Source organism: Mycobacterium sp. IDUB_1, from assembly GCF_055419625.1.
In genome coordinates, this window is sequence record NZ_JBVAYA010000004.1 from 354034 (window position 1) to 409886 (window position 55853).

57 protein-coding genes (2 of these 57 only partly in view) are annotated in these 55853 nt (G+C 68.1%); 16 read left to right on the plus strand and 41 right to left on the minus strand.

The window, feature by feature from the left end; translation table 11 throughout:
- A protein-coding gene (locus ACZYYX_RS22660) for an acyl-CoA thioesterase (RefSeq protein ID WP_463816869.1) crosses the window boundary here: on the plus strand, positions 1-27 show its final stretch. 771 nt of this gene lie to the left of the window's left edge; only the last 27 of its 798 coding nucleotides appear in the window; its start codon lies off the left edge, out of view; the stop codon is at positions 25-27.
- Between the two features lie 46 nt (positions 28-73).
- Complete coding sequence (locus ACZYYX_RS22665; RefSeq protein ID WP_463816870.1) at positions 74-1084, plus strand: NADP-dependent oxidoreductase; 1011 nt, start codon at positions 74-76, stop codon at positions 1082-1084.
- Between the two features lie 15 nt (positions 1085-1099).
- On the opposite strand, the gene rlmN is transcribed toward ACZYYX_RS22665, so the two are convergent.
- The 5 genes from rlmN to ACZYYX_RS22690 all read right to left on the minus strand — a co-directional run bounded on the left by rlmN (position 1100) and on the right by ACZYYX_RS22690 (position 5256).
- Entirely contained in the window at positions 1100-2209 is a 1110-nt protein-coding gene (gene rlmN, locus ACZYYX_RS22670; protein WP_463816871.1) for a dual-specificity RNA methyltransferase RlmN, read from the minus strand.
- 16 nt (positions 2210-2225) lie between these two features.
- Positions 2226-3107, minus strand: a complete 882-nt coding sequence (locus tag ACZYYX_RS22675; RefSeq protein ID WP_463816872.1) for a phosphatidate cytidylyltransferase — start codon at positions 3105-3107, stop codon at positions 2226-2228.
- 1 nt (position 3108) lies between these two features.
- Entirely contained in the window at positions 3109-3666 is a 558-nt protein-coding gene (gene frr / locus ACZYYX_RS22680) for a ribosome recycling factor (RefSeq protein WP_463816873.1), read from the minus strand.
- A gap of 43 nt (positions 3667-3709) precedes the next feature.
- Positions 3710-4462, minus strand: a complete 753-nt coding sequence (gene pyrH / locus ACZYYX_RS22685; protein WP_463816874.1) for a UMP kinase — start codon at positions 4460-4462, stop codon at positions 3710-3712.
- Between the two features lie 107 nt (positions 4463-4569).
- Positions 4570-5256 carry a class I SAM-dependent methyltransferase gene (locus ACZYYX_RS22690; protein ID WP_463816875.1) on the minus strand — a complete coding sequence of 229 codons (687 nt, stop codon included), beginning with the start codon at positions 5254-5256 and terminating at the stop codon, positions 4570-4572.
- 37 nt (positions 5257-5293) lie between these two features.
- Here ACZYYX_RS22690 and ACZYYX_RS22695 point away from each other — a divergent pair, with 37 nt between their 5' ends.
- The gene (locus ACZYYX_RS22695) at positions 5294-5719 is read left to right on the plus strand and encodes a MarR family winged helix-turn-helix transcriptional regulator (RefSeq protein WP_463816877.1); all 426 of its coding nucleotides are present in this window, start codon (positions 5294-5296) and stop codon (positions 5717-5719) included.
- A 51-nt stretch (positions 5720-5770) separates the two neighbouring features.
- Here the strand turns inward: ACZYYX_RS22695 and ACZYYX_RS22700 are convergent, their stop codons facing one another.
- The 9 genes from ACZYYX_RS22700 to rpsB all read right to left on the minus strand — a co-directional run bounded on the left by ACZYYX_RS22700 (position 5771) and on the right by rpsB (position 16947).
- Complete coding sequence (locus ACZYYX_RS22700; RefSeq protein ID WP_463816878.1) at positions 5771-7783, minus strand: primary-amine oxidase; 2013 nt, start codon at positions 7781-7783, stop codon at positions 5771-5773.
- Positions 7783-9321: an APC family permease gene (locus ACZYYX_RS22705; RefSeq protein WP_463816879.1), complete on the minus strand. Its 1539-nt coding sequence runs from the start codon at positions 9319-9321 to the stop codon at positions 7783-7785. Before ACZYYX_RS22705 ends, ACZYYX_RS22700 begins: the two co-directional genes overlap by 1 nt.
- 15 nt (positions 9322-9336) lie before the next feature.
- Positions 9337-10020 (minus strand): ABC transporter ATP-binding protein, encoded by a 684-nt coding sequence (locus ACZYYX_RS22710; RefSeq protein WP_335333334.1) that lies wholly within the window; start codon positions 10018-10020, stop codon positions 9337-9339.
- A 1-nt stretch (position 10021) separates the two neighbouring features.
- Positions 10022-10588 carry an FtsX-like permease family protein gene (locus tag ACZYYX_RS22715; RefSeq protein WP_463816880.1) on the minus strand — a complete coding sequence of 189 codons (567 nt, stop codon included), beginning with the start codon at positions 10586-10588 and terminating at the stop codon, positions 10022-10024.
- Positions 10585-11760 carry an ABC transporter permease gene (locus tag ACZYYX_RS22720; RefSeq protein WP_463816881.1) on the minus strand — a complete coding sequence of 392 codons (1176 nt, stop codon included), beginning with the start codon at positions 11758-11760 and terminating at the stop codon, positions 10585-10587. The genes ACZYYX_RS22715 and ACZYYX_RS22720 overlap by 4 nt, the downstream gene beginning before the upstream one ends.
- A 123-nt stretch (positions 11761-11883) precedes the next feature.
- A complete protein-coding gene (locus ACZYYX_RS22725) occupies positions 11884-13290 on the minus strand; it encodes an amidase (protein WP_463816882.1) in 1407 nt (468 codons plus the stop codon).
- 51 nt (positions 13291-13341) lie between these two features.
- Positions 13342-14832 carry a sugar transferase gene (locus ACZYYX_RS22730; protein WP_463816883.1) on the minus strand — a complete coding sequence of 497 codons (1491 nt, stop codon included), beginning with the start codon at positions 14830-14832 and terminating at the stop codon, positions 13342-13344.
- Positions 14833-15263: 431 nt separating this feature from the next.
- The gene (tsf, locus tag ACZYYX_RS22735; RefSeq protein WP_463816884.1) at positions 15264-16079 is read right to left on the minus strand and encodes a translation elongation factor Ts; all 816 of its coding nucleotides are present in this window, start codon (positions 16077-16079) and stop codon (positions 15264-15266) included.
- A gap of 10 nt (positions 16080-16089) precedes the next feature.
- Complete coding sequence (gene rpsB / locus ACZYYX_RS22740; RefSeq protein WP_463816885.1) at positions 16090-16947, minus strand: 30S ribosomal protein S2; 858 nt, start codon at positions 16945-16947, stop codon at positions 16090-16092.
- Positions 16948-17236: 289 nt separating this feature from the next.
- Here rpsB and ACZYYX_RS22745 point away from each other — a divergent pair, with 289 nt between their 5' ends.
- Positions 17237-17725 carry a M23 family metallopeptidase gene (locus tag ACZYYX_RS22745; RefSeq protein WP_463816886.1) on the plus strand — a complete coding sequence of 163 codons (489 nt, stop codon included), beginning with the start codon at positions 17237-17239 and terminating at the stop codon, positions 17723-17725.
- A gap of 3 nt (positions 17726-17728) precedes the next feature.
- Here the strand turns inward: ACZYYX_RS22745 and ACZYYX_RS22750 are convergent, their stop codons facing one another.
- The 3 genes from ACZYYX_RS22750 to ACZYYX_RS22760 are packed head-to-tail and all read right to left on the minus strand — an operon-like array spanning position 17729 to position 20723.
- Positions 17729-18631: a tyrosine recombinase XerC gene (locus ACZYYX_RS22750; protein ID WP_463816887.1), complete on the minus strand. Its 903-nt coding sequence runs from the start codon at positions 18629-18631 to the stop codon at positions 17729-17731.
- Between the two features lie 33 nt (positions 18632-18664).
- Complete coding sequence (locus ACZYYX_RS22755; RefSeq protein WP_463816888.1) at positions 18665-19825, minus strand: lactate 2-monooxygenase; 1161 nt, start codon at positions 19823-19825, stop codon at positions 18665-18667.
- A 52-nt stretch (positions 19826-19877) separates the two neighbouring features.
- Positions 19878-20723 carry a siderophore-interacting protein gene (locus tag ACZYYX_RS22760; protein ID WP_463816889.1) on the minus strand — a complete coding sequence of 282 codons (846 nt, stop codon included), beginning with the start codon at positions 20721-20723 and terminating at the stop codon, positions 19878-19880.
- 118 nt (positions 20724-20841) lie between these two features.
- On the opposite strand from ACZYYX_RS22760, the gene ACZYYX_RS22765 reads away from it, so the two are divergent.
- Positions 20842-21492, plus strand: a complete 651-nt coding sequence (locus tag ACZYYX_RS22765; protein ID WP_463816890.1) for a TetR family transcriptional regulator — start codon at positions 20842-20844, stop codon at positions 21490-21492.
- Positions 21489-22145: an enoyl-CoA hydratase/isomerase family protein gene (locus tag ACZYYX_RS22770; RefSeq protein ID WP_463816891.1), complete on the plus strand. Its 657-nt coding sequence runs from the start codon at positions 21489-21491 to the stop codon at positions 22143-22145. Before ACZYYX_RS22765 ends, ACZYYX_RS22770 begins: the two co-directional genes overlap by 4 nt.
- Here ACZYYX_RS22770 and ACZYYX_RS22775 read toward each other — a convergent pair.
- Both ACZYYX_RS22775 and ACZYYX_RS22780 read right to left on the minus strand, forming a co-directional pair.
- Positions 22136-22450, minus strand: coding sequence for an MGMT family protein (locus ACZYYX_RS22775; RefSeq protein ID WP_463816892.1), 315 nt, complete (start codon positions 22448-22450; stop codon positions 22136-22138). The genes ACZYYX_RS22770 and ACZYYX_RS22775 overlap by 10 nt on opposite strands.
- A 39-nt stretch (positions 22451-22489) precedes the next feature.
- Positions 22490-22879 (minus strand): hypothetical protein, encoded by a 390-nt coding sequence (locus tag ACZYYX_RS22780; protein WP_463816893.1) that lies wholly within the window; start codon positions 22877-22879, stop codon positions 22490-22492.
- A gap of 663 nt (positions 22880-23542) precedes the next feature.
- On the opposite strand from ACZYYX_RS22780, the gene ACZYYX_RS22785 reads away from it, so the two are divergent.
- Positions 23543-24079 (plus strand): glycine-rich domain-containing protein, encoded by a 537-nt coding sequence (locus tag ACZYYX_RS22785; RefSeq protein ID WP_463816894.1) that lies wholly within the window; start codon positions 23543-23545, stop codon positions 24077-24079.
- A 25-nt stretch (positions 24080-24104) separates the two neighbouring features.
- Here the strand turns inward: ACZYYX_RS22785 and dprA are convergent, their stop codons facing one another.
- The 3 genes from dprA to ACZYYX_RS22800 are packed head-to-tail and all read right to left on the minus strand — an operon-like array spanning position 24105 to position 27132.
- Complete coding sequence (gene dprA, locus ACZYYX_RS22790) at positions 24105-25253, minus strand: DNA-processing protein DprA (protein WP_463816895.1); 1149 nt, start codon at positions 25251-25253, stop codon at positions 24105-24107.
- Positions 25250-26761 (minus strand): YifB family Mg chelatase-like AAA ATPase, encoded by a 1512-nt coding sequence (locus tag ACZYYX_RS22795; RefSeq protein ID WP_463816896.1) that lies wholly within the window; start codon positions 26759-26761, stop codon positions 25250-25252. Before ACZYYX_RS22795 ends, dprA begins: the two co-directional genes overlap by 4 nt.
- Complete coding sequence (locus ACZYYX_RS22800) at positions 26761-27132, minus strand: YraN family protein (RefSeq protein ID WP_463816897.1); 372 nt, start codon at positions 27130-27132, stop codon at positions 26761-26763. Before ACZYYX_RS22800 ends, ACZYYX_RS22795 begins: the two co-directional genes overlap by 1 nt.
- 144 nt (positions 27133-27276) lie before the next feature.
- Here ACZYYX_RS22800 and ACZYYX_RS22805 point away from each other — a divergent pair, with 144 nt between their 5' ends.
- Together ACZYYX_RS22805 and ACZYYX_RS22810 are read left to right on the plus strand one after the other, a co-directional pair.
- Positions 27277-28101 (plus strand): DUF1206 domain-containing protein, encoded by an 825-nt coding sequence (locus ACZYYX_RS22805; RefSeq protein ID WP_463816898.1) that lies wholly within the window; start codon positions 27277-27279, stop codon positions 28099-28101.
- 21 nt (positions 28102-28122) lie between these two features.
- On the plus strand, positions 28123-30612 hold the full coding sequence (locus ACZYYX_RS22810; RefSeq protein ID WP_463816899.1) for a non-ribosomal peptide synthetase: 2490 nt from the start codon (positions 28123-28125) through the stop codon (positions 30610-30612).
- Here the strand turns inward: ACZYYX_RS22810 and ACZYYX_RS22815 are convergent.
- The 8 genes from ACZYYX_RS22815 to rplS form a co-directional block, all read right to left on the minus strand.
- Entirely contained in the window at positions 30572-31390 is an 819-nt protein-coding gene (locus ACZYYX_RS22815) for an acyl-CoA thioesterase (protein WP_463816900.1), read from the minus strand. The two genes, ACZYYX_RS22810 and ACZYYX_RS22815, sit on opposite strands and share 41 nt — an antisense overlap.
- Positions 31387-32586: a CoA transferase gene (locus ACZYYX_RS22820; RefSeq protein WP_463816901.1), complete on the minus strand. Its 1200-nt coding sequence runs from the start codon at positions 32584-32586 to the stop codon at positions 31387-31389. The genes ACZYYX_RS22815 and ACZYYX_RS22820 overlap by 4 nt, the downstream gene beginning before the upstream one ends.
- Positions 32587-32607: 21 nt before the next feature.
- The gene (locus ACZYYX_RS22825) at positions 32608-33381 is read right to left on the minus strand and encodes an HAD-IIA family hydrolase (RefSeq protein WP_463816902.1); all 774 of its coding nucleotides are present in this window, start codon (positions 33379-33381) and stop codon (positions 32608-32610) included.
- Positions 33382-33435: 54 nt separating this feature from the next.
- Entirely contained in the window at positions 33436-34710 is a 1275-nt protein-coding gene (locus tag ACZYYX_RS22830) for a lipase family protein (RefSeq protein WP_463816903.1), read from the minus strand.
- A gap of 14 nt (positions 34711-34724) precedes the next feature.
- Positions 34725-35030 (minus strand): DUF2469 domain-containing protein, encoded by a 306-nt coding sequence (locus ACZYYX_RS22835; protein WP_043407609.1) that lies wholly within the window; start codon positions 35028-35030, stop codon positions 34725-34727.
- On the minus strand, positions 35027-35791 hold the full coding sequence (locus ACZYYX_RS22840) for a ribonuclease HII (protein WP_463816904.1): 765 nt from the start codon (positions 35789-35791) through the stop codon (positions 35027-35029). Before ACZYYX_RS22840 ends, ACZYYX_RS22835 begins: the two co-directional genes overlap by 4 nt.
- Before the next feature lie 14 nt (positions 35792-35805).
- Positions 35806-36624: a signal peptidase I gene (gene lepB / locus ACZYYX_RS22845; protein ID WP_463816905.1), complete on the minus strand. Its 819-nt coding sequence runs from the start codon at positions 36622-36624 to the stop codon at positions 35806-35808.
- Positions 36625-36685: 61 nt separating this feature from the next.
- A complete protein-coding gene (gene rplS / locus ACZYYX_RS22850) occupies positions 36686-37027 on the minus strand; it encodes a 50S ribosomal protein L19 (protein WP_463816906.1) in 342 nt (113 codons plus the stop codon).
- A gap of 360 nt (positions 37028-37387) precedes the next feature.
- Between rplS and ACZYYX_RS22855 the strand changes: the two genes are divergently transcribed.
- Both ACZYYX_RS22855 and ACZYYX_RS22860 read left to right on the plus strand, forming a co-directional pair.
- Entirely contained in the window at positions 37388-38323 is a 936-nt protein-coding gene (locus ACZYYX_RS22855) for a serine hydrolase (protein ID WP_463816907.1), read from the plus strand.
- A gap of 17 nt (positions 38324-38340) precedes the next feature.
- Positions 38341-39255 (plus strand): serine hydrolase, encoded by a 915-nt coding sequence (locus ACZYYX_RS22860; RefSeq protein WP_463816908.1) that lies wholly within the window; start codon positions 38341-38343, stop codon positions 39253-39255.
- Between the two features lie 14 nt (positions 39256-39269).
- On the opposite strand, the gene trmD is transcribed toward ACZYYX_RS22860, so the two are convergent.
- From trmD to ACZYYX_RS22885, 5 genes are all read right to left on the minus strand, one after another.
- On the minus strand, positions 39270-39956 hold the full coding sequence (gene trmD, locus ACZYYX_RS22865; RefSeq protein WP_463816909.1) for a tRNA (guanosine(37)-N1)-methyltransferase TrmD: 687 nt from the start codon (positions 39954-39956) through the stop codon (positions 39270-39272).
- A 12-nt stretch (positions 39957-39968) separates the two neighbouring features.
- The gene (gene rimM / locus ACZYYX_RS22870; RefSeq protein ID WP_463816910.1) at positions 39969-40490 is read right to left on the minus strand and encodes a ribosome maturation factor RimM; all 522 of its coding nucleotides are present in this window, start codon (positions 40488-40490) and stop codon (positions 39969-39971) included.
- The gene (locus tag ACZYYX_RS22875; protein WP_003928628.1) at positions 40491-40733 is read right to left on the minus strand and encodes an RNA-binding protein; all 243 of its coding nucleotides are present in this window, start codon (positions 40731-40733) and stop codon (positions 40491-40493) included.
- Positions 40734-40741: 8 nt separating this feature from the next.
- Positions 40742-41251, minus strand: a complete 510-nt coding sequence (gene rpsP / locus ACZYYX_RS22880; RefSeq protein ID WP_463816911.1) for a 30S ribosomal protein S16 — start codon at positions 41249-41251, stop codon at positions 40742-40744.
- A 155-nt stretch (positions 41252-41406) separates the two neighbouring features.
- The gene (locus tag ACZYYX_RS22885; protein ID WP_463816912.1) at positions 41407-41838 is read right to left on the minus strand and encodes a nuclear transport factor 2 family protein; all 432 of its coding nucleotides are present in this window, start codon (positions 41836-41838) and stop codon (positions 41407-41409) included.
- Between the two features lie 45 nt (positions 41839-41883).
- Between ACZYYX_RS22885 and ACZYYX_RS22890 the strand changes: the two genes are divergently transcribed.
- The 4 genes from ACZYYX_RS22890 (at position 41884) to ACZYYX_RS22905 (ending at position 45970) form a co-directional block, all read left to right on the plus strand.
- Positions 41884-42768 carry a D-alanyl-D-alanine carboxypeptidase family protein gene (locus ACZYYX_RS22890; protein WP_463816913.1) on the plus strand — a complete coding sequence of 295 codons (885 nt, stop codon included), beginning with the start codon at positions 41884-41886 and terminating at the stop codon, positions 42766-42768.
- Between the two features lie 103 nt (positions 42769-42871).
- A complete protein-coding gene (locus ACZYYX_RS22895; protein WP_463816914.1) occupies positions 42872-43711 on the plus strand; it encodes a D-alanyl-D-alanine carboxypeptidase family protein in 840 nt (279 codons plus the stop codon).
- A 10-nt stretch (positions 43712-43721) separates the two neighbouring features.
- Positions 43722-44279, plus strand: coding sequence for a hypothetical protein (locus ACZYYX_RS22900; protein WP_463816915.1), 558 nt, complete (start codon positions 43722-43724; stop codon positions 44277-44279).
- Between the two features lie 98 nt (positions 44280-44377).
- Positions 44378-45970: a diflavin oxidoreductase gene (locus ACZYYX_RS22905; RefSeq protein ID WP_463816916.1), complete on the plus strand. Its 1593-nt coding sequence runs from the start codon at positions 44378-44380 to the stop codon at positions 45968-45970.
- On the opposite strand, the gene ACZYYX_RS22910 is transcribed toward ACZYYX_RS22905, so the two are convergent.
- A complete protein-coding gene (locus ACZYYX_RS22910; RefSeq protein ID WP_463816917.1) occupies positions 45967-47073 on the minus strand; it encodes an amidohydrolase family protein in 1107 nt (368 codons plus the stop codon). The two genes, ACZYYX_RS22905 and ACZYYX_RS22910, sit on opposite strands and share 4 nt — an antisense overlap.
- Entirely contained in the window at positions 47073-48641 is a 1569-nt protein-coding gene (gene ffh / locus ACZYYX_RS22915; RefSeq protein ID WP_463816918.1) for a signal recognition particle protein, read from the minus strand. The genes ACZYYX_RS22910 and ffh overlap by 1 nt, the downstream gene beginning before the upstream one ends.
- Before the next feature lie 112 nt (positions 48642-48753).
- Between ffh and ACZYYX_RS22920 the strand changes: the two genes are divergently transcribed.
- Positions 48754-50955, plus strand: coding sequence for a molybdopterin-dependent oxidoreductase (locus ACZYYX_RS22920; RefSeq protein WP_463816919.1), 2202 nt, complete (start codon positions 48754-48756; stop codon positions 50953-50955).
- 4 nt (positions 50956-50959) lie between these two features.
- Here the strand turns inward: ACZYYX_RS22920 and ACZYYX_RS22925 are convergent, their stop codons facing one another.
- From ACZYYX_RS22925 to ftsY, 4 genes are all read right to left on the minus strand, one after another.
- Positions 50960-53419: a [protein-PII] uridylyltransferase gene (locus ACZYYX_RS22925; RefSeq protein WP_463816920.1), complete on the minus strand. Its 2460-nt coding sequence runs from the start codon at positions 53417-53419 to the stop codon at positions 50960-50962.
- 76 nt (positions 53420-53495) lie between these two features.
- Positions 53496-53834, minus strand: coding sequence for a P-II family nitrogen regulator (locus ACZYYX_RS22930; RefSeq protein WP_011779408.1), 339 nt, complete (start codon positions 53832-53834; stop codon positions 53496-53498).
- Between the two features lie 5 nt (positions 53835-53839).
- A complete protein-coding gene (locus ACZYYX_RS22935) occupies positions 53840-55222 on the minus strand; it encodes an ammonium transporter (RefSeq protein WP_463816921.1) in 1383 nt (460 codons plus the stop codon).
- A gap of 171 nt (positions 55223-55393) precedes the next feature.
- Positions 55394-55853 carry the 3' end of a signal recognition particle-docking protein FtsY gene (ftsY, locus tag ACZYYX_RS22940; protein ID WP_463816922.1) on the minus strand. 956 nt of this gene lie beyond the right edge of the window, so only the last 460 of its 1416 coding nucleotides appear in the window; its start codon lies beyond the right edge, outside the window — the gene reads right to left on this strand; it ends in the stop codon at positions 55394-55396.

Below are 55853 nucleotides of genomic sequence, written 5' to 3' on the forward strand. Positions count from 1 at the left end.
ACACAGGAAGCGCTGTGGCGTCCCTGACGTAACCGGCTCCGGCGGGGCACTGCCTTCGGTAGGTTCTACCGTCGTGCCGACGCTGACGAACCGCCAGATTGTGCTGCGCCGCCGACCACAGGGCCTGGTGGCCGCCGACGACACGGAACTCGTCGAGACCACCGCGCCCACACCCGCCGACGGTGAGGCGCTCGTGCGCACCACCTACGTCGGTATCGATGCCGCGGCGCGCACCTGGCTCGACGACCAGCCGAGCTATCTGCCGCCGGTGGCGCTCGGCGAGGTGATCCGCGCGGCGGGCATCGGTGTCGTCGTCGAATCCCGTTGTCCCGCATACTCTGTCGGCGATATCGTGACCACACTGACCGGCTTCTCGGAGTACACGATCGTGCGCGACGACCTGTTCACCACGCCGGTGCCGGGTCCGGGCGATCAGGTCGACCAGCGCGCGGTGATGTCTCTCTACGGGCCGACGGGCGCCACCGCGTACTTCGGGATGACAGGTATCGGCAGGCCCACACCCGGCGAGACCGTCGTGGTGTCAGCCGCAGGCGGGGCGACCGGTTCGGTGGCGGGCCAGATCGCCCGCATCGCCGGGGCCCGGGTGGTGGGCATCGCCGGCGGACCCGAGAAGTGCCGTGCCGTGGTCGAGGACTTCGGGTTCGACGCCTGCATCGACTACCGCACCGACGATCTGCCCGCGGCGCTGCGCACGCACTGCCCGCGCGGCGTCGACGTGTACTTCGACAACGTCGGCGGCCCCATCCTCGACGCGGTGCTCGGCAGGCTCGCCCACAAGGCGCGCGTGGTCCTGTGCGGGGTCATCTCCAGCTATCTGACCGGTGACCATCCGGGCCCGGCCAACTACGTCAACCTGCTCGCCAAGACGGCACTGATGCAGGGCTTCAACGCCCTCGACGAGTGGGGCCGTTTCGACGAGGCGTTCGCCGCGCTGCGCCGCTGGGACGCCGACGGTCTGCTGGTGCATCGCGAGCACGTCTACGAAGGCATCGAGGCGTGTGTCGACGCGCTCAACGGGTTGTTCACCGGCGCCAACATCGGCAAGACCCTGGTCCGCATCTGACCACGCTCGCGAGCGTCAGCCTTCCGCCGCCAGTTGACCGCAGGCCGCGGCGATCTCGCGACCCCGCGTATCGCGCACGGTGCACGAGACCCCGCGCTCACGGACGCGGCGCACGAACTCCCGCTCCGCGGGTTTCGGGCTGGCATCCCACTTGCTGCCCGGCGTCGGGTTGAGCGGGATCAGGTTCACGTGCACCAGCGGGCCCAGCGCCCCGTGCAGCTTCTTGCCGAGCAGGTCGGCACGCCACGGCTGGTCGTTGACGTCGCGTATCAGCGCGTACTCGATCGACACCCGGCGTCCGGTCGTGTCGGCGTAGTAACGCGCGGCGTCGAGAGCCTCGCTGACCTTCCACCGGTTGTTCACCGGCACCAGCGTGTCGCGCAGCTCGTCGTCAGGGGCGTGCAGTGACAGCGCCAGTGTGACGTTGAGCTTCTCGTCGGCGAGTTTGCGGATCGCCGGGGCCAGCCCGACGGTCGACACGGTCACCGACCGCGCGGAGATGCCGAAGCCCTGCGGCGGCGGGGCGGTGATCCGCCGGACCGCGGCGACGACACGGTTGTAGTTGGCCAGCGGCTCGCCCATGCCCATGAACACGATGTTGGACAACCGCGAGCCGTCCCGATCTCGCAGCTCGGCGGCTGCGGAACGCACCTGCTCGAGAATTTCGGCGGTCGACAGGTTGCGCTTGAGGCCGCCCTGGCCGGTGGCGCAGAACGGGCACGCCATTCCGCAGCCCGCCTGAGACGAGATGCACACGGTGTTGCGGTCGGGATAGCGCATCAGCACCGACTCGAACGTCGTCTGATCGACCGCCCGCCACAGCACCTTGCGGGTCTCCCCCGCATCGCATTCGATCTCCCGGGCCGCCGCGAACAGCGTCGGGAACAGCGCCTGGCCCACCTGTTCACGCACCGCGGCCGGCAGGTCGGTCATTTCCGTCGGGTCGGCGATCAGCCGGCCGTAGTACTGATTGGCCAGCTGTTTTCCGCGAAACGCGGGCAGGCCCAGCTCGGCGGCCGCGGCAGCTCGTCCGTCGTCGTCGAGATCGGCGAAGTGCCGCGGCGGCATCGCGCGGCGCGGGGCATCGAAGACGAGGGGCAGCGGAGCCCCGGCAGAACCAGACATGACTGCAACCAGTATCTCAGGCCAGCAGGGTCAGAACGATCCATCCGGCCACCGCCGACGGCAGCATCGCGTCGATGCGGTCCATCAGACCGCCGTGGCCAGGCAGCAGCGTACCCATGTCCTTGATGCCGAGATCACGCTTGATCTGCGATTCCACCAGGTCACCGAGCACTCCGGTGATCACCAGCATCAACCCCAGCGGGACACCGACCCACGCGGGCTTGCCGAGCAGGAACGTGACCGAGAACACCGCCGCGGCCGTGCCGAACACGAGCGATCCGCCCAGACCCTCCCACGACTTCTTCGGGCTGATCGCGGGTGCCATCAGGTGCTTGCCGAACAGAACTCCCGCGACATATCCGCCGATATCGGCGAACACCACCGTGGCGATCACCGTGAAGACGCGCACGCCGCCGTCGTCGGCGAAGATCAGCAGCGCGGTGAACGCCGCGAACATCGGCACCCAGGTGGCCAGCAGCACCGTCGCCGCCATGTCGCGCAGGTAGTTGACCGGTTGACTGTTCAGGCCCTGCCCCAGCAGGCGCCACACCATGGCGACCACGATCGTGCCGGCATAGCCGCCGAGCAGTCCCGCCATGTCGAACGGCCACGTCAGCCAGATCATTGCCTGACCGCCGACCAGCAGCGGCACGGCAGGAAGCACGTACCCGTGCTCACGGAGGCGGCGGATCACCTCGTGGGTCGCGATCGCAATGGCCACGGCCAGCAGCGGGAGCCACCATATCGGCGCGAACAGCAACGTGCCAATCGCCATCGCGCCCAATAGGACGCCCACCGCGATGGCCGCCGGCAGGTTGCGCCCGGCGCGGGACTTCTTCTGGGTCGGCGGCGGATCGACCGGCTTGTCTGCCACGGGAGTCGGTTGCTGATCGGTCACGTCAGACCTCCAGCAACTCACCTTCTTTGTGTTTGACCAGTTCGTCGATCTGACCCGTGTACTGCGCGGTGGTCTTGTCGAGGTCCTTCTCCGCGCGGGTGACGTCGTCCTCGCCGGCGTCGCCGTCCTTCTTGATACGGCTCAGCTCCTCCATCGCCTTGCGACGGATGTTGCGCACCGAGACCTTCGCGTCCTCACCCTTGGCCTTGGCCTGCTTGACCAGGTCGCGGCGGCGCTCCTCGGTCAGCTGGGGAATCGAGACGCGGATGACGTTGCCGTCGTTGGACGGGTTGACGCCCAGGTCGGAGTTTCGGATCGCGTCCTCGATGTTGCGCAGCTGGTTCGCCTCATAGGGCTTGATGACGACCAGCCGGGGCTCGGGGACGTTGATGCTCGACAGCTGCGTGATCGGGGTGGCGGAGCCGTAGTAGTCGATGCTGATCCGGTTGAACATGCCGGGGTTGGCCCGTCCGGTGCGGATCGACGCCAGGTCGTCCCGTGCCACCGACACGGCCTTCTCCATCTTCTCCTCGGCATCGAAGAGCGTCTCGTCGATCACCTGTCACTTCTCCCGTCGCTTCGCTCGCTGATCACCTCGTTGGTCATGTGGTGGTGACCAGTGTGCCGATCTTCTCACCTGCGACGGCACGGGCGATATTCCCGTCGGTGAGCAGGTTGAACACCATGATCGGCATTCCGTTGTCCATACAGAGGCTGAACGCGGTCGCGTCGGCCACTTTGAGTCCGCGATCGATGACCTCGCGGTGCGTGATCGTCGTCAGCAGCTTGGCATCGGGATCGGTGCGCGGGTCGGCGGTGAACACCCCGTCGACGGCCTTGGCCATCAGCACCACGTCTGCCCTGATCTCCAGCGCACGCTGCGCGGCGGTGGTGTCGGTGGAGAAGTAGGGCAGCCCCATGCCGGCGCCGAAGATCACCACGCGGCCCTTCTCCAGGTGTCGCTGCGCGCGCAGCGGGATGTAGGGCTCGGCAACCTGACCCATGGTGATGGCGGTCTGCACCCGGGTCTGAATGCCTTCCTTCTCCAGGAAGTCCTGCAGCGCAAGGCTGTTCATCACGGTGCCGAGCATGCCCATGTAGTCGGAGCGGGTTCGCTCCATGCCGCGCTGCTGCAGTTGGGCGCCGCGGAAGAAGTTCCCGCCGCCGATCACGACCGCGACCTGGACCCCGCTGCGCACCACTTCGGCGATCTGGCGGGCGACGAGGGCGACGACGTCGGGGTCGAGACCGACCTGGCCGCCGCCGAACATCTCACCGCCCAGTTTGAGCAGTACGCGTCTGTAGGCGGGCCTGATCAACGATGTCGGGCCCCCGTTGGCTGTACTGTCCGCCATCCGACTCCTTCTCGCTTGCGCTTGGCCGCCCCCGAGAGTGCCGCAGACGGCTCCCCCATCCTGCCTCATCGCAGGCCGCACGCTTCGTTCAGGGGCGCCCGGGTGTGTCAGCCGGCGTGCGCGGTCAGCAGCCAAGCACCCACGGACTTGCGGCCGGGCGCCTCGTCGCGGATGTCGGCGCTCGCGAATCCCGCGAACTGCGCGGCGAAGGACTCCGGCACGTTGGCGTGGATGCGGGCTGGGCGGATGTCGTCGATCGTCCAGTACCGGGCCACGACTTCGCGCAGCTCCGGCTCGGTGACCGCGTTGACCGGGCCGCCCTCGGGCATCGCTGCGCGGTCGAAGACGAGCACGATGTACGTCGCCCCGGGTGCCGCGGCGCGCACGATCGACTGCTGGTAGCCGTCGCGAAGCTCCACCGGCATGGAGTGGAACAGCGTCGAGTCGATGATCGTGCCGAATCGGTCGTCGTATCCGGTGAACGCACTGATGTCGGCGACCTGGAAGGTGGCATTGGTCAGCCCACGGCGGGCGGCTTCGGCGCGTGCCAGCTCGACCGCCGTCGGCGACTGGTCGAGCCCAACGACGGTGACACCTCGTTCGGCGAGGTACATCGACACTGCTGCTTCACCGCATCCGGCGTCGAGGACGTCGCCGTGACAGATGCCGGCGTCGATCAGCGCGCGGATCTCCGGTTGCGGCTCACCGATGCTCCAGGGCGGCCGCACGCCCGCCATGTCGTCGGCTTCGCCGCGGTAGGCGGCGTCGAACATCGCGTCACTGGGATTCGTCATGCCATCCTTGGTATCAACGAGATTGATATGCGTCAAGATGGTTGACATGGGCGAGCGCGACGGCACCCCGCTGGGCTATCTGCTGCACCGGTTGGCGTCCGCATTACGCGCCGATGTGACGAGCGCGGTGCTCGAGCCCTTGAATCTGAGCTTCCCGCAGTACATCTGCTTGCGCCTGCTCTCGCGCCGGCCCGGTCAGTCCAACGCCGAGCTCGCCCGCGACGTGATGGTCTCTCCGCAGGCGATGAACATCGTGGTGCGCAGCCTGCAGGAGCGGGGGCTCGTCTCGAGGCCCGCCGCGGTCGCGACGGGACGGTCACTGCCCGCCGAGCTGACCCGTGAGGGGCGCGCGCTGCTCGCGCGCACCGACGACGGGATCAGGGGCGCCGAACAGCGGGTGCTGGGCCCGCTCTCGGAACGTGACCAGCGCGAGCTGCGCCGCATCCTCTCCGCACTGACCTGACCGCCTCCCCCACGAGCGGGCGTGTCTGCACGCCCACTCGCGGGGATGGTGTCAGGACTCCATCGCGCGCTCGGCCACCGGCAGCCCGCTGTGGCTCTGGTGGCACGCCTTCGGCGGTGACGGTGGCAGGTCGAGTGCCGGATTGCCGTCGAAGAATCCGATCGGCTTGAGGTGGAAGCCCGTATACGCGCACGGCATCACCGGCCAGTCCTCGGGCCGGACCACGTGATGTGCGCCCAGGGTGTACCAGAGCACGACGTCGGTGTTCTCCAGAGGCGCGTCATCGGCGACGAACTCCGGCAGGCCCTGCGCGTCCGCCGACTGGTACATGTAGTCACCCGCGGCGAACATCTCCTTGGGGTCGTAGCGCGTCACCCACAGGTTGTGCTGCACGAAACGCGCCCGGTCGTAGATGTAGGAGCCTTCCTGCACCATCACCGGCACGATGTCCTTGGGCACCAGCTTGTAGGCCACCGGACTACCGAGTTCGTTGACCTTCTCCGGATTGGTCACCTTCCAGTACCGGCCTGTCGACCAGTTCCAGTCGCGCGCACCGTCGGCCTCCGACTCCACCAGCGTGTCCTGCACGATCCACGCATTGTGGTGCGGATTGAGCTCCGGGTCCGGCTCGGGAATCGAATCCACCTCGTAGACACTGTTGTTCGGGCCGTCGACGCTCATGTCGAGCCGGAAGTTGAAGAAGTGCTGGTGATTCGGACCGTAGATGCCGGGCGCCACCATCTTGCCCCAGCGCGGCGTCTCCCCCTCCGGAACAGCTCCGGTTGTGAGCACGCCCGACAGCTTCACCTCGACCTCGATCGACGCGTCGTTGTACAGGTACCAGAAGAATCCGTACTCGTAGTTGCCCACGGTGCAGATCATCGAGATCACCAATCGGCGGGAGCGCCTGACCTCCACCTCCTCGGTGCGGAAATCGGTGTGCTTCCAGGAGATTCCGTAATCCTCCTCGTGCATGCAGATCGCGTTCGGGATCGTGACCGCGTTGCCCGCCGAATCGTTGACCGTCCCGTCGAAGTAGAAGATCTCGCCCAGGCAGTCACATCCGAGCGTCAGAGGGTTGGCGGAGAATCCCATCCCCACCTCGCCCATGTCGAAGACGTTCTTGTTCCAGTGCGTCGGCGAGGTGTCCCCGTAGGGCACAACCATTTCCGACAGCGATCCGCGGTAGAGAATCGGCCGGGTGACGCCCCGGTCGGTATAGGTCACCTCATGAAGTGTGACGCCCTCACGCGGATTGAACCCGATCCGCAGAGACCACTTCTGCCAGGTGACGTTCCAGCCGTCGACCGTGAAGCTCGGCCCCTCCGGCTGGGTGATCTCGATCGGCTTCACATCGTCACGGAACTGCGTGAACGCCGGCCTGTTGTTCTCGTCGAACATGAACTCCTCGGAGTAGTTGCCCGCCGTCGGAGGCAGTGGCACCACACCGTGGTCCTCGACGTCGAGCACCGTCATGGCGTCGAGGTCGAACGTGACGATCAGCCCCTCGACAGGGCGGGCGTACCCGTGCTCAGAAGGCGCAGCACGCATGAACGTCAACGGTCGGCAGATCAGCGCCGAGTTGTCGTAATGGTCTGCACTGCCGTAGTAGCCGGCCGGCCACGGATCGATCATGGCGAGGCTGAAGTCGGTGATGCCGCGTTTGCGCATCGCCTCCTGCCAGCGCGGGTCCTCGCGGACCTTCTCCTCCACCCCGGTCATGTGCTCGACGAGGTAGGACGGGAACCGCCCCGGCACGGGGGTCCACGACTCGATGAGGCGCGCGTCGAGGTTGACCACCGCCTCGTACACCATCTTGGCCGTCGAATCGTACATCGTGACGAACGCGCACCGCGGCACGTCGGCCTCCGCGAAGGTGAGCGTCTCGGTCTTCGCCGGTTCCGCCAGATAGATCATCACGAACTTCAGTGTCGGCGTGCCGTATTGGCTCGACCGCACGATGTCGGCGGCGGCTTCGATCTCGGCGCCGCTGAGCGGATCGAGGGGATATCGGTCAACCCCGGCAGCGTCCGTCTCCGGCGCGCGGGTGTCTTCCATCGTCATCAGACGGTACCTTCCGTTGTGTCCTTGTCGTTGAGGTCGAAGACGGCCAAGTGCGCCAACGAATCCTCCTTCGAGACCTTGTGCGCCGAACGTCGGCCGAACACGTAGACGGTCAGACCGAGTGCGAACATGCCCAGGCTGATGCCACCGACCCACGTCATCCAGGTCGACGACGGCACGTCGATCCACGGCGTGACGAACGAGTAGTAGACGCCGCCGATGGTGCCCACGGTGCCCACGACCACGGTGATCCACACACCGGCCATGCCGCCCGGAATGCGCCAGAACTGTTCATTGGCATAGCGATCCGCGTACTTGCGGCGCGCGATGATGACCGGGAACAGGAAGAAGAAGCCCGACAGCAACCACACGGTGGACAGGCCGCCCTGCAGATAGATCGTCACATTGGCCATGCTGCTCTGCGAGTACAAGCCGACCAGGATCAGCGACGAGATGACACCCTGGATCAGGATGGCGGTCACCGGATTACGGGTGCGGGGGTTGAGATGGGTGAACAGCCGCGGCAGGTGCCGCTCCAGGCCGGAGACGAAGATCAGCCGCGAGTACGCCACCTGGTAGGTCATCAGAGCGACGATGATGATGAACGCCAGCACGATCGCGCAGACCTCCATCAGGCCGGGGAAGCCGGCCACATCCAGCATGCCGATCACCCCGGTCACCGGATCGATCTCGTCGCCGGGCAGCGCCATCATGGTGCCGAGCGTGGTGAGCAGGTAGATCGCCACCAGAGCCGTCGAGCCCCACAGGATCATCTTCGGCCCGCTCTTGCGCACCGACAGGAACTCCGCACCCATGTTGTAGGGCGTCTCGACCCCGAGCAGGTACAGAAGCACTGTGCCGTAGAGGAATCCGGCGACCGCGAAGTTGGGGATGGTGGCCTCGGCCCAGCTGAACGGCGTGCCTGATCCGTTCTTGACGGCGAAGAGAAGCCCGCAGATGAAGATCGTCAACGTCAGGACGCCGTACACCACGAAGACGATGTTCATGATCTTCTGGTTGGCAGCGAGTTTCGCCAGCGCGAGCCCGATGACCGTCCACAGGATCACCAACTGCAAGATAATGCTGGTGGTCAAGCCGAGTTCGGCATGGAACGCCAGCAACAGGAACTGCAGCACCACTGCCGGCGAGGAGGCCGCGTTGAGGATCACCGGCACCCACGAAAGGTATCCGCCGATGAAGCCCCAGGTTTCGCCCATCGTTCGGGTGGCCCAGATGTACACACCACCCTGTCCGGGCCACAGGTTGCCCAGTTCCACGACCGCCATACCGGCCGGGATGAGGAATGTCAGGATGCCCAGCACCCACATCGGTATCGCGGTCCAACCACCCGCGGCCATCACCGACGATCCGGTGACCCAGCAGATGATGAACACGTAGGCAGCGGTCAGACCGAACGTCGTCATGACCTTGGGCAGGATCTGTTCGGGCACCAGCTCGGTGGTCATCAGGGCGTCGCGCTCGGCGTTACCCACCGCCTTGCCGGAGCCCGCCGCAGGTGCGGGTTCGGTTTGCGTCATAGGTTGTCTCCCAACTCAGTTGACGATCTGTCCGTCTCTCATTCGGACGACACGGCTCGCTTCGTCGGCCACCGTGGGGTCATGGGTGCTCGCGACGACGGTCACGCCCATCGTCGAGCAGAGTTCGCGAAGCATCCGCACGACGGTCTCTCCGGTGCGGTGGTCGAGGTTCGCGGTCGGTTCGTCGGCGAGCACCAGGGCCGGGTTGCTGATCAGCGACCGGGCGATCGCGGTGCGCTGCTGTTCGCCGCCCGACATCTTGGTCGGCTGGTGATGGATCCGGTGCCCGAGGCCGACCAGTTCGAGCAGATCGATGGCGCGCTGGCGTAGCGCGTCGCGGTCATAGGGTTCGAACATCAGCGGCAGTTCGACGTTTTCCACCGCCGACAAGAAGGGAATCAGGTTGTAGCTCTGGAAGATGAACCCGACTTTGTCGTGCCGTAGTGCGGCGAACTGACTCTCGGTCAGCGTCGCGGTGTCCTTGCCGGCGACGGTCACGGTTCCCTTGGTCGGCCTGTCGAGCCCGCCGATGATGTTGAGCAGCGTGGATTTTCCGCTTCCGCTGGGACCCATCAGGCACACGAATTCGCCGGGCATGACGGTGAGGTCAGCGGCCATCAGCGCCTTGACGACTTCGTCGCCGAGTTTGTGCAGTTTCCAGACGTCGGAGATCTCGATGACGGGGGCAGGTGCGGTCATGTCAGCTTCCTTCGGTCAGCGATCGAATCGGGGGGCGCGAGGCCGCCTTCCAGGTGGGCACGATGCTGGTCGCCAGGGCGGCCACGATGCTGACGCCGACCGCGATCGCGGCACCGGCCGCCAGTCCCGACATCGACACACCGGTGCCGACCACATCCGCCATTGCCAGGGCCACGCCCGTCAACCCCGCCAACAGCGCACCGGCGAGGGCACCCGCCACCGCGGCGATCGCGGGCTCGACGAGAAGCGCGGCGACGACGGGTGGGCGCGGAACGCCGTTGGCGCCGAGCACGCCGAGTTCGCGGGTACGTTGCGTGACGGTCCTCGTCGTCGCCACCGCCACTTCTGCGACACCGACCAGCAGCACGGTGACCGCGATCAGTGTCACCGCGTGCCCGATCTCGTCGGCGTGCCCCAGAACCGCTGACTGGCTACGGATTCCGTCGCTCATTCCGAACACGAGCACCACCAGGTACGCCCCCGTCGCGGTGGTGACGGCCGGGAGCACCATCTCCCGCGCGCGCCGGCGGGCGGCGAGCCAACCGTAGGTCAACCCCTTGACGATCATCGCGCACTCAGCAGCTCGACGGGGCGGTGCTGGAGCAGGCGGTGCACCGGCACCAGGGCGCCGACGATGGCCATCGCGGGCAGGAACATCGCGGTCATCGCGATGCCCTGCAGCCAGGCCGTCACCGTGGCGATGCCTGGAATCACCAGCGCCACAGCGATACCCGCCGCGGCGATACCCACCACGTAGGCGGCGACGAACACCATCGCGGACTCGACGAGGAAGAAGTACAGCACTTCGTCGGCCAGTCCGATGCTGGACATGATGCCGAATTCGCGACGCCGCTCGGCGACCGAAGCCAAGAACGACGACACCGCGATGACGAAGCCCAGCGCCAGGCCGATCGTGGAGATGAGTCCCAGCGTCGATCCCGTCACCTTGCCGGAGAACAACGCCGAGAACTTCTGCTCGAAGGTCAGCGGACCAGCGCCGCCGACGGTGTCGTAGATGAGTCCCCGACCCTGCGGGTCCGGTTGCACGGACGGATCGGGCGTGGCGGGCAACCCCACCTCGGTCGAGAAGGACTGCGCCAGATCACGCCGCTTCTCCGAACCGGCCGGTGCCGAGACAACCCACCAACCACTCTGCCCGACAACGGATTCCGCTATCGCGGTTGGTACGACGACGGACTCACCGCCTCCACCGATGCGGACCTGCAGACTCTGTCCACCAATCGTGACGCGGTCGCCGTCGGCCACGCCGAGGCGCCCGGCCGCACCCGCGGCGATCTGCGCCTCTCCGGCAGCGATGTCGTCGCGGCCACGCAGAGACACGGCATGACCGGCCACCTCCGTCACCCCGGACAGGGTGCGGGTGGCAGTCCATCCGCCCGGGATGGAGATATCAGGCGCCGGCCCGTTGGCGACGAGCGCCTCGACGTCGGGGTCATAGTGCACGCCGGCTGCGGGCACGACCCACAGAGCGCCGCCGGACAGCACGTCGGTGACCGAATCCTCGCCTGTCATAGCGAAACTCGCCGATACGGTGCGCACCACGGTGACGCACGCGATCGCCAGCGCGATACCGAGCACCGAGAGGACGAAGCGCTCGGGCCTGCGCCGGATGTTGGCCAGAGCGAACCGGATCAGGCACATCACTGTGTTCTGCGAGCCGACGGGAAGCTGCTCGGAGGGCATCACCGCCGACGAATCGCCGACTTGACTCGTCTCCACGAGAGATGATGGTGGGAGCCGCACGTAACACTCAGAGCCACCTGCGGTGACGTCGGTGTTAATACGCCAGGGGCGCAGTTACGGCAGCGTGTCGGGGACGCAACGGATTTCGTTGCCCATCCGTCAGCTCGAGATCGTCGGCCACGGTTGTGCCTGCTCGAGTTCGTAGGCGAGCTCCAGCAGCCGCGCATCCTGGCCGAGCGGCGCGGCGAACATCATGCCGACCGGTAATCCCGACGCCGAGCGCGCCAACGGCAACGAAATCGCCGGCTCCCCCGTCACGTTCTGCAGCGGTGTGAATGCCACCCAGTCGATGAGCCGCTCGATCACCTGCTGGTACTCGGCCGTCGGGTCCAGGTGGCCGATGCGGGGGGTGACGTCGGCCAGCGTCGGGGTCAACAGCAGGTCGTAGGTCTTCTGTAGGCGCGAGGTGATTCTCCGCGTGCGGGCCAGCCTGACCAGCGCGGCGGGCAGTCGCGCGAGATTACGCGCCGCGTGGTGCTCCAACCCCAGCGTGAGGCTGTCCAGCCGGGTGCGGTCGAAGGTCTCACCGAAGGTGCGCCGGCCACCGCGCACCAGTGCGAACGCCAGGAACGACCAGTAGAGAAGGAAGTCGTCGATGAATCGTGGCGGTATCGGATTGTCGACCACGGTGACTCGGTGGCCGAGCTCTTCGAGCAGCGCAGCGGTCTGCAGGGTCAGTTCGGCGATCTCCGGAGCGGAGTCCCGGGCGATCGACCGCGTGCACACCGCGATGTCCAGGCGTTGGGCGCTCGGGCCGCGGACGTCGCCGACAGCGCGCAGCTTGGGGTTGGCGATGACGCGTTCCATCTCCCGATAGAAGGCCGCGGTGTCGCGGACCGAGCGGGTGAGGACGCCGTTGTGCACGATCTGCAGCGGCATCTGACGGACATTGCGATCCAGTGGGAGCCTCCCCCGCGAGGGTTTGAGGCCCACCAGGCCGTTGCACGCGGCAGGGATGCGGATCGAGCCGCCGCCGTCGTTGGCGTGCGCGATCGGGACCACGCCGGAGGCGACGAACGCCCCCGAGCCAGACGACGAGGCACCCGCGGTGTGGTCGGTGTGCCACGGATTACGCACCGCACCCAGGCGCGGATGCTCAGCCGAGGCGCTGAAGCCGAACTCCGACAGTTGTGTCTTACCAAGGGGAATCAGCCCCGTGGCCAGGTACGGCTTCGCGAAGTCGCCATCGCTCGACTCGATGCGCGCCTCCCAGGCGTCTGCCCCTTCCCGGGTCGGCATTCCCGCCACGGCCACGTTGTCTTTGATGAACGTGGGCACGCCATCGAAGAAGCCCCCATAGGGATATGTCAGCCGGGCGCGCGTCCGCGCGCGGTCGAACGCTTCGAAGGCCAGGCCGTTGAGGGCCGGATTGACGGACTCGGTGCGCGCGATGGCGGCATCGGTCAGTTCGGCCGCCGAGACCTCACCCGCTCGCAGCGCATTCACTGCGCCGACAGCGTCGAATGTGCCCAGGGCGTCGTCAGCGAAGGCGTCGATGCGGGTCATGGCGCGACGGTACCAGAGCGTACCGGCGGTGTCGGGCAGTCCCCGCGGTCGTCATTCGGCGCGCTGAAGCACCGCTCCCACGGTCATCGCGAGGATCTTCCAGTCCAGCCACAGCGACCAGTTCTCGATGTAGAAGTTGTCCCATTCGGCGCGGTCGGCGATCGAGGTCTGGCCGCGCAGACCGTGCACCTGAGCCCACCCGGTCATACCCGCCTTCACGCGGTGCCGGTCGCCGTACCGCGCGATCTGGGCGTTGAACAGATCGACGTACTCGGGCCGCTCCGGACGGGGACCGACAAGGCTCATCTCCCCGCGGACGACGTTGATGAGCTGTGGCAGCTCGTCCAGCGAGGTGGCGCGCATGATCTTGCCGATTCGCGTGCGGCGGTCCTCCCCCTCGACGCCGCCCGGCGCGCTGTCGGCGCGGCGCTCGAATGACGCGTCCGCGACGCTGGGAGGCCTCATGGACCGGAACTTGAGACAGTCGAAGACGCGCCCGTCGCGGCCGATCCGGGCCTGGCCGAAGAAGATCGGCCCGGGCGAGCTGAGCCGCACCGCCAGCATCAGCGACAGGAACAGCGGCGAGATCAGCACGAGCCCGATCGTTGCGAACAGACGATCCGAGAAATGCTTGACGGCGAACTGCCAGCCGCGCGGGTCCGTGCTGGGCACCGAGATCAGCGGTAGTCCGCCGATGTGGTCGATGGTGGCGTGCACGCCGATGGTGTCGAAGATCCGCGGCACGATCCACACGGCCATTCCGTGCCGGTGCGCCACCTTGACCGCCGCCGTGATGGCCTCGTCCCGGGTGCGGGAGAAGGCCACGATCAGACATCGGGCATGGGTCTGGTTGATGGCGTCTTCGAGGGTGTCCAGCTTTCCTAGGTACGGGATGCTGGCCGGCTTGTCACGGTCCACCCCCATGGTCGGCAGGTCGTCGTCGATCAGGCCGATGGGCCGCAACCCGTAGTTCGGGGTGACCTCCAGGCGCTCGACCACTTTCGCGGCGATCCTGCCGTTTCCGACGATCAGCGTCGGAGCGATCATCTTGTTCCGGCGAAGCATGCGGGTCCGGACGATGCTGCGCACGAGGCGTCCGAGCGGGATCAGCACCGCGGCGCACACCCACACCTGAGCCACGGCAGTGCTGCGCGATCCTTCGATGTTCGGATTGAGGACCAGGCCGCTCAACAGCAGCATCGCCGCCACCGTGGTGAGCGCCTCGATTTTCGGCAGCTCGTCGAGGAACGAGCGATTCAGTGACCGCCTGTACAGGCCACGGATGGCGAAGAGCGCGATCACCGTCGGCGCGAAGAAACACATCATCCACGACGGCGGCAGCTGCTGATTCCGGTAGTTGGCGACGGTCATTCCGACCGCGACGGCAAGCGATCCCGTGGCCAGATCGATCGCCATCGCCGCAATCGGCAGCGATGATTTGCGGCGACGTGCGGGCACCACTTCGGTCAGCATCGGGAGGTCTAGCTGGCGCTCGACGGCATTGGTCTTTGCCGTTGGAGGAGCGTCGATGACACCGGTCATAGCTGACCTCCCCGGATCACGGTGCGCTCCACATGAAGAGGTTAACTCTACGGCAGCTGCGTCGTCGTCATTTGACGCCGACGAGAGCGGTTCGTCATATTTGACAGAGTCGCCTGCAAGTTTGCTGCGTGTCAACGGTCATCAACGGCGGCAAAAGAAGGGCACCCACACTCGCCGTCTCGGGCAACGGCTGGAGCACGCCCTTATTATCGTGACCGCAATTTTCGGTCTCATTTTTGAGATCGTGGCAAAGAACGTGCGCCGTTCGAACGATTGCCGCCGAGGATTCCATCCCACGCGCGCGGGATCCGCCGCAACGCACACGGCCCCCGGAACGCAGTGTTCCGGGGGCCGTGCGGTGGTGCTGGGGTCAGACTTCTGCTCGATTGGCCTGATTCCTCACCGGGCTCGTACCTCGCCCGGCGTCGTCGTCAGGCCTGACCGACCTCGAACCGGACGAACCGTGTCACGGTCACGCCGGCCTCGTCGAGCAGAGCCTTGACGGTCTTCTTGTTGTCGGACACCGAGGGCTGGTCGAGCAGCACGACGTCCTTGTAGTAACCGGTCACGCGACCCTCGACGATCTTGGGCAGCGCCTGCTCGGGCTTGCCCTCGGCCTTCGCGGTCTCCTCGGCGATCCGGCGCTCGTTGGCGACGATGTCCTCGGGCACGTCCTCGCGGGTGAGGTACTTCGCCTTCAGCGCAGCGATCTGGAGTGCGACCGCGTGCGCAGCAGACTTGTCGTCACCGGTGTACTCGACCAGCACGCCGACGGCCGGCGGGAGGTCGGCAGCGCGCTTGTGCAGGTAGGTCTCCACCTGACCGTCGAAGTACGCGACGCGGCGCAGCTCGAGCTTCTCGCCGATCTTCGCCGACAGATCGGCGATGACCTGCTCGACCGTGGTGTCACCGGCTTTGGCGGCCTTGAGCGCGTCGACGTCCGTCGCCTTGGCCGCGGCCGCAGCAGCCACGATCTGGTCGGCGGCGGCCTGGAACTCGGCGTTCTTGGCGACGAAGTCGGTCTCGGAGTTGAGCTCGATCAGCGCACCGTCCTTGGCGGCCACCAGACCTTCGGCGGTCGCACGCTCGGCACGCTTGCCGACGTCCTTGGCGCCCTTGATGCGCAGCAGCTCCACGGCTTTGTCGAAATCGCCCTCGGCGTCGACGAGCGCGTTCTTGCTGTCCATCATTCCGGCGCCGGTCAGCTCCCGAAGGCGCTTGACGTCGGCAGCGGTGTAGTTAGCCATAGATGTGTTCCTAGGGATTCTGTGCAGGGGTGGGTTCGGTCTGGATCTCGGCCTCGGGCGTTCCCGGTGCGGCTCCGGCCGCGGTGGGCGACGCCGTGGCACCGGCGAGCAGCTCCTGCTCCCACTCGGCGAGCGGCTCGGCAGCCACGCCATCCTGGCCGGCCTCGGTCTTGCCGGCACCCGAGCGGGCCTGCAGCCCCTCGGCCACCGCGGCCGCAACGACCTTGGTGAGCAGGGCGGCGGAGCGGATGGCGTCGTCGTTTCCGGGGATCGGGTAGTCCACGACGTCGGGATCGCAGTTGGTGTCCAGGATCGCGATGATCGGGATGTTGAGCTTGCGTGCCTCAGCGACGGCGAGGTGCTCCTTGTTGGTGTCGACGACCCAGATCGCCGACGGCACCTTCTGCATGTCCCGGATACCGCCGAGCGAACGCTCGAGCTTGTTCTTCTCGCGGGTCAGCATCAGGATTTCCTTCTTGGTGCGACCCTCGAAGCCACCGGTCTGCTCCATGGCCTCGAGCTCCTTCATCCGCTGAAGGCGCTTGTGCACGGTGGAGAAGTTGGTGAGCATGCCGCCCAACCAGCGCTGGTTCACATACGGCATGCCGACGCGGGTCGCCTCCTCGGCGATGGATTCCTGCGCCTGCTTCTTGGTGCCGACGAACATGATCGACCCGCCGTGGGCGACGGTCTCCTTGACGAACTCGTAGGCCGAGTCGATGTAGGTCAGCGTCTGCTGCAGATCGATGATGTAGATGCCGTTGCGGTCGGTGAAGATGAACCGCTTCATCTTGGGATTCCAGCGTCGGGTCTGATGCCCGAAGTGAGCGCCGCTGTCAAGCAGCTGCTTCATGGTCACAACAGCCATGGGTGTCCGTACCTTTGAGTTGTCGGTTGTCGTCCGGCATCGGGTGAGCCGGACCCTGGCGACTGCTTCGATGCCGGACCCGAGTCATCGGGACCGCCCGGCATACAGGTGACGAACCCGCGAGGGTTCGTGCAGACGCGCGAAGTCAGCCCGCGCAAGCGAGCTGCGCAGAGAAGTTTACACGCTCGGAACGGGTGGTTTGACCACGCTGATCAGGACGCCGAGCGCCTATCCCCAGCCGCTGAACCGGCCCTGGAACAGCAGCTCTTCCTCAGGGTGCACTGCTGCGATGCGCATTCTGGCGGCTGTTCTGCTCTGCGCCGTGGCCTCGGTGGCTCCCGCGGGGGCGGACGGTCCCCGTCTGGAGTGGCCGTTGCGGCCGCGCCCGGCGGTGGTCCGCGCGTTCGACGCCCCCGAACGGAATTGGCAGCGAGGGCATCGCGGCGTCGACGTCGTCGGCGCAGCGGGCCAGGCCGTGTACGCCGCAGGGGCCGGCACCGTGGTCTTCGCCGGGGTGCTCGCCGGCCGGCCCGTGGTGTCGATCGCACACCCGGGTGGGCTGCGCACCAGCTACGAGCCGGTACAGGCCGCGGTGCGCGCGGGGCAGACGGTCGGCGCGGGCTTTGTGATCGGTGCGCTGCAACCGGGTCATGCCGGGTGCGCTGCGGCGGCCTGCCTGCACTGGGGTGCGATGTGGGGTCCGGCGGCTCGCGCGGACTATGTCGACCCGGTCGCGCTGGTGGCGACGACGCCGATCAAGCTCAAGCCGCTGCGCTGAGCGTCACGCCCGGGGATGCGCCTGGTCGTGCACCGCGCGCAGCCGGGCGACGCTGACGTGGGTGTAGAGCTGCGTGGTGGCCAGCGTGGAGTGACCGAGCAGTTCCTGCACGACGCGCAGGTCAGCGCCGCCCTCGAGCAGGTGGGTGGCCGCGCTGTGCCGCAACCCGTGCGGGCCGATGTCCGGGGCGCCGTGGACGGCGGCCACTGTCTGGTGCACGACGGTGCGGGCCTGCCGCGGGTCGAGCCGGCCGCCGCGCGCACCGAGCAGCAGCGCCGGCCCTGATGTGGGGGTGGCCAGCGCAGGGCGCCCGTCGCTCAACCACGACATCAGCGCCCTGTGCGCCGGATCGCCGTAGGGAACGGTGCGCTGCTTGTTTCCCTTGCCGAGCACCCGCAGCACCCGCCGGGAGGTGTCGATGTCGTCGACGTCGAGGCCGCAGAGCTCGCTGACCCGCATCCCGGTGGCGTAGAGCATCTCGACGATCAGCCGGTCCCGTAGGGCGACTGGATCTCCCTGCTCGGCACCGGAATTCGCGGCGTCCATCGCGTCGACCGCCTGGTCCTGACGCAACACCGACGGCAGCGTCCGACGTGTCTTCGGCGCCTGCAACCGCACCGACGGGTCCTCGTCGAGCAGGCCGCGGCGGGCCGCCCACGCCGTGAACGTCTTGACCGCTGATGCACGCCGCGCCAGCGTGGTCCGCGCCGCACCCGCCGACGCCTGCGCCGCCAGCCACGAGCGCAGCACCGGCAGGGTCAGCGCACGCAGACCCGCATCGGGGTGTCGACGGTCCAGGAAGTCGAACAGCGATCGCAGGTCGCCCAGGTAGGCGCGCCGGGTGTGATCGGAGCGGCCACGCTCCAGCGCGAGGTAGGTGTCGAATTCCCCCAGAATGGCCTCCACGCCGGTCACGGTGACATCGGACCGGCGTCGGCTCTACAGGACGCGCCGCAGCGTGTCCGGAGTGAGATCTGCCAGGCTGCGATATCCGTCGACAGCCATCGTCAGGTCGGTCTCGGCCAGCAGCGAGCGCAGTACGTGGACAACCCCGTCTTCTCCACCGATGGCCAGTCCGTAGGCGTAGGGCCGCCCGACTCCCACCGCCGTGGCACCGAGGGCGAGCGCCTTCACGATGTCGGTACCGCTGCGCACGCCCGAGTCGAACAGCACGGGCAGCCCGTCGGCGGCCTCGACGACGTCGGGCAGGCAGTCGATCGCGGGCAGTCCGCCGTTGGCCTGACGGCCGCCGTGCGTCGAGCAGTAGATGCCGTCCACGCCGCCGTCCTTGGCACGGCGCACGTCGTCGGGGTGGCAGATCCCTTTGAGCACCAGGGGAAGGTCGGTCAGCGATCGCAGCCAGGGCAGGTCGTCCCAGGTCAGCGGATTGCCGAACAGGCTGACCCACTTGAGCACGGCGGCCTGCATGTTCTCCTCGGGCGGCTGGGCCAGACCGGCGCGGAACACAGGGTCACTCATGTAGTTGGCCAGACAGCGGCCCCGCAGCTGCGGGAAGTTCGACGTGGAGAGGTCACGCGGTCGCCAGCCGGGGATCCAGGTGTCGAGGGTGACGATGATCGCCTTGTATCCCGCCTTCTCCGCACGCTGGACCAGGCTCGCGGCCAGATCCCGGTCGGTCGGGGTGTACAGCTGGAAGAAGCCGGGGGTGTCACCGAACTCGGCGGCGACGTCCTCGATGGGGTCCTCGGTGAGCGTGGACACCGCCATGGGCACGCCGGTGCGCGCGGCCGCCCGGGCGGCAGCGAGATCGCCGTGCCCATCCTGGCCGCAGATGCCGATGACCCCGACGGGCGCCATGAACAGCGGCGACGGCAGGGTCAGCCCGAAGAGGTCGACGGTGAGGTCGCGCTCGGTCGCGCCGACAAGCATGCGGGGCATGAGACCCCATCGGTCGAACGCGGTGCGGTTGGCGCGCTGGGTGTTCTCGTCACCTGCGCCGCCGGCGACGTACGACCAGATCGACGGCGGCATGGCGACTTCGGCCTTGGCCTCCCAGCCGGCGTAGTCCATGGGCAGGGTCGGCATGACGCCGGAGAGGCCCTGCAGATAGATCTCGTACTGGTAGTTGCCGAAAGTCATGGCCCCACCCTGCCATCGGTGCCGAACACGGGGCCCCCGTTTCGCCGGCGGGTTATGTGGCCTCCGTGGCGGCGAGCTCGCGCTTCCATTCGCGGAAGGTCTCCTCCGTGCGGCCGCGCCGCCAGTACCCGGATATCGACGACGCCCACTTCGGCTCGATGCCGCGCTCCTTGCGGATGTAGGGCCGCAGGTTGTGCATCACGGCCTGCGCTTCGCCGTGGATGAAGACCTGGACCTGGCCCGGCAGCCAGGGGGCCTCCTTGACGGCAGTGATCAGCAGAGCGTGGTCGCCGGCGTTGTCCTCGGGCACGAGGTCAGCGCGTCCGCCGCGATACACCCACCGGATGTCGACGCCCTCGGGCGCACGCAGCTCGACGATGTCCTCCGGACCGGCTACTTCGATCACCGCCTGTCCGATCGCGTTGTCCGGCAACGTTTCCAGCGCCGCACCGATGGCGGGCAACGCTGCCTCGTCGCCGGCGAACAGATACCAGTCGGCGGCCGGATCGGGCGCGAACGCACCGCTCGGTCCCATCACGAACAACCGCTGACCCGGTTGCGCGGACGCCGCCCATGGGCCGGCGACGCCGTGCTCGCCGTGGACGACGAAGTCGATGGTGATCTCACGCCGGCCGGCATCGGCGCGGCGCACGGTGTAGGTCCGCACAGTCGGCTGGTGCTGCGACGGAAGCGCGGTGAAGCTGTCCAACGTCAGCGGATGCTCGAGCGCACCGACGTCCACCGTGTCGTCGACGAAGACCAACTTGACGTAGGCGTCGGTGTAGTCGTTCGGCGTAAACGTGTCGAAACCATTGCCGCCGAGGATGACTCGAACCATGTGGGGACTGATCTGCTCTGTCCGCACGACCTCGAAGGTGTGCACCGGACGTCCTGCCACCTGACCACCTTTCTGATGTCGCGCGCCGTGTGGCGCCCCATCGACTATACGAGCGGTGCCGACGATAGGGGGCCGTCCGTGGCAGATAACAGAGCGAGCGCTCTGTTATGGTGTCGCCATGGCGCGGCCACGGGTGCACGACCCGGACACCGTTCTCGACGCCGTCGAGCGACTCGCGGCCCGGTCAGGACCCAAGGCGGTCTCCATTCGGGCGGTCAGCACGGCCGTCGGCGCTTCGAATGGAGCGCTCTATCACACGTTTTCCTCGCGCAACGGCTTGATCGGGCACGCTTGGCTGCGGGCAGGCCGACGGTTCCTCGCGTTGCAGACGACGCTCGTCGACCATGCACTGCACCCCGACACCGAGGCCTCTGCCGTGGATGCGGTGGTCGCTGCGGCGGACGCACCGGTCGCGTTCGCCGAGCGCCACGCCGACTCGGCCACGCTGCTGTTGCAGGTGCGCCGTGACGAACTCCTGGCAGGCCCCCTTCCGAAGACGATCGGCGATGCTCTGCGTGAGCTCGACACCGAGCTGATCGCGCTGATGGTGCGCCTTGCCGACGCGATGTGGGACCGCAGGGACGCTGCGGCCGTCGACGTGATCACAGCATGCATCGTGGACCTGCCGACGGCTCTGGTGCTGAGCCGCAATCGACGCGACATACCCACGGCGCGTGAGCATGTGCGTGCCGCCGTGCGCGCAGTCCTGACCATACCCCCACCCGAATACCGACCACCCGATCCCCAACGACAAGGACGACGACCATGAGCGTGACCATCACTGTCGACGACAGCATCGCGATCCTCGATCTGGGAGACGGCGAAAACCGTTTCTCCCCAGAGTTTCTGGATGACATCGACGAGGCCCTCGATAGAGCGCTTTCCGACGGCGCTCAGGCACTGGTGACCACCGCGGGCGCGAAGTTCTACTCGAATGGGCTGGACCTCGACTGGCTGGGTTCCCACAGCGATCAGGGACCGTGGTACGTCGGGCGGGTTCACAGCCTGCTGTCGCGCATCCTCACCCTCGAGGTGCCCACCGCCGCGGCCGTCGTCGGTCATGCGTTCGGCGCCGGAGCGATGCTCGCGCTGGCGCACGACTTCCGGATCATGCGGGCCGATCGCGGATTCTTCTGCCTGCCGGAGGTCGACATCCGCATCCCGTTCCATCCCGGTATGGCGTCGTTGATCCAGGCCAAGCTCACGCCGGCGGCGGCCGTCGCATCGATGACGACGGGACGCCGCTTCGGCGGCGCGGACGCCCACTCCAACGGCATCGTCGACGCCATTGCAGCCGAGGCCGACGTCACCAGCGGCGCAGTGGAACTGCTCCGCCCGCTGCTGGGCAAGGACCGCGGGACGCTCGGAGCCATCAAGAACACGATGTTCGGATCGGTGGTGGACGCCCTGGCTCAGGTGTGACCGTCACCGGCCGGCCACCAGCGCGCGGCGACGACGTCGACGATGCCACGCCGCAACGGAGTGCCCTCGTGGTGCCACTGTGTCTGCGCTTCGATCATCAGATGCGGCGGCAGCGTGCCGTTGGCGCGTACGACACGCCACCAGGTGACCGCCGCCCCGTCGCGTGCCATCACACCGCCCACGCCGCGAGGTCCGCCGCGCTGCAGGTACTCGGCGATGTCGCCGTAGGTCATCACCCGCCCCGCCGGGATACGGTCGACGACCTCGAGTACGGCAGCAGCGAACTGCTCTCCAGCGTCGTTCACCGGCACAGCTTATTGCCGGTGAACGACGTCAGAGGCGGGTCACAGGCCGGGCAGGCAGTTGATCAGCGGGATGCACGGCGGCGGCGGGGGCGGGGGCGGCCCCGGAGGGTTGCCGGAAATCATCACGGGCTTGGTGTCCGGTGAGTTCGGGTCGAAGTAGAACGTGTGGCATCGGGAGAGATCCCAGCCGGCCACGGGGGTCATTCCGGATGCGGGACACCAGATCTGACCGCACTGACCGAACGCATTGCACGCCGGCATGCCCTCCGGCGGTGCGCATTCCGGAGTCGTCGCTTCGCCCGGCGAACAGTTCGAATCAGCCTGCGCCGCAGGGGCGCTGATCGCTACCGCGAAGCCGAGTGCTGCCAGGCCGAACCCGCCTGAGAGCACGGCCGCCGAAGCGACCGCGGTGATTGTTCGCCGTGCCATGGGTATTTCCTTTCGAGCTTCGCCTCGTTCTGACATGCACCGAGTGTCGACGGGGCAGGGCGCTACCGATCCCAACTTTCTTCGAGGGCTCCGACGCCGTACCCCTCATGGTCTCTACAACGCACGACGGCGTCAGGACAATCGCCCAAATCGGTGTGGCGCATGGGGAGTTGGTATGTCAGAGAAAAGCCGTCGACCCTAGTGTGCGCGGTGGGTAAGAAACAGTTGCTGCGAGGTTCTTCCGACTTGTCGCGTCCGCGTCGTCAGAACGACAAGGTATCGAATGCGCGATGCGGCAGCGGATCATCCGCCACCACAGCCACCTCCACCACAGCCACCTCCACCACCGCAGCTGCCTCCACCACTGAAGTCTCCGCTGCCGAAGTCGCTTCCGCCTCCGTAGTTGCCGGCCCCCCACAGGCCGGCCGTGCCCGCCGCTCCGGAAGCCCAGTATCGAGAGCCGCCGGCCTTCCTCGACGCCTGCCACGCCTTCAAGTCTCGAAGGCTCTGCCCACAGTCGTCCCACGGATCCGGGCCCGCTCGACGCGCTCGAATGACTGCGACATTCACACCGATCGAGGCCAGAACGACTCCGACCACCACGATCGCGGCCAACATGCGATGAGCCTACGCCGCCTCGGGCGCCGCGCATAGAGTGACGCCGTGTGGCTTAAGGGCACCAATTGGATCGAGCGAGCGAATGCTGCGGCGGAAAGCGTGGAGCTTCCCTCTGCGGTATTCAAGACATGCCCGTGGCAGCCGCGAGCCCTCGTCGAAACCGGTCTGCGGCAATGGCTCCGTTGCTGTGCAGCAGCGCTTCGAGATGGGCAAGTGATCGGCATGCCTTCGCGGGCGGTCGACGAAGCGTGGCATGGCTTCATTCTCTGTACAGCCAGGTATTCGGCGTTTTGCGTCGACGCGTACGGCCGGTATCTCCATCACCATCCTGAGGGCAGCGCACCCGCAGGCACCGCGGGTGCCAGCGATCCCATCGAGAATCAGCTCGGGAGGACGGTTGTCGCGTGGTCACTAGTGGCTCAGCCTGAAGAGCGTTGCGTGCTATGGGATCTCGACACAATCGTCGGCGTGGAAGAACCCTGGGGAATCGACCTCGAGAGAGTCGCTGCTATCCAGACCTCCATGAGAAGGCTCACCGCCAGCGGCCGACAGAGAGCTGCACCCCACAACCTGAAGCGCTGACATTGATGAGTGGCCTCGGCGCTGATCAAGAACCTGAAGATCGGTGGCGCAGAATTTTCCACTCACCATCCTGCTGCGCTACCAGGCCGCGGATGTCCAGCATGGTCAACTGCCCGATCACCTCGGTCTCGGGCATGCCTGCAGCCACGGCGATCTGGTCGACCGAGCGTGACCCGCGCCCGGGCAGCGCCTCGTACACCGCGAGCTCCTCCGGATTCAACCCGTCCACCTCGCTTCCCGGACGCGGCTGTTCGGATGCCAGCTCCCCGTAATTGCCGACCAGCTCGACGATCTCCTCGGCTCGGGTGACGAGATGAGCCCCTTCGTCGTTCTTGAGCAGTTCATGACAGCCCACCGACGCCGCCGACGTGATCGGACCTGGCACCGCGCACACGTTGCGGCCCAACGCTTTCGCCCACGCCGCGGTATTGGCCGCGCCGCTGCGGATACCTGCCTCGACCACGACAGTAGCCCCCGACAGCGCCGCGACCAATCGATTGCGGGCCAGGAAATGACGCCGGCACGGTCGGCTTCCCGGCGGATACTCCGTCACCACCAACCCGTGCCGAGCCACCCGATGCAACAGCGCGGAATGCCCCGACGGATACGGCACATCGATCCCCGAGGCCAACACCGCCACCGTCACTCCGTCGCACGACAACACCGCCCGGTGCGCAGCACCGTCGATCCCGTACGCCCCACCCGACACCACAGCCACGTCACGCTCCACCAGGCCGGCCGCCAGATCAGCGGCGGCGAACTCGCCGTAGGCACTGGCCGCTCGGGTGCCGACCAGCGCCGCCGCCCGGGCAGCGACGTCGACGACCGATGACGGGCCCACCACCCACAGCACCATCGGCGCATACCCCTGCGGCCGCCTGGCCTTGTCCACCCCGTCGAAGCTACCGAACGCCGTGGCCGGCCACTCCTCGTCCGTCGAGGTCAGCAAGCGTCCACCGAGCCGATCGAGGATGTCCAGATCATCGCGGGCACAATCGATCTCGTGCCGCGCTGCAGTAGAAGACAGCAGCTTCGCATCGGTGAGGTCGCGCCGACGGATGCGCTGCTCTGCCTCCACCGGCCCCACCGTCTCAGCCAGCACAGCGATCCGCGGGTTCGGCACCTCCGCCACCCGCGACAGATACGCCCACGCCCGCCTCTCCTCCTCGGTCATGTCCGCTCTCCCACCTGCCGGTACGACAACGCCGAGACCACATGCTCACGAGTCGGCGTCACCCCACCCGCCAGATCACACAACGTCCACGCGACCCGCAATGTGCGATCCATGCCCCGGATGCTCAGCAACCCGCGGTCGACAGCGGTCTTGACCGGTTTCATCGCGTCTGCGCTCAGACGGAACCGCTTCCGCAGCAGCGCGCCGCTCACCTCCGCGTTGGTGCTGACACCGTGCGGACGCCACCGCTCGTGCGCGGCCTCGCGTGCCGCCCAGACCCTTTCTCGCACAGCTGCGGTCGACTCCCCGGCCTCGTCGGCGAACGTCCCCGCCCGCGACGCGTGCATCTCGACTCGCAGATCCACGCGGTCCAACAACGGCCCCGACAACCTGCTGCGGTAGCGGCGTCGGTCGACCGAGGCGCACACGCAGTCGCGGGGGTCGGGCGGCGCGCACGGGCACAGGTTGGCGGCCAGGACGAGCTGGAACCGACACGGGTAGCTCGCCACGCCCTCGCGACGGGCCAGGCGAATGACGCCGTCTTCCAACGGTGTTCGCAACGCCTCGAGGGCGGAGCTGTTGATCTCGGCGAACTCGTCGAGGAACAGCACGCCGCGGTGGGCCCGGCTGACCGCACCCGGCCGGGCCATCCCCGAACCTCCCCCGACCAGCGCGGCCACGCTCGATGTGTGGTGCGGCGCGACGAACGGGGGTCGGGTGATCAGCGGTGCGTCACCGGTCAACAGGCCGGCAACCGAGTGGATCGCGGTGACCTCCAGCGCCTCGGGTTGCGACAGCGGCGGCAGCAGCCCGGGCAACCGTTGCGCGAGCATGGTCTTGCCCACCCCGGGCGGGCCCGTCATCACCAAGTTGTGCCCGCCCGCGGCGGCCACCTCGACCGCCCGGCGCGCCTGCGGCTGACCCACGACATCGGCCAGGTCGATCGACACCTCGGGCGCCTGCTCGGGGTGGTCGATGCGGGCGTGCAGATCGCCTTTGCCAGCCAGCCACGCGTGCAGCTGCCCCAGCGTCGCCACGCCCCACACGTCGACGCCGTCGATCAGGCTTGCCTCGGCCAGGTTCTCGACCGGCACCACCACCGTCGGCCAGCCGTGACGCTGCGCCGCCAGCACGGCCGGTAGCACTCCTTTGACCGGTCGTACGCGACCGTCGAGCGCCAACTCCCCCAGTAGGACGGTCTTCTCGAGCCTCGGCCACGCCTTCTTACCGTTGGCCGCCAGCACTGCCGTTGCCAGCGCCACGTCGTAGACCGACCCCATCTTCGGCAGCGTCGCCGGTGACAGCGCCAGCGTCAGCCGGGTCTGCGGCCAGCTGAACCCGCAGTTGTTGATCGCGGCCCGCACCCGGTCCCGGGACTCCTGCAGCGCGGCATCGGCCAACCCGACGAGATGGACCCCCGGCAGACCGTTGGAGATGTCGGCCTCGATCTCGACGATGTGCCCCTCGACCCCGCGCACGGCCACCGAGAACGCCCGCCCGAGCGTCATCACCCCACCCCCTGCAGATGGGTGACTTCGGGCGTGCGGGTGCGGCCTATCGTGACGGCGATGACGTCGATCCGCAGCTGCGGCCAGCTGCCGCCGCGCGCAGCCAGCCACAGACCGGCAAGCCGGCGCAGGCGCCGCAGCTTCGTCGGCGTCACCGCGGCGAGCGGACCGCCGAACTGATCGCCGGTACGCGTCTTCACCTCCACGAACACCAGCGCCCGCGCGCCCTCGTCGGCGGCCACGACATCGAGCTCCCCGTATCTGCACCGCCAATTGCGGTCGAGAATCACCCAACCGAGCCCGCGCAGATGGTCAACCGCAAGCTGTTCTCCCAGCGCCCCGATCTCGGCGCGACTGTGTGTCTTCGTCATGCCGTCACCCTGGCGCGGCCCCCCGACACAGCCACCCGTCTGCGAGCTGTTCATCCCCAGAGCCGATTCCATCCACAGACGCCGCGGTTTCGCCGGCGTCAAAACCGGGGAACCGGGGAACCAACGCCCCACCTGGAGGACACCATGGCCACACGACCTGCGAACCTGCACGGCGTCGCCCACCGCGCGACCGGCAGCAACGCTTTCGAATACGCCGCGCGCGCCGGATTTGCCGCCAGCGGCGTGCTGCACCTGCTGGTTGCCGTGATCATCGCGCAGCTGGCCTTCACCGGGGCGAGCGGCAACGCCGACCAGTCCGGTGCGCTGGCCACGCTGGCGGCCCAGCCTTTCGGCAAGATCGTCCTGTGGGTCGCGGCAGTGGGCCTCGTCGCGCTCGGCCTATGGCGCGTGGCAGAAGCCATCATGGGCGCCAAACCTCGCGAAGGGTCGGGGCACAAGGGTGACAACCCCGGGTGGAAGCGGGCCAAGTCCCTCGCGCTCGCGGTGGTCAACTTCGCGATCGCATTCTCAGCCGCGAAGTTCGCGATGGGCAGCGGCCAGTCGAGCAGTCAGCAGAACTCCGGCATGTCAGCCCAGCTCATGCAGTCGGGCGGGGGCAAGCTGCTGCTCATCGCGATCGGCATCGGCGTGATCGCCGTCGGCGGTTACCACGTGTACAAGGGCGCCTCCGAGAAGTTCCTCGAGGAGCTGACAGTCTCGGGCGGGCGCCTGGTCACCGCAACCGGCGTCGCCGGCTACGTCGCCAAGGGCCTGGTGCTCGGCGGTGCCGGCGTCCTGGTCATCATCGCAACACTGCAGGCCGACCCCGCCAAGGCCAGCGGACTCGACGCCGCGGTCAAGACACTGGGCCAGGCCCCGTTCGGCAAGTTCCTTCTGATCCTGGCCGCCCTCGGAATCGCTGCGTTCGGCGCCTACAGCTTCATCAGGAGCAAGTACAACCGGATGTGAGACCCAGGTAAGGTCGCCCTTATGCGGCCGCTGATCGACCACCTGCGCCGGTTCGCAGCCAACACGGCCGTCCTCACCGAGACAGAAGAACTGACCTACGGTCAGCTTGCGGATCGCGTCGAAGCCCGCGCAGTCACGTTGTCACGCACCCGCGCGCTCGTGCTGCTCGAGGTCAGCAACGACATCGACACCTTGACGCACTACCTGGCGGCACTGGCCGCGGGGCATGTGGTGCTGCCCGTTCCCGCCGGCGGTGACACCGCCGCGCTGACGACTACCTACCGGCCAGACGTCGTCATCGATCGCACCGGCGTCCACCACCTCGACTCGAGCGGCCACGATCTGCATCCGGATCTGATGCTGCTGATGTCGACGTCCGGCAGTACCGGATCCCCGAAGCTCGTGCGGCTCTCCCGGACCAACGTCGGAGCCAACCCCCGGGCGATCGCCGACTATCTCGGCATCCTCGAAACAGATCGAGCCGCAACGACTCTGCCGATGTCCTACTGTTACGGCCTGTCGGTGGTGCACAGCCATCTGCTCGTCGGGGCGGCGTTGATCCTCACCGATCGCTCGGTGTCCGATCAGCAGTTCTGGGAGCTTTTCGTCCGGCACCGCGGCACCACGTTCGCCGGTGTCCCCTACACGTTCGAACTCCTCGAGCGCGTCGGCTTTCCCCACATGGCGATGCCACACCTTCGCTATGTCACCCAGGCCGGCGGACCGATGCCGCCCGACCGCGTGAGACGCTACGCCGCGCTCGGGGAGCGCCGCGGGTGGGACCTGTTCGTCATGTACGGCGCGACCGAAGCGACCGCTCGAATGGCTTATCTGCCACCACATCTCGCGCAGGAATACCCGCAGGCGATCGGTGTTCCGATTCCCGGCGCCACCCTGACTCTCGAACCGCTCGACGGCTGGTCCGACGACGAGGTCGGCGAACTGGCCTTCCGCGGGCCCAACGTCATGATGGGATACGCCGAGCGCATCGAGGACCTGGCGCTGGGCCCCACTCTCGACGAACTGCGCACCGGGGACGTCGCTCGTCGATGCGGTCCCGGGCTCTTCGAGATCATCGGCCGGACAAGCAGATTCGCGAAGATATTCGGACTGCGCATCGATCTGCAGCGGATCGAGCGCACCCTGGCCGAGCACGGCGTGACCGGCCTGTGCACCGAGACCGATGAGCGGCTGGTGGTCGTCGCCGAAGGCGCCCACGATCCGGCCGACGTGCGCAGACTGGTCGCCGACGCCACCACCCTGCCCGTGAGCGCGGTCGACGCCGTCGCCGTGCCCCAGTTGCCCCTGCTGCCCTCGGGCAAGCCCGACTACCCCCGAGCCCGGACCCTCGTCGCACCGCGCGCGGAGTGGGGCGACGACCTGGCAGGCGTGTTCGCCGACGTGCTGCACCTCGACCCTTCCGAAGTCAACGATGACGCCACGTTCGTCGACCTCGGCGGCAACTCCCTGACCTACGTGACGATGTCGGTGCGCTTGGAGCGCCTACTCGGCCACCTGCCTGCGGACTGGCCGCGCCTGCCCATCCGCGAGCTCCGGCGCCGGCCCACGCCGCAGCCACGCTGGTGGCGCTCCTGGGGCAGCACGGTGGAAACGAGTGTGGCGCTGCGCGCGCTGGCGATCGTCCTAGTCGTCGCGTCCCATGCCGAACTGTTCGAGATGTGGGGCGGGGCGCACATCCTGCTCGGCATCGCCGGCTACAACTTCGCGCGCTTCTGCCTGACCCCGCTCCCCCGTTCAGTGCGCGTCCGCCACCTCGGTGCCACCATCGGTTGGATCGCCGGGCCCGCCGTGGCGTGGATCGCCCTCGCGCTCGTGGTCACCGAGGACTACCATCTGTCGAACCTGTTGCTGGCCAACAAGTTCCTCGGTCCCCACGACAGCATGACCGCGGGCCGGTTGTGGTTCGTCGAAGTGCTGGTGTGGACGTTGGCGGCGCTGGCCGTGCTGTTGTGGCTCCCGTCGGTCGACCGGGTGGAGCGCCGGTATCCGTTCGCGTTCGCGGCCGCGTTCCTCGCCGTTGGTATGGCACTGCGCTACGACGTGCTGGGCTTCGGGCTGGGGCGAGACGCGTGGTTCACGATGCTCGCGTTCTGGTTCTTCGCCGCCGGCTGGGCAGCAGCGAAGGCGAGCACGAACCTGCAGCGTCTCGCGGTGACGGCGGTACTGATCGTCGGCGTGCACGGCTATTTCGGCTCTACCGTGCGTGAAGTCCTGGTGACCGCGGGGTTGGTGCTGCTGATCTGGCTGCCCGCCGTGCGGTGTCCCGCCGCGGTGGCCGTCGCCGCGGGGGCGGTCGCCGAGGCGTCGCTCTACATCTATCTCACGCACTTCCAGGTGTATCCGATGTTCGGCACCCACAAGCTCTACGGCGTGATCGCCTCGATCGTCATCGGTATCGCGTTGACCGCGGTGATCACCCAGATCCGGCATCGGATGCGGGATCGCCGGGTCACGAAGAAGAATCCGGGTCGGGCTCCCGCTCTGCGATGAGCCCCTCCTGCGTCAGCGTGGCGGCGATCGCACCGTCACGTCGGATCAGCGATGCGGTGACGACTCCCCGGCCGCGGGCGGCGGCCGGGGAACGACATTCGAGCAGATTCCACTCGTCCGCCCGCAGCTCGCGGTGAAACCACATCGACGAATCCGTGGTCCCGCTGCGGTGCGTGCGCGACCGCATCGAGTAGCCGTGGACTTGCAGTGCCGGGTCGATCAGATACACGTCGGTGACGTAGGCGGCGACCAGCGTGTGCAGCAGCGGGTCGTCACCGAGATCGACGTCGGCGCGCCACCACAACCGTCGGACGAACTTTTCGCCGGCGCCCGCGTCGACGAGCCTGAGGTCGAGTTCGTCGAGCGGCATGGACGGTGCCGGACCGGCAGGTCCGGTGCGCGGCAACGTCTCCGGGTCCGCACCCACGTCACTCCCGCCGTGCTCGGGACCCGTCAGCGCCGCGGCGAACGACACCGTCGCCGTCGTCAGCAGCCGCCCGTCCTGAGTGGCGTCGACCCGCCGCGATGCAGCGGTACGGCCGTCGAACACGCGGTGCACCGCGTAGTCCACCGTGGCTCCCGCATCCCCACCGCGCAGGAACTGCAGATGCAGCGCAGTCGGCGCCTTGACGGTCTCGACGGTGCGCGCGGCAGCGGCCAGACTCTGCGCGACCAGTTGGCCGCCGTAGGCGCGCTTGCCGTCCGGGCCGCTCGCCCGGCCGCGCCAGTGGTCGTCGTCGACGGCGGTGACGTCGAGCAGGTCCACCAGCCGGCTCATGCGACGGCTCCCGCCGCGCGCAGTGCGTCGACCCGGTCCGCATCGAGGCCCAACCACTCGCCCAGTACGGTCGCGGTGTCATCGCCGAGGGCCGGGGCGACGTCCGGCGGCGGATACGTCCCGTCGATCGCCATGGGCACTCCCGTCGCCGCGTACCGCCCGATGCGCGGCTGCTCGAGAACGGTGAACAGCGGGTTGGCCGTGACGAGTTCGGAGGCGGCGGTCTCGGCGAACGTGCGGTACCGCTCCCACAGCACCGAGGTGCCGGCCAGCGCGGCAGCGATCTGCTCGCCCGTGTGGCGGGCGAACCAACCGGCGAACAGAGCACCCAACGCGTCCCGGTGCACATAGCGCTCACCTTCGTCGGCGAAGTCGGCACCCAGCGAATCAGCAAGCGCGGCAACGTCATCGGCAGTCTCGGTCATGTCCGTGAGGTCGCGGAAGTGTCGGTTGGTCAGCGCAACGACCATGAAGACCGAGCCGTCGCTGCCGCTGAAGTCCCGCCCGTAGGTACCGTAGACCGCATTCCCGATCCGGCCCCGCGACGTCCCGCTGACCATGGCTTCGGTGAGCAGGCTGAGGTTACTGGCCGTGGCCAGCGCGACGTTCTCCAGCGGGATCGTGACGTGCTGTCCCTCGCCGGTGGCGTCGCGGTGGCGCAGAGCGGTGACCACGGCCAGCGCTGCGTAGAGCCCGCAGGTGACGTCCCAGGCGGGCAGCACGTGGTTGACCGGAGCCGCGGAATCGGGTGCGCCCGTGACCAGCGGGAAGCCGATCCCGGCGTTGACCGTGTAGTCGACACCGGTGCCACCGTCGGCCCGCCCCGACACCTCGACCTGGATCAGATCGGTTCGCCGTTCACGCAACGTCGGATAGGCGTGCCACGGCCGGCCGGTGACGTTGGTGAGGAACACACCGCTGTCGGCGATCAGCCGGGTCACGACGTCGTGCCCGGCGTCGGAACGCATGTCGACGGCCAGTGAGCGCTTGCCCTTGTTGAGCCCGGCCCAGTAGATACTCTCGCCCGCGTCGGTCAGCGGCCAGCGGTGGTAGTCGGCGGCACCTCCGATCGGGTCGATCCGGACCACCTCCGCGCCGAGCTGCGCGAGCGTCATTCCCGCCAGCGGTACCGCGACGAAGCTGGAGATCTCGACGATCCGCACCCCGGCCAGCGGCCTATCAACAGTGACAGTCACGGCGCCAAGTGTAGGGAGGGCTCAGATCAGCTCGATCGCCTCGGCGATCGACGGCAGCACCCTGCTGGGACGGAAGGGGTAGCGGTTGACGTCCTCGATCGTCGTCGAGCCGGTGAGCACCAAGATGGTCTCGAGTCCCGCCTCGATGCCGGCGACGACGTCGGTGTCCATCCGATCCCCGACCATCACGGTGTTCTCCGAGTGCGCCTCGATCTGGTTGAGGGCGCTGCGGAACATCATCGGGTTGGGTTTGCCCACAAAGTAGGGTTCCCGGCCGGTGGCCTTGGTGATCATCGCCGCGACTGACCCCGTTGCCGGCAGCGGGCCCTCGGCCGACGGGCCGCTGACGTCGGGGTTGGTGGCGATGAATCGGGCGCCACCGAGTATGAGCCGCACCGCCTTGGTGATCGCCTCAAAGGAGTAGGTGCGGGTCTCGCCGAGCACCACGAAGTCGGGCTCGACATCGGTCATCGTGTACCCGGCTTCGTGCAGCGCCGTGGTCAGGCCGGCCTCGCCGATGACGTAGGCCGAGCCGCCGGGCAGTTGGTCGGCCAGGAACGTGGCGGTCGCCAGCGCGGATGTCCAGATCGCAGACTCCGGCACGATCAGACCGGAGCGGGCCAGCCGGGCCGCGAGGTCGCGCGGGGTGAAGATCGAGTTGTTGGTGAGGACCAGAAATGGTCGCTCGCGGTCGGCGAGGGTCTGGAGGAACTCGGCGGCCCCGGGGAGCGCGTGTTCCTCACGGACCAGCACGCCGTCCATGTCGGTCAGCCAGCACTGCGGTGTGGAGCGCATGCCCCCAGTCTGTCAGGCGAGGCAAGGCCGAAGACGGCGTGACCGGACGATCGCTCAGCGGCGGGTTCGACGCCGCAGTCGCGGCAGCGCGCCGACTATGTCGCGGTAGGTGCCGGTATCGAGGACCGCCGGCCAGGTACTGCGACCGCCACGATGTTCCCGCTGCAGCCGATTACCCAGCCACCGCAAGCTCATCGGCACCGCGAAGGCGTACAGCAGCAGGTGCTCGGCCAGCGGATCGCGGTGGTAGCGCACCGTTGTGCCGCCGTCGGTGTAGCGGTTCACCAGATCGTCGACGTCGCCGACGTCGACGATTCGGTCGTGCACACCCTGGATCATCAGGACCGGCATGCTCGGGATCGCCTGGCCGAGCCGCGTCATGTCGAAGATGTGCCGCAATTCGGGTAGGGCGAACAGTTCATCGAAGGTCAGGTCGACGTAGTCGGCGATGTCCTTGTTGCGCAAGCGGCGGATCGCCGAGCCCGTCGACATCTCTTCGATCTCGCGCAGCAGCGCCTTGCCCTCGTCGGTCGCGTGCCTGTCGACCACTGCGCGCGCCTCCGGGAACACGTGCACCAGGGAGGCGATCATCAGGGCGGCCAGACCTGCCCAGGGGGTCGAGTTCAACCGTCGCGCAACGTTTTCGGGGTCCACGACGGGCGAACCCATCACGGCGCCGGCCAGGTCGAGTTCGGGGGCGTAATCCGACGCCGCTTCGGCGGCCCATCCGGTGGCCAGCCCTCCGCCCGAGTATCCCCACATCGCCATCCGGGCGTCCGGCGACAATCCGAGCGCCTCGTGTGAGACAGCGGCCCGCAGCCCGTCGAGCACGCGGAAACCCGCTTCGTAGGGGGCGCCCCACATGCCCTGCAGCCCCTCGTGATCGGGGATGGAGACCGCCCACCCGCGTGCGAGCGCCGCAGCGACCACGAGGAACTCGGCCTGCACCGACGCTCCGACCAGCTGCGACCCGAGGCGCAGCGCATAGGACGGGAAGCAGCGTGCGGCGACGGCGTCGATGGCGCACTGATAGGACAACACCGGACAGGTTCGAGGGTCCCGGCCTCTAGGGACCACGACCGTGGTCACCGCGACCTCGGGCCGGCCGTGCGCATCGGTGCTGCGGTACATCAGCTGAGTCGCTGCACCCCGACGGATCCGTCCGAAGAAGGCCAGCTGCACGCGTCGCGACCGCACGACGGTGCCCGGCCGCAGTTCGTCGATGCCGGGCGGCGGATCGTAGAAGGGGTCATCGCCCGGTTGGAGCACCGGCGACGACGAGGCCGTTCGGCCTGCCGCGCCCTGTCCGACGTCCTGCCCGACTTCCACGCTTCGATCCATCCCTACTCCGGCAGCCGCAGCTCCGGCTTGTCGACCTCTTCGATGTTGACGTCCTTGAACGTGATGACGCGGACCTGTTTGACGAACCGGGCGGGCCGGTACATGTCCCACACCCACGCGTCGCCGAGTCGCAGCTCGAAGTACACCTCGCCGTCGGCGTTACGGGGCACCATCTCGACGCTGTTGGCCAGATAGAACCGCCGCTCGGTCTCCACGACGTAGCTGAATTGCCCGACGATGTCCTTGTACTCACGGTAGAGCGAGAGCTCCATCTCGGTCTCGTACTTCTCGAGATCTTCGGCACTCATCGGCTCAGCTGTCCTTCGCGTAGGTCATACATCTCTGAGTCCACCGAACCCAGTGGACTCATCCTGTCAAAATCGTCTCGGCCATCATTGTCGTCCTGCCCATTGGGTTCCCCCGTCACGAGCCGTCGAACGTTGATGAACGAGTAGCGGTGTTGGGCCGACGGCCCCAGCCGGGCGAGCGCCGCACCGTGGGCCCGCGTGCTGTACCCCTTGTGTTCGGCGAAACCGTAGCCGGGATGCTCGTCGTCCATCGCGACCATCAGCCGGTCACGGCTGACCTTGGCCAGCACGCTGGCCGCCGCGATGCACGCCGCCGCCGCGTCCCCGCGGATCACCGGCAGCGACGGCGTCGGCAACCCGGGCACCCGGAAACCGTCGCTCAGTACGTAACCGGGACGCAGCGGGAGGCCGGCCACCGCCCGTCGCATGCCCTCGATGTTCGCCACGTGCACGCCGCGGCGGTCGACCTCCACCGAGGGGATGAACACGACGTGGTAGGCGAGGGCATAGCGTTTGATCAGCGGGAACAACCGCTCACGTTCGGCTTCGCCCAGTTTCTTGGAGTCGTCGAGCGCGGCCAGGCTGTCCATGCGGTTGGGCCCCAGCACGCACGCCGCCACCACCAGCGGTCCGGCACACGCGCCTCGGCCCACTTCGTCGACGCCGGCCACCGGGCCGAGTCCGGCCCGGTAAAGCGCCGATTCCAGGGTGCGCAGACCAGACGACCTGCGGATCACCATCCTCGGAGGCCACGCCGGCACTGTCGAGTCTCCCGCTAGCTCTGCGGATCCACCGAGCTCACGCCACCCCACCGCGACGGCGGCCAGGCGATGAAGCGGGCCTTGCCGATCACGTTGTCGACGGGGATCGTTCCTGCGACCGGGTCGCCGGTGCACAGAACGCCGCGCTGCACGTCAGCAGGCTCGTTGGAGCAGTGTGCGCGGGAGTCCGCCGAGTGGGTGCGGTTGTCGCCCATCACCCACAGCCTGCCCTCGGGTACCGTCACCGGCCCGAATTCGTTGCCCAGGCACGGGTAGACCGCCGGGTCGGCGTTCATGGTGTTCGGGTCGAGATAGGGCTCGTCGAGTTTCTTGCCGTCGACCGTCAATCCCGTGGTCACGCGGCATTCGACGGTCTGCCCGCCGACGGCGATGATTCGCTTGACCAGGTCGTTCTCGTCGGGCGGGACGAAGCCGATGAACGACAGCGCATTCTGCACGGTGCGGAGGGCCGGGTTCTCGGAACGGATCGACTTGTAGCCGATGCTCCAGTTGGGCGGACCTTTGAAAACGATGACGTCGCCGGGTTCCGGCTGGGAGAACCGGTAGGTCAGCTTGTCGACCATGATGCGATCGCCCACACACCCGTTGCAGCCGTGCAGCGTGGGCTCCATGGATTCCGAGGGAATCAGATAGGGCCGCGCGATGAAGGTCAACATCACGTAGTACAGGACCACCGCAACGGTGATCAGGATCGCCGCTTCGCGCAGCGCTCCCCGCTTCTTCTCCGGCGTGTCCTCGGCGGACTCCGGCGGGTCGAGCGTCTCGTCGGCGGACGTGTCGTCGGTCTCGGGGGTGTCCCTGGGTCCGGTCACGAGATCAGCGTAGCCACGAGCCAGCGTGACGCCGCGCCGATCACGGTCCGCCGAAGCGGTGTCAGCGCTTCTCCTTGATCTTCGCCTTCTTGCCGCGCAGCTCACGCAGGTAGTAGAGCTTGGCCCGGCGCACGTCACCGCGGGTGACGACGTCGATGTGGTCGATGTTGGGCGAATGCACCGGGAAGGTGCGCTCCACGCCGACGCCGTAGCTCTCCTTGCGGACGGTGAACGTCTCACGGATGCCACCGTTCTGGCGGCGGAGCACGACACCCTTGAAGACCTGGATGCGCTCCTTGGAGCCCTCGATGACCTTCACGTGAACGTTGATGGTGTCACCGGGACCGAAATCCGGGACGTCGTCGCGCAGCGACGTCTGGTCGACGAAATCCAGCGTGTTCATCGGTCACACTTCCTCGGTGTCGGCGGCTGCTGGCGGCGTCGCGGTGACGCGCGCAGAGCCTGGTGGTTCGGGCGTCTGGGGCCTGTCGTGCAGCGGGGCGCCGGAGTACCGGCCGTGCACAGACAACTGCCCAATTGTGCCAGACGGGGCCCCGATCTCCGAAATCGGCGCCGATCCCGGCGACTGGACCGATGACCGACCCGCGACCGGCGCGATGACGGGGCGATGACGGGGGCGCCGTCGGCGGGCTTGCCACGCGATGCCCAGCGGGTACACAGCAGTTACCCTGGACGCACGGGTGCGCCGTGTGTCGAACCCGTTCCAGGCTTCAGGTTAAGCCCACTCCCGGGAGGACGAGCGATGCGACCGCGGCCGAGGCAGCTGGCCAAGACCGCAGCTGGCCTGAGCGTTGTGGCCGTCGCCATGGGCGGCTGCCAGGCGGAGGTCTACGGCTCGCGGCCCACTGGTCCGCAGCTCACCGTGGTCGCGCCCGTGGGCACGGCCGAAGCGCTCCCCGACCAGCCCGTCGATCAACCGGCCCCCACATTCCGCGGCCTCGCCGACCGCGAGCGCCTGGCGACGGCGACGGCGGCTGATGAGGGTGCCGACATCACCGCGGCGGTGCTGGACCGCAACACCGGGCAACTGGTGACCAACGGCAACGACCGGCCCATCGCGATCGCCTCGGTGGTCAAGTTGTTCATCGCCGACGACCTGCTGCTGCAGGTGGCCACGGGACAGACGACGCTCTCGGCCGACGATCGCGACATGCTCGACGTGATGCTGCGCTCCTCCGATGACAGCGCAGCCGAGGTGTTCTGGAACCGCAGTGGCGGCACCGCGATCATCAATCGCGTGGTCAGCCGGTACGGGCTCACCTCGACGCGCCCACCCACCAACGGCAGGTGGTTCAACACGGTGAGCACGGCGACCGACCTGGTGCGCTACTACGACAAGCTGCTGGCCGGGACGGGCGGCCTACCCGGCGAACAGGCGAGCGTCATCCTTTCGAACCTGGCCGCATCGACGCCCACCGCCCCCGACGGCATGGTGCCCGGCGGGGTGTACCCCCAGCGGTTCGGCATCCCCGAGGGGCTGCCCGGCGATCCGGTCGCGGTCAAGCAAGGATGGATGTGCTGCGTGAATTCCGACTGGATGCATCTGTCCACCGGCGTGATCGGCCCGGACCGTCGCTATGTGATGGCCATCGGCTCGATGCAGGCATCGGACGCAGCGACTGCCCGCAAGACCATCACCGACGCGGTCCGCATGATGTTCCCGGACGGCCGCATATGACGACTTCGAGGAGATACATGCAGAGCTGGCCCCGGCGTCGCGTGACGTCCTCCGTGCTGTGCGCCGTCGCGCTCGTCGCCGGCGGCTGCCAGGCGCAGGCGCCCGCACCTGAGCGCACTCAGTCGTCGGCGGTAGCGCCGCAGAGCAATTCGGTGCCGCTGCCGGCCGCTCCCCCGGCGCAGCCGTCGGCCGGCATCGTCGACCTCGATGCCCGCATGCAGAAGGCCACCGATGACGCTGCGTCGGCCACGGGTGCCGACATGAGGGCCGTGGTGCTGGACCGCACCACCGGACAGGTGGTGTCTGACGGTGGCGATCGCCCCTTCCCGATCGCGTCGGTGGTGAAGTTGTTCATCGCCGACGACCTGCTGCTGCAGGTGTCGCAGGGAAAGACCACCCTCACACCCGCCGACCGGCAGCAGCTCGACATCATGTTGCGGTCCTCGGATGACAGTGCTGCACAGAACTTCTGGGATCGCAGCGGCGGCAACGCGATCATCGGGCGAGTGGTGGCCCGGTACGGGTTGACCGGCACGACGGCGCCGTACAACGGGCACTGGGACGTGACGCAGAGTACGGCGAGCGACCTCGTGCGCTACTACGCCAAGCTGCTCGACGGCAGCGGCGGGCTGCCCCGCGAGCAGGCCGACGTGATCCTCGGAAACCTGGCGCAATCCACCCCGACCGGCACCGACGGATATCCCCAGCGCTTCGGCATCCCCGAGGGCCTCTACGCCGAGCCGGTCGCCGTCAAGCAGGGCTGGTTCTGCTGTTGGAACGGCGGTAATCAACTCCACGTCTCGACCGGGGTGATCGGCGCCGACCGCCGGTACGTGATGGCGATCGGTTCACTGGACCCGACGAGTGAGGCGGGCGCGCGCAAGGACATCACCGAGGCCGTCGAGACGATGTTCCCCGGCGGCAGGATCTGAGGACGCGGCAGCTCTCAGTCCAGCAGGTCGGGCCGCCGCTCCCGGGTGCGCTCGAATCCCTGCTCCCGTCGCCACGCGGCGATCCGGGCGTGATCCCCCGAGCGCAGCACGTCCGGCACCTCGAGGTCGCGCCACACGGCGGGCCGGGTGTAGCTCGGCCCTTCGAGGAGTCCGCCGACCGACTCGGAGTGCGAGTCGTCGCGGTGGGATTCGGGATTGCCGAGCACCTCGGGCAGCAGCCGCAGCACGGCTTCGATCATCACCACGGCCGCCGATTCACCGCCGGGCAGGACGTAATCGCCGATGGACACTTCCTCGACCCGCATGCGCCGGCCCGCGTCGTCCATCACCCGCTGATCGATGCCCTCGTACCGGCCGCACGCGAACACGAGATGCTTCTCGGCCGTCCAGCGCTGCGCCACCCTCTGCGTGAACAGTCGACCGGCCGGGCTGGGCACCACGAGAAGCGTTTCAGCAGAACAGATCTCGTCGAGCGCTTCGCCCCACACGGGAGCCCGCATCACCATGCCGGGACCGCCTCCGTACGGGGCGTCGTCGACGGAGCGGTGGACGTCATGTGTCCAGCGGCGCAGATCGTGCACCGCCACGTCGACGATGCCGGCATCGATCGCCCGCCCGGGCAGCGACTGCCGCAACGGATCGAGAAACTGCGGGAAGATCGAGATCACGTCGATGCGCATGCGGGTGCCTTCTCAGCTCAGGTCGAGAAGACCCTCGGGCGGGTCGATCACCACGGAGCCCTCGGCGAGCGACACCGACACCACGATCGCGGACACGAACGGCACGAGCACCTCGGCCCCGTCCTCGCGCGTCACCGCCAGCAATTCGCCTGCGGCAGTGTGCAACACCTCGGCGACCGTGCCGACGATCACGCCGGCGACGGTCGAGACGGTGAGCCCCTCGAGTTGGTGGTCGTAGAACTCGTCGGGGTCGTCGATCGGGGGCAGCGTCTGCGCGTCGACGAGGAACAACGTGCCGCGCAGCGCATCGGCGGCGTCGCGATCGCCGACACCGTCGAGCCGGATGAGGAGCCGATCGCCGTGACTGCGTACCGACTCGATTCGGTACTCGCGCTCGGCGCCCCCGCGCGGCGCTCGGCCGCGCAGGGTGGCGCCGGAGACGAACCGGCCCTCCGGGTCGTCGGTACGGACGTCGACGGCGATCTCGCCGGTCACGCCGTGGGCCTTGACCACGCGCCCGACCACGAGGTCCATCTACTGGTCGGTGTCCACCACGTCGACGCGGATACCGCGGCCGCCGATACCGGCGACCAGGGTGCGCAGCGCGGTCGCGGTACGGCCACCGCGGCCGATGACCTTGCCCAGGTCATCCGGGTGCACGTGCACCTCGACCGTGCGCCCGCGGCGGTTGGTCACCATGTCGACCCGGACATCGTCGGGGTTGTCGACGATCCCGCGAACCAGATGCTCGACGGCGTCGACGACGACTGAACTCACGGTGTCGCTCAGCTTTCAGTGGCGCCGGCGACGGTGGCGTCCTCGCCCTCGGCGGCGGCCTCGGACTTGTCCGCGGACCCGGACGGATCAGCGGTCGCCTCGATGTCAGAGGCTTCCTTCTTGGCGGCCGGCGCCTTCTTCTTCTTGGGCGTGGTTGCCTCGGTGGACGGGCCACCCTCGGCCTCGGCCAGCGCGGCGTTGAACAGGTCCAGCTTGGAGGGCTTGGGTTCCTTGACCTTCAGCGTGCCCTCGGCGCCGGGCAGGCCCTTGAACTTCTGCCAGTCACCGGTGATCTTCAGCAGCGCGAGCACGGGCTCGGTGGGCTGAGCGCCCACACCCAGCCAGTACTGGGCGCGCTCGGAGTCGACCTGGATGAGGCTGGGCTCTTCCTTGGGGTGGTACCGGCCGATCACCTCGATGGCGCGACCGTCGCGGCGGCTGCGCGCGTCGGCGACGATGATGCGGTACTGCGGATTGCGGATCTTGCCCAGACGGGTCAGCTTGATCTTGACAGCCATGAAGAAACACTCCTACTGAGGTGCCACGCTGCAATTCGGCGATACAGGCGGGTTGCCCGATCCGGTTTTGCCTTACGTGTGTGACCGTCGCGGGGCCTGAGTCCCGGACAGACAGCCGCTCATTGTGCCAGAGCGCAGGGTGCGAACAGAAATCGTCACACGAGCTTGTCGAAGCACTTCTCTTCGACCCGCTTGCTCATCCGCCACCCGTGCTCGGTGCGGACGAACTCGTCGACGTACCAGATGCCGACGAAGTAGATCTGGGCAGGGTTCTTGTCGGGATCGCCACCCATCACCATCGGGTTGAAGCAGATCGCGCGCGATGTCGCGGTGTCGCCCGAGATACGGATGTCGACGTTGCCGAGCATGTGGTAGTAGATCGGGAAGTTCGGCAGCACCTCCTTCAACCAGGCCTTGACCTCGGGAAACCGTCCCTCGATACCGCCGGCGACGCTGTAGTCGATGTACGCGTCCGGGGTGAACACCGCGTCGAGATCGTCGAAGCGCTTCTGGTCGATCGCGGTCGAGTAGTCGACCAGCAACTGTTGGATCTCCAGCCGATCGGAAATCTCCTCGAGGCTCAACATTCCTCGATTGAACACGATCGAGGAATCCCGTTAGGCTCGGCCGCCATGATGAGGCTTCTCGCGTACCTGACGGTGATCATGGGCGTGGTCGGCGGGGTGAGCGCTCCTCACGCGGTCGCGACGCCGGTCGCCGGGGTGAGCCAGCCGGCGGGCAGCGTTCCGATCCCGGTCGGCCCCGCGGAGGCGTGGATCGTCGCGGACATGGACACCGGCGCGGTGCTCGCGGGCCGCGAGGAGAACACCCGGTTCGCGCCGGCGAGCACGATCAAGGTGCTGCTCGCACTGACCGTGCTCGACGAGCTGCCGCTCGACGCGACCCTCGTCGCCAATGAGGCCGACACCAGAGTCGAATGCAACTGCGCGGGTGTGACGCCGGGAATGACGTACACCACCCGACAGCTGCTGGAGGCGCTGCTGCTCGTCTCGGGCAACGACGCCGCCAACACGCTGGCGACCATGCTGGGCGGCCGCGACGTCGCGACGGCCAAGATGACCGCCAAGGCCGCCAGCCTCGGCGCGCTCGGCACCACTGCAGGTTCACCGTCGGGCATCGACGGCCCGGGGATCGACATCTGGTCCACGCCGCACGATCTCGCGGTGATCTTCCGCGCCGCGATGGCCAACCCGGTGTTCGCCCAGATCACGTCCCAGCCCACCGCGGTATTCCCCACCCGTACCGGCGACGTCGTACTGGTCAACCAGGACGAACTGCTGCACCGCTACCCGGGCACCTTCGGCGGCAAGACCGGGTACACCGATCTCGCGCAGAAGACGTTCGTCGGCGGCGCAGAGCGCGGCGGGCGGCACCTGGTCGTGGCGATGATGCACGGGCTCGTCAGAGAGGGCGGGCCGACCTACTGGGATCAGGCTGCCGCGCTGCTCGATTGGGGTTTCGCCCTGGGACCGAACGCGGGCATCGGCACGCTCTAGTGCGATTTCGGCGTGCTCGTCGTCGCTCGGCGACGGCAGTCACGCCGAAACCGGTACCCGACGGTGACCCGGCCGAGTCCTTCCGCGGATAGCGTCGCCCATCGTGCGGCGTGGATTCGCGGGGCTGGTGTGCGCCCTCGGTACGACGATGATCGCGGTGACGGTCATCGTGCCAGCCGCCCCGGTCGCTGCCCAACCGAGCGCCGAACCCGCTGCAGCACAAGCACTTCCACAAGGACCGGCACAGGCGTGGCTGGTCGCTGATCTGGACACCGGTCGCGTGCTGGCCAGTCGCGATCCGTACGGCCGCTACGCACCCGCCAGCACGATCAAGCCTCTGCTCGCGATGGTGGTGCTCGATCGGCTGCGACCGGACAATTTCGCGCGGGCCAACTCCTCACATGACGACGTCGAATGCTCGTGCGTGGGGCTCGTGCCCGGGCAGGCCTACACCACGACGCAGTTGCTCTCGGCGCTGCTGATGGTGTCGGGCAACGACGCGGCGAACATGCTCGCCGACATGCTGGGCGGGCAGCAGGCCGCGGTGGCGGCGATGAACCGCAAGGCCGCCCTCGTCGGCGCACGTAGCACCAGGGCGTCGTCGCCGTCCGGCCTGGACGGACCCGGCTGGGAGTCGGTCACCTCGCCCCACGATCTCGCGGTGATCTTTCGTGCGGCGCTTCAGTATCCACTCATCGCGACGATCATGCGATCGCCGACGGCGCCGTTCCCGGGCAAGACGCTGCACAATCAGAACGAGCTGCTGAGCCGTTACCCCGGGGATCTGGCCGGCAAGACCGGGTTCACCAACCTGGCCCGCAAGACCTACGTCGGTGCGGCCCAGCGTGGCAGCAAGCGGCTGGTGGTGGTCCAGATGTACGGCAGCGGTGACCTCTACGGGCAGGCGATCGACCTGTTCGACTACGGCTTCAGCCAGCCCTAGGCTGACCGGGATGGACACCGGCGCCGCCGAGCAGATCGACCGCCGGCTCGCGCCCTGGACCGGCCACCTCGGCGCCGACCTCACCGCCTACCGCAACCATGTGCTGCGGGTCCTGGCGTATTGCGATGCGCTGCACGCCATCTCCCCCGTCGCCGGCATCGAGCCCGTGCCCTCGTCCACCGAGGCCTACCTGACCGCGGCCGCGTTCCACGATCTCGGCATCTGGTCGGCAGGCACCTTCGACTATCTGGCTCCGTCCGCCGATCTCGCCCGCGCCTGGCTCGCCGAGCACGGCGAGGAGGACCTCGCCCCGCTCGTCACCGAGATGATCGTCGAACACCATCGGATTCGGCGCGCCGGACCGCCCAGCGCCCCTGTCGAGATCTTTCGCCGCGCCGATGCCGTCGACGTGTCGCTCGGCGTGGTGCGCTTCGGCCTTCCCCGCGCCTCCTGCCGGGCCGTGCGCAGAGAATGTCCCGATGCGGGCTTCCACGCCCGGCTCGTCGCGCTGACGCTGGCCCACGCCCGACGTCATCCCGGCTCTCCGCTGCCCATGTTCAAGTGGTGACACCCCGCCAGAGGGACGCCCCCATTGCTCGCTGCCAGCAAGTAAGGTCGCCCTAACTTGCGCCGCGTGGTGTGGTGCGCCGACCGAGGGAGCAGTCGTTGGCCGTCCAGCCCGAGTTCTCGCTGATCGTCGGATACGGCACCGACATGGGCAACGCCGAAGACGCGGCGTTGTCTTTCGCGGAGGCGTGTGTCGCCGCCGGCATCGGTGCCGAGGCCCGCGAACTCAATCAGATCGACATCGACGAACTGCGCAGCGTCAGCCATCTCGTCGCCGTCACCTCGACCTTCGGCGACGGTGAATTTCCCGACAACGCCGCACTGTTCTGGGAGTCACTCGCAGTCAGCGACACCCCGCTCGATCACCTGAGCTTCGCCGTACTGGCCCTCGGTGACATCGGCTACGACCTGTTCTGCAACGCCGGAAAACTGCTCGACGAGAGGCTCGAAGCGCTGGGAGCCACCCGGCTGACCGCACGTGTCGACATCGACGGCCCCTACGAGCGCCACGCCGCAGCGTGGACCACCGACGTGGTCAAGCTGCTGCAGGCCGCGCACACCCCCGCCGGCGTGGCACCACCGCCCGCCGAGCTCGCCGGCCGAGATCGGCACCATCCTGTGGCGACCCGGTGCACGGTCAATCGCGTTCTGTCGTCGGCCGACCCGGACCGCGAAGTCCGCCATTACGAGATCGACCTCACCGGTTCCGGCATCACCTACTGCGCCGGCGACTCTCTGGCCGTGTACGCCCCCAACGATCCCGTGCTCGTCGACGCGCTGCTGGCCGAACTCGCCGCCGAACCCGATCATCTCGTCGCGGGCTACGACGAACCGCTAGGCACCCTGCTCACTGAACGCCTCGAGATCCGGACACCCTCGCGCGCACTGCAGGCCCTCGTCGCCGCGCACACCCACGACGAACGCGCGGCCGCCGAGCTGCGCGCCGAGCCGACCCCGGCGCCGGGCTCGTGGTGTTACGGCAAAGACGTGCTCGACATGGTGCGGCTGGCCGATCTCGACGTCGACGACGTCGTCGACACCCTGCGCCCCCTGCAGTTTCGCGACTATTCGATCGCGTCGAGTCCACTGGTGCATGCCGACAGCGCGCACCTGACCGTCGCCACGGTCCGCTACACCTGCGGCGGCCGCACACGCGGAGGTGTCGCGTCGACCTTCCTGGCCGACCGCGGCGATCGGCTCACGGTGCAGCTGCGTCCCAATCACGCGTTCCGCCTGCCGGATCCGGACATCCCGATCATCATGATCGGCCCTGGGACCGGCGTCGCACCGTTTCGCGGCTTCCTCCAGGAACGCCAGGTCACGGGTTCCTCCGGTGAGTCGTGGCTGTTCTTCGGAGACCGCAGGCGCGCCACCCACTACCTCTACGGCGAGGAACTGGAGGCCTTCGTCCAGGCCGGCACGCTGACCCGGCTCGATCTGGCGTTCTCTCGAGACTCGGACACGAAAGTGTATGTGCAGCAGCGCATGCGGGATCGGGGCGCCGACCTGTTCGCGTGGTTGCGCGCCGGCGCTCATCTGTACGTGTGCGGCGACGCCGACCGGATGGCCCGCGACGTCGACGCCGCGCTGCACGAGATCGTGGCCGAACACGGCGGGTTCGACGCCGAGGGCGCCCACGCATTCGTCAGCGACCTGGTGAAGTCGCACCGCTACGTGCGCGACGTGTACTAGCGGGTCACGCGTCCACGCAGCACGACGCGATCAGGCGCCGCGAGCACTCCGGCACCTGTTCTCGGATCATCTGTGTAGCAGACGAAATCGGCGGACGCACCGTGCTCGAGACCCGGCCGGCGCAGCCACTCCCTGGCGTCCCAGCAGGCCGCGCCCAGCGCATCGGTCGGCGTCATGCCGATCCCCTTGAGCGCTTCCACCTCCTCGGCGATACGGCCGTGCGCCACAGCGCTGCCCGCATCCGAGCCCGCGTAGATGGGCACGCCCGCTTCCCGCGCCGCCGCGATGCGCTCCCCGCACGTGGCGTAGAGGGCACGCATGTGGCGCTGATAGCGCGGGTACTTGTGGGCGGCGGCGGCGATGTCGGGGAAGTTCTCGATGTTGATCAGCGTCGGCACCAGCGCGGTGCCGTACTCGACCATCAGATCGATCGTGTCCTCGGTGAGCCCGGTGCCGTGTTCGATGCAGTCGATGCCGGCGCGGATCAGGCCGGGCAGCGCCTCCTCGCTGAACACATGGGCCGTCACGCGGGCGCCGTGGGCGTGCGCGGCGTCGATCGCCGCGTCGAGGACCTCGTCAGACCACAGCGGAGCGAGATCGCCGGTGTCGCGGTCGATCCAGTCCCCCACGATCTTCACCCAACCGTCCCCGCGGCGCGCCTGCTCCGCGACCGCCTGGGGCAGCTGCGCTTCGTCGGCCAGTTCGGCGGCGAAGCCCCGCTGGTAGCGCTTGGGCCGGGCGATGTGACGCCCGGCCCTGATGATCCGCGGCAGGTCGTCACGCTCGTCGAGAATTCGTGTGTCGGTGGGAGATCCGGCGTCGCGCAGGAGCAGCGCGCCGACCTGACGCTCGACAAGCGCCTGCTCGATGGCCTCGTCGAGCGGGATCTCACCGTCGGGCCCCAGCCCGACGTGGCAGTGCGCGTCGACCAGGCCGGGCAGGATCCAGCCGCCATCAAAGACAGTCTCGGCGCCGGCGACCGGTTCAACGGACAGGCGTCCGCGCCGCCCACCCTCTTCGGGCGAGCCCTCATCGACGACCCACCACTCCACGGGTTCCCCGTCGGGCAGCCCACGCCCGCGGACGTGCAGCGCCGCCGCCATCAGTTCTTGGGGAACTTCAGCTTCGACAGGTCGATGTCGGCAAGGCCCGGGGGCAGCTCGTCGAGGCCCTTGGGCATGTTGGACAGGTCCGGGAAACCGGCGGGCAGGCCGGCCATGCCGGCGCCGAGCGGATTGCGAGGCGGCGTCGGACCCTTGGTCGTCTGGCGGCCCTTCTTCTTGCCCGCCTGCTTGTTCTTGCCCTTGCCCGCCTTACGAGTGTTCTTGCGGCCGAACGGCATTCCCATCTGTCCGGCCATCTGCGACATCATCTTGCGCGCGTCGAAGAAGCGGTCCACCAGCTGGTTGACCTCGGCGACGGTCACCCCGGAGCCGTTTGCGATGCGCAACCGTCGGGAGGCGTTGATGATCTTCGGGTCGGCCCGCTCGGCCGGTGTCATGCCGCGGATTATGGCCTGCACCCGGTCGAGCTGGCTGTCGTCGACGGCGGCCAGTGCGTCCTTCATCTGACCGGCGCCGGGCAGCATGCCCAGCAGATTGCCGATCGGACCCATCTTGCGGATCATCAGCATCTGCTCGAGGAAGTCCTCGAGAGTCAGCTCTCCGCTGCCGATCTTGGCCGCGGTCGCCTCGGCCTGTTCAGCGTCGAAATGCTGCTCGGCCGCCTCGATCAGACTCAGCACGTCACCCATGCCGAGGATGCGGCTGGCCATCCGGTCGGGGTGGAAGACGTCGAAGTCCTCGAGCTTCTCGCCGCTGGATGCGAACAGGATCGGCACGCCGGTGACTTCGCGCACCGACAGCGCGGCCCCACCGCGGGCGTCACCGTCGAGCTTGGTCAGCACGACGCCGGTGAAGCCGACGCCTTCGCGGAACGCGTCGGCCGTGGTGACGGCATCCTGGCCGATCATCGCGTCCAGGACGAACAGCGTCTCGTCGGGCTGCACCGCGTCGCGGATCGCGGCGGCCTGGCTCATCAGCTCCTCGTCGATACCGAGGCGGCCCGCGGTGTCGACGATGACGACGTCGTAGTGCTTGGCCTTGGCCTCGGCCAGACCCGCGGCGGCCACCGCCACCGGATCGGCCGTGCCTTTGACCTCGGCGGCGCCGGGCGCGGTGCCCGGATGCGGCGCGAACACGCCGACCCCGGCGCGTTCGCCGACGATCTGCAGCTGATTGACCGCACCGGGCCGCTGCAGGTCGCAGGCCACCAGCAGCGGCGTGTGACCCTGGCCCTTGAGCCACTTGGCGAGCTTGCCCGCCAGCGTGGTCTTGCCCGAGCCCTGCAGGCCGGCCAGCATGATCACCGTCGGTGGGTTCCGCGCGAAGGCGAGCTGGCGCGTCTGACCGCCCAGGATCGCGACGAGCTCCTCGTTGACGATCTTGACGACCTGCTGGGCGGGGTTCAGCGCACCCGACACCTCGGCGCCCTTGGCGCGCTCCTTGATGTGGGACACGAACTGACGCACGACGGGCAACGACACGTCGGCTTCGAGCAGGGCCAGCCGGATCTCGCGGGCCGTCGCATCGATGTCGGCATCGGTCAACCGGCCCTTGCCGCGCAGGCCCGACAGGGCACCGGTCAACCGGTCGGACAGGGATTCAAACACCTCGTCAGCCTAACGGTCGCCCGGTCGCGACGAGAAAGCCGCGCTGAGGCCTGGTCGCGTGCGACCCCCACCCGTTACCGTGAGGGCCATCCGACAAGCCCGCGGAGGTTCCGTGACAGCGATCGATGTGCCCCTCACCACCTCGCGCCGGGACGCGGACGCGCCCCGAGGCCCGCTCACTGGAGTCACCCACATCAGCCAGTGCACGTTGTGTGAGGCGCACTGCGGGCTGCACGTCACCGTCACCGACGGGCAGGTCACCCGCATCGAGGGCAATCCCGACGACGTGCTGTCCCACGGCTACATCTGCCCCAAGGCCACCGCGATGGGCGGACTGCACCACGATCCCGACCGGGTACGCACCCCGCTGCGCCGCGTGGGTGAGCGCTTCGTGCCGGTCGACTGGGACGAGGCGTTCACCGAGATCGGTCGACGGCTGCGGGCGGTGCGGGCCACCAGCGGCAGCCAGGCGCTGGGCATGTACCTGGGAAACCCGGCCGCGCACAGCTCCGGCGCGGCCTACGGCTTCCTCCTGAGCCGGGCGCTGCGCACCCCGAACTTCTTCACCGCGTCGTCGATCGACCAGATGCCGCACGAGTTCGCGGCGTGGAAGGTGTTCGGGTCCAACGCGCTGATCCCCGTCACCGACATCGACCGCACCCAGCGGCTCGTGATTCTCGGGGCCAATCCCGCGGTGTCCAACGGTTCGCTGTCGATCATGCCCGGCGCGAAACGGCGGATCCGAGCGATCCGCGAACGCGGCGGCACCGTCGTCGTCGTCGACCCGCGCCGGACCGAGACCGCCCGCCTGGCCGATCAGCACGTCGCGGTTCGCCCCGGCGGCGATCTGTTCCTGCTGCTGGGGATGCTGCACGTCCTGCTCTCCGAAAAGCTCTGCGACACAAAGGCTGTCGCTGCACAGTCGACGGGGATCGCCGAACTGGCCGACCTGGTTGCCGACGCGACGCCGGAGGCGATGGCCCCGCGGGCCGGGGTGGACGCGGAGGTGATCCGCACGCTGGCCCGCGAGCACGCAGCCGCGGAATCCGCGGCGATCTACGCGCGCATCGGTATCTGCCAGCAGCCGACGGGCACGCTGGTCAGCTGGCTGGTGATGGTCATCAACGCGGTGACGGGCAACCTCGACCGCGCGGGCGGCACGATGTTCACCACCCCCGTCGCGGATGTGCCGAGGCTGGCCAAACGGATACCGTTCCGGCCGGGCAGCTACACCGACCGGTCGGGGCGCTATCGCTCGTTCCGCTCGGAGCTGCCCGCCGTGGTGATGGCCGACGAGATCCTCACCCCTGGCCCCGGTCAGATCCGCGCGATGATCACCTACGCCGGCAATCCCGTGTCGTCGATCCCCCAGCGCGGCCGTCTCGACGATGCGCTGGACTCGCTGGACTTCTACGTGGCGGTCGACATGTACGTCACCGAGACCACGCGGCACGCCGACTTCATCCTGCCGCCGGTGTCGCCGCTCGAACGCGACGACGTCAGCCTGCTGACGCCGGTATTCCAGGTGCGCAACACCGTTCGCTTTCAACATCGTTCGTTCGACCCACCGTCCGATGGCTTGGAGGACTGGGAGATCCTGACGCGCCTGGCGCTCGAACTGCTGCCGCGGCCGCTGCGGTCACTGCCCGGCCCGCTGCGCTCACGGCTCGTGTCGGCGATCAACCCGCTACGCCTGGCGGCGCTGGCCGTAGCCACCGGACCACACGGCCGACTTCGACAGGGCCGCAGGGGCATCACGATGCGGCAGATCCGCACCAGCCCGGGAGGTGTCGATCTCGGCCCGCTGCAGCCGCGCCTGCGCGAGGTCATCGCAACGAAAGACCGACGCGTGCACCTGGCGCCCGAAGAGTTCGTCGCCGCGGCACGCGCCTGTCTGGCGGATACCGACGCGGCGCCCGCCGACGAATACGACCTGCAGCTGATCGGCCGCCGGCAGCTGCGGAGCAACAATTCCTGGCTGCACAACGTGCCGTCGATGACGGGTGGCAGCAACCGGTGCACGGTGCTGATGCACCCGCACGACGCGGCATCGCGCGGCCTGGCCGACGGCGACATCGTGTCCGTTGCCTCGGCCGTGGGCCGCATCGAGGTACCACTGGACGTCACCGCGGACATCCGCGCCGGAACCGTTGCCGTTCCTCATGGTTGGGGCCATCAAGACACCGGGTGGCGCCACGCGCGCACGTTGGCCGGCGCCAACGTCAATGCCCTGCACGACCCGGATCTCGTCGACACGTTCACCGGCACCGCGGCGGTCAACGGGACCTGGGTCTCGGTCACCGCCGCGCACTGACCGTCTAGCTGGCTTCCTCGACGGCGGGCGGCGGCGCGGGCAGCACCGCGAACAGCTCCCGATCCAGGGTCTGGCGCACAGCGGCGCTGTCCTGTGGCAGCACGACGCCGAACGCGTCGACCACCGAGGAACCCAGCGTCGTCACCTTCGCCCAGGCGATGTCCACCCCGTTGCGCTCGAACACCGCGGTCAGCGCGCTCAACAATCCGGCGCGGTCGGTGGTCCGGATCTCGAGCACCGTCCGCCCGGCCTCGTCGGCGTCGTGCCACAGGACCCGCGACGGCGCGGCAGGAGCATGGACGGGCACCGCCGGCCGGATCTCGCCGGCACGGCCCGCCGCCTGAGGATCGCCCTTCTTCTCCAGCGAGGACACCACGTCGAGATCGCCGTCGAGCGCCAGGATCAACTGCTGGCGCAGCAGCTCGGCCGCCGGCGGTGAACCGAAATGCGGTGAGACGACGAAGGTGTTGACCGCAGACCCGTTGTGGCCGTTGACCGAAGCCGAATGCACACGCAGCGAGTTCAGCGCCAGCACACCGGCGGCCTTCGACAGCAGACCGCGCTGGTCCGCCGCGATCATCGTGACGGTGAAGATGTGCGGACTGTCGCCGGGCGCCAGCTCCACGTGCACCCCGGGTTGGCCGGCCATCTCGAGGAAGCGGGGATCGATCGGATCCGGTTGCGGCAGAGGCTCCCCCGCCATCACCAGCCGGCATCGCCGGACCAGATCACCGAGCAAAGAGGCCTTCCAGTCACCCCACACGCCGGGACCGGTGGCCAGGGAATCGGCCTCGGCCAACGCGTGCAGGAGCTCGAGCACCGTCAGATCCCCGCCCATCGCATCGACGACGGTCGCGATGGTCGCGGGGTCCTGCAGGTCACGTCGAGTCGCGGTGTGCGGCAGGAGCAGGTGATGCCGCACGACGGCAGACAGGATCGTGATGTCCGACGGCCACAACCCCAGCCGCGTGCCGATCTGATGGGCCAGCTCGGCACCGATGACGCTGTGGTCCCCGCCGCGGCCCTTGCCGATGTCGTGGATCAGCGCACCGAGCACGAGCAGATCGGGCCGGGCGACGCGCGTGGTCAAAGCGCTTGCCCGCGAGACGGTTTCGACGAGGTGACGATCGACAGTCCAGATGTGCACGACGTCGCGGGGGGGCAGGTCGCGCACCGCACCCCACTCGGGGAAGAGCCGGCCCCACAGGCCCGTGCGGTCGAGGGCCTCGATGGTGCCGACCGCCGAGGGGCCGGCGGCGAGCATCACCAGCAGGTCCTTGAGCGCCTGACGCGGCCACGGCGTGCGCAGTTCGGGCGCTGTTTCCACCAATCGGCTCAGCGTCGAGGCCGCCATCGGGAGACCGGTGGTCGCCGACGCGGCCGCCACCCGCAGGATGAGCCCGGGATCGCGTTCCGGACGTGCGTCTCTGGCGAGGATGACTTCGCCATTGAACTCGATGACGCCCTCGTCGAGCGGGCGGCGCACGGGGCGGCGCAGCGCCGACAGCCCGCGGCGTGGCAGCGCGTTGCCTGCCGTTCGGATGCCGGCGTCGACGTAGTAGCTGACCGTGCGGGCGGCGTCGGAGAGCATGCGGGCGAGATCGAATCGGTCCCCGATGCGCAGCGACGCACCGATCTCGTCGGCATGCTGGGCGAGGAGCAGTTCCCGGCCGCGTCCGGCGACGCGATGCAGTTCCGTGCGTACGTTCAGAAGGGCCAGATGCGCCTCGCCCAGAGTCTCGGTGGGAGAGGCCAGCGATCGGCTGGGATACACGTCGGCGAGCTGCGCGATGGCCAACGCGTTGAGCAGTTGCACGTCGCGCAGGCCGCCGCGACCGCATTTGAGATCGGGTTCGGCGCGGTGTGCGATCTGACCGCTACGCTGCCACCGGGCCCGGGTGTGCTCGACGAGTTCCTCGAAGCGCGAGCCGATCCCGGTACGCCACTGGCGGCGCGCACCACCGATCAGCAGCGCTGAGAGGTCCGCGTCGCCGGCGATGTGACGCGCCTCGAGCATCGCGAGCCCGGCCGACATGTCGTCGGCGGCGACGCGCAGCGCCTCGGGCACCGTGCGCACACTGTGGTCGAGCCGAATGTTGGCGTCCCACAACGGATACCACAGCAGCTCGGCGACCTCGCCCACGATGTCGGACGGCATGTTGTCGTGCAGCAGCATCAGGTCGAGGTCGGAGTACGGGAGTACTTCACCGCGGCCCAGACCGCCGGTGGCGACGATGGCGAACCCACTGCTGGCAGTGATACCGATGTCGTTCGCCTTGGTGGTGAGCCAGAAATCGTAGAGATCGAGCAGGGCGTCGCGCAGCGCCGCCGAGTCCAATCGCGCTCCCCCGGACCGCAATTGCTCGACGGCGGCAGTCAGATCAGTTGCCGGACTTGACGATCCCGCCGCCGGACGCACCCAACGGGGTGCGCCGGCGGCGGGACGCGGTGTCTGTTCTGTCATGAGTTGTCCTCCCGGCACTTGACGATCCAGCGCACCCGGCGCGGGCCGGGAGACGACTCGGTGTTCGACTGCTCCGTCAGAGAGCGTCGGCTCCCCTCTCGCCGGTGCGCACCCGCACCACCGTCTCGACCGGGCTCACCCAGACCTTGCCGTCACCGATCTTGCCGGTGCGGGCGGCCTGCACGATGACGTCGACCACCTTGTCCACGGCGGCGTCGTCGACGACGACCTCGACGCGAACCTTCGGCACGAAGTCCACCGAGTACTCCGCCCCGCGGTACACCTCCGTGTGGCCCTTCTGCCGACCGTAGCCCTGAACTTCGCTGACGGTCATGCCGAGGATGCCCGTCTGTTCCAGACCGGTCTTGACATCTTCGAGTGTGAACGGCTTGACGATCGCAGTTATCAGCTTCATATCCCTTATCCCTCCACGCCTGGGTGACGACCGAGTGCCGAGCCTCCGCCGACCGAAGCGAAGTCGTAGGCGGTTTCAGCGTGCTCCGATTCGTCAGCCCCGGTGGATTCATCCTCCTCGCTGAGCCGAAGTCCGACGGTGTACTTCACTATCAGAGCCAAGATAGCTGTCCCGATGGCCGAGTAGAGCAGAACCGCTCCCGCACCAACGGCCTGGCGCCACAGCTGGTCGAAACCGCCACCGTAGAAGAGCCCGGCCACACCAGCGCCGGTCTCGGGCGCGGCGACCAGCCCGACGAGCAGAGTGCCGACGATGCCGCCGACCAGGTGGACGCCCACCACGTCGAGCGAGTCGTCATATCCCAGTTTGTATTTCAGGCCGACGGCCAAGGCGCACAGGGCACCTGCGACGACGCCGATCACGAGAGCTCCGACCACGTTCACCGACGAGCACGACGGGGTGATCGCGACCAGGCCGGCCACGATGCCCGAGGCGGCACCCAGCGAGGTGGCCTTGCCGTCACGGATGCGCTCGGTGAGCAGCCAGGCAAGCATCGCCGCACCCGTGGCGACAGTCGTGGTGACGAAGGTCGAACCGGCCAGGCCGCCCGAGGACGTCGCCGAACCGGCGTTGAAGCCGTACCAGCCGAACCACAGCAGACCGGCGCCGAGCATCACGAACGGCAGGTTGTGCGGGCGCATCGGGGTGCCCGGCCAGCCGCGGCGCTTGCCGAGGATGATCGCGAGAACCAGGCCCGCGGTACCGGCGTTGATGTGCACCGCGGTACCACCGGCGAAGTCGACTGCGGCGAGCTTGTTGGCGATCCAGCCGCCCGTCTCGGCGGTGACCCCGTCGAACGAGAAGACCCAGTGCGCGACCGGGAAGTACACGACGGTGACCCACAGTGCGGTGAACAGCAGCCAGCCGCCGAACTTGATGCGGTCGGCGACCGCGCCCGAGATCAGCGCGACGGTGATGATCGCGAACATCAGCTGGAAGGCGACGAACACCGTGGCCGGCAGCGTACCCACCAGCGGGATGTTCACCGCGTCCACGGCTTCCACGCCGGCGGCCGGGTCGGCGACGACGGCTGCCGCCGCGTTGCCCCCGATCAGCCCCTTGAGTCCGAAGAACTGGGCGGGGTTGCCGAACAGGTTGCCCACGTCGTTGCCGAAGGCGAGCGAGTAGCCGTAGAGCACCCACAGCACGGTGACGACACCCATGGCCGAAACGCTCATCATGATCATGTTGAGCACGCTCTTGGCGCGCACCATGCCGCCATAGAAGAACGCCAGGCCGGGGGTCATCAGCAACACCAGCGCGGCGCTGGCAAGCATCCACGCGGTATCACCGGTGTCCGGTATACCCATCGTCGGGAATTGGTCCACTCGCAGATTCCTCCTTCGTCATGCCACGGCCGCGCCAAATGACGTCCGTTGCCTGGGACATGACAATGCGCAGTGGTTGTTTCGACGAAGACGCGCCGGTGTTTCGCTCGTGTGAACGGATGGACCGGTCAGGTTTCGCTGCTGTTACATCACGCGATTCAGGCGGCGCGCTCAGCCGAGTAGGGCGTCGACGAAGGCCGCCGGTTCGAACGGGGCGAGGTCATCGGCGCCCTCACCCAGGCCCACCAGCTTCACGGGAACGCCGAGCTCCTGCTGCACCCGGAACACGATGCCGCCCTTGGCGGTGCCGTCCAGTTTGGTGAGCACGACGCCCGTGATGTCGACCACTTCGGCGAATACCCGGGCCTGCGGCAGACTGTTCTGACCGATCGTCGCGTCCAGGACGAGGAGTACCTCGTCGACCTGGGCGCGTCGGCTGACCACCCGCTTGACCTTGCCGAGCTCGTCCATCAGGCCGGTCTTGGTGTGCAGCCGGCCCGCGGTGTCGATCACCACGACGTCGGCGCCCGACGCGATGCCGGTGTCGACGGCGTCGAAGGCCACCGAGGCCGGATCGGCCCCCTCGGCGCCGCGAACCACCTGCGCACCGACCCGTGACGCCCAGGTCTCC

What these genes read in the sequence shown, in the direction of transcription:
- rlmN (WP_463816871.1), bottom strand. Translation starts at nt 2,209, where the DNA reads ATGTCTGGTTCTGCCGGGGCTCCGCTGCCCCTCGTCTTCGATGCCCCG.
- ACZYYX_RS22730 (WP_463816883.1), bottom strand. Translation starts at nt 14,832, where the DNA reads ATGACCGGTGTCATCGACGCTCCTCCAACGGCAAAGACCAATGCCGTC.
- ACZYYX_RS22910 (WP_463816917.1), bottom strand. Translation starts at nt 47,073, where the DNA reads ATGGCGGCGGCGCTGCACGTCCGCGGGCGTGGGCTGCCCGACGGGGAA.
- ACZYYX_RS22860 (WP_463816908.1), top strand. Translation starts at nt 38,341, where the DNA reads ATGCAGAGCTGGCCCCGGCGTCGCGTGACGTCCTCCGTGCTGTGCGCC.
- ACZYYX_RS22715 (WP_463816880.1), bottom strand. Translation starts at nt 10,588, where the DNA reads ATGATCGTCAAGGGGTTGACCTACGGTTGGCTCGCCGCCCGCCGGCGC.
- ACZYYX_RS22780 (WP_463816893.1), bottom strand. Translation starts at nt 22,879, where the DNA reads ATGGCACGGCGAACAATCACCGCGGTCGCTTCGGCGGCCGTGCTCTCA.
- tsf (WP_463816884.1), bottom strand. Translation starts at nt 16,079, where the DNA reads ATGGCTAACTACACCGCTGCCGACGTCAAGCGCCTTCGGGAGCTGACC.
- rpsB (WP_463816885.1), bottom strand. Translation starts at nt 16,947, where the DNA reads ATGGCTGTTGTGACCATGAAGCAGCTGCTTGACAGCGGCGCTCACTTC.
- ACZYYX_RS22825 (WP_463816902.1), bottom strand. Translation starts at nt 33,381, where the DNA reads ATGCGCTCCACACCGCAGTGCTGGCTGACCGACATGGACGGCGTGCTG.
- ACZYYX_RS22690 (WP_463816875.1), bottom strand. Translation starts at nt 5,256, where the DNA reads ATGACGAATCCCAGTGACGCGATGTTCGACGCCGCCTACCGCGGCGAA.
- ACZYYX_RS22925 (WP_463816920.1), bottom strand. Translation starts at nt 53,419, where the DNA reads ATGACAGAACAGACACCGCGTCCCGCCGCCGGCGCACCCCGTTGGGTG.
- ACZYYX_RS22765 (WP_463816890.1), top strand. Translation starts at nt 20,842, where the DNA reads ATGGCGCGGCCACGGGTGCACGACCCGGACACCGTTCTCGACGCCGTC.
- dprA (WP_463816895.1), bottom strand. Translation starts at nt 25,253, where the DNA reads ATGACCGAGGAGGAGAGGCGGGCGTGGGCGTATCTGTCGCGGGTGGCG.
- ACZYYX_RS22885 (WP_463816912.1), bottom strand. Translation starts at nt 41,838, where the DNA reads ATGTTGAGCCTCGAGGAGATTTCCGATCGGCTGGAGATCCAACAGTTG.
- ACZYYX_RS22745 (WP_463816886.1), top strand. Translation starts at nt 17,237, where the DNA reads ATGCGCATTCTGGCGGCTGTTCTGCTCTGCGCCGTGGCCTCGGTGGCT.
- ACZYYX_RS22835 (WP_043407609.1), bottom strand. Translation starts at nt 35,030, where the DNA reads ATGAGTGCCGAAGATCTCGAGAAGTACGAGACCGAGATGGAGCTCTCG.
- ACZYYX_RS22800 (WP_463816897.1), bottom strand. Translation starts at nt 27,132, where the DNA reads ATGACGAAGACACACAGTCGCGCCGAGATCGGGGCGCTGGGAGAACAG.
- ACZYYX_RS22700 (WP_463816878.1), bottom strand. Translation starts at nt 7,783, where the DNA reads ATGACGATGGAAGACACCCGCGCGCCGGAGACGGACGCTGCCGGGGTT.
- rimM (WP_463816910.1), bottom strand. Translation starts at nt 40,490, where the DNA reads ATGGACCTCGTGGTCGGGCGCGTGGTCAAGGCCCACGGCGTGACCGGC.
- ACZYYX_RS22755 (WP_463816888.1), bottom strand. Translation starts at nt 19,825, where the DNA reads ATGACTTTCGGCAACTACCAGTACGAGATCTATCTGCAGGGCCTCTCC.
- ACZYYX_RS22770 (WP_463816891.1), top strand. Translation starts at nt 21,489, where the DNA reads ATGAGCGTGACCATCACTGTCGACGACAGCATCGCGATCCTCGATCTG.
- ACZYYX_RS22900 (WP_463816915.1), top strand. Translation starts at nt 43,722, where the DNA reads ATGGACACCGGCGCCGCCGAGCAGATCGACCGCCGGCTCGCGCCCTGG.
- ACZYYX_RS22710 (WP_335333334.1), bottom strand. Translation starts at nt 10,020, where the DNA reads ATGACCGCACCTGCCCCCGTCATCGAGATCTCCGACGTCTGGAAACTG.
- ACZYYX_RS22725 (WP_463816882.1), bottom strand. Translation starts at nt 13,290, where the DNA reads ATGACCCGCATCGACGCCTTCGCTGACGACGCCCTGGGCACATTCGAC.
- ACZYYX_RS22810 (WP_463816899.1), top strand. Translation starts at nt 28,123, where the DNA reads ATGCGGCCGCTGATCGACCACCTGCGCCGGTTCGCAGCCAACACGGCC.
- pyrH (WP_463816874.1), bottom strand. Translation starts at nt 4,462, where the DNA reads ATGGCGGACAGTACAGCCAACGGGGGCCCGACATCGTTGATCAGGCCC.
- ACZYYX_RS22805 (WP_463816898.1), top strand. Translation starts at nt 27,277, where the DNA reads ATGGCCACACGACCTGCGAACCTGCACGGCGTCGCCCACCGCGCGACC.
- ACZYYX_RS22705 (WP_463816879.1), bottom strand. Translation starts at nt 9,321, where the DNA reads ATGACGCAAACCGAACCCGCACCTGCGGCGGGCTCCGGCAAGGCGGTG.
- trmD (WP_463816909.1), bottom strand. Translation starts at nt 39,956, where the DNA reads ATGCGCATCGACGTGATCTCGATCTTCCCGCAGTTTCTCGATCCGTTG.
- rpsP (WP_463816911.1), bottom strand. Translation starts at nt 41,251, where the DNA reads ATGGCTGTCAAGATCAAGCTGACCCGTCTGGGCAAGATCCGCAATCCG.
- ACZYYX_RS22815 (WP_463816900.1), bottom strand. Translation starts at nt 31,390, where the DNA reads ATGAGCCGGCTGGTGGACCTGCTCGACGTCACCGCCGTCGACGACGAC.
- ACZYYX_RS22795 (WP_463816896.1), bottom strand. Translation starts at nt 26,761, where the DNA reads ATGACGCTCGGGCGGGCGTTCTCGGTGGCCGTGCGCGGGGTCGAGGGG.
- ACZYYX_RS22855 (WP_463816907.1), top strand. Translation starts at nt 37,388, where the DNA reads ATGCGACCGCGGCCGAGGCAGCTGGCCAAGACCGCAGCTGGCCTGAGC.
- ACZYYX_RS22695 (WP_463816877.1), top strand. Translation starts at nt 5,294, where the DNA reads ATGGTTGACATGGGCGAGCGCGACGGCACCCCGCTGGGCTATCTGCTG.
- ACZYYX_RS22930 (WP_011779408.1), bottom strand. Translation starts at nt 53,834, where the DNA reads ATGAAGCTGATAACTGCGATCGTCAAGCCGTTCACACTCGAAGATGTC.
- rplS (WP_463816906.1), bottom strand. Translation starts at nt 37,027, where the DNA reads ATGAACACGCTGGATTTCGTCGACCAGACGTCGCTGCGCGACGACGTC.
- ACZYYX_RS22890 (WP_463816913.1), top strand. Translation starts at nt 41,884, where the DNA reads ATGATGAGGCTTCTCGCGTACCTGACGGTGATCATGGGCGTGGTCGGC.